Source organism: Actinopolyspora mzabensis, assembly GCF_900101095.1.
In the GTDB taxonomy this organism is placed as follows: Bacteria; Actinomycetota; Actinomycetes; order Mycobacteriales; family Pseudonocardiaceae; genus Actinopolyspora; species Actinopolyspora mzabensis.
The window spans coordinates 1-57,237 of sequence record NZ_FNFM01000008.1 but is presented as its reverse complement, the minus strand read 5'-3'; the positions used below and the strand labels follow the sequence as shown (position 1 = coordinate 57,237).

The following is a 57,237-nucleotide window of genomic DNA, read 5'->3' as shown; positions in this document are numbered from 1 at the left end:
TGCAAGGGAATCGACGAACGTGGCCTGGTGTTCTTCACCAACTACACCTCGGCCAAGAGTCACGATCTCGGTGCCACCCGGGTGGCCGCGGCTACTTTCCCCTGGCTCTCGCTGCAGCGACAGGTGAACGTGCGCGGTACGGTCGAGAAGGTCAAACAGGAGGAGACCACCGACTACTGGGTCCACCGGCCCCGTGGTTCGCAACTCGGCGCGTGGGCCTCGCCGCAGTCCTGTGTGGTCTCCGGGCGTGCCGCGCTGGAATCCAAACTGACCGGTATCGAACGTCGGTTCGCCGATTCCGAGCGAGTTCCGGTTCCCCCGCACTGGGGTGGCTGGCGCATCCGGCCGGAGTACGTGGAGTTCTGGCAGGGGCAACCGGACAGGTTGCACGATCGGCTGCGGTTCGTCCGCGAGGACGACTCCTGGAAGGTGCGGCGGCTCGCGCCCTGACGTCCGGGGGCTCGGTTTCCCCTCGGCAGGATGCCCGGGTGGGCGGAATCTCCGCCTGCTCCTGCTCCTGCTCCTGAGTCCCGCTCGTGCAGCACCCCGCACCTCATGGGGTGCCCCCGGGCTGAGGATGCGGTTGATCAAGGCGACAGCACGGTTAACGGGATTAATGGGCTAAGACATACAGTGGTCGTGTGAACGAACACATCCCGGCTACAGGCCACCAGTTCGAGATCGTTCACGGTGGCGTGCGGGCGGTAATCACCGAAGTGGGTGCCGCGCTGCGTATTTTCGAGGTCGACGGGGTTCCCTACAGCGAGACCTACGAGGCAGACCGGGTACCGCCCGCGGCCGCCGGAGCGGTACTGGCGCCGTGGCCGAACCGCGTCGCCGACGGCAGCTGGAGCCTGGAGGGCGAAACGCAGCAGCTCGCCCTGACCGAGCCGGATCGGCACAACGCCATCCACGGCCTGCTGCGACACACCCCCTGGACGGTGGGGGAGCACACCGCCGCCGCCGTGGTGCTGCACGCGATGATCCCGGTGCAGCCCGGCTGGCCGGTTCCCCTGCTGACGGCGGTGGAGTACTCCGTCGACGACCACGGGCTGACGGTGCAGCACACCGTGGAGAACCTCGGCTCTCGTTCCGTCCCGTTCGGCCTCGGCGTGCATCCCTACCCGCGTGCCGGCAACGCGGCCACCGACGACTGCACCCTGCGGCTGTCCGCCTCCAGCGTGCTGCCGATCGATCCCGAGCGGATGCTGCCCGACCGGCCACCCCGCAGGCTGGAGGGCGAGGAGCAGGATCTTCGTACCGGCAGGAAGCTCGCCGGGGTTTGGTTGGACACCGCTTTCGGTGGGGCCGTGCCGCTGCCGGACGACCCGGTGGGGTTGGTGCGGCACTCGGTGACCGATTCCGCCGGTCACGGCGTGCAGCTGTGGGCAGATCCGGTTTTCGGCTGGGTACAGGTCTACACGGCGGCCGATTTCCCGGAGCGTGGCCGGGCGGTCGCGATCGAGCCGATGACCTGTCCGCCCGACGCGTTGAACTCCGGGACCGACCTGATCGTGCTGGAGCAGGGGCAGACCTGGTCGGCGCGTTGGGGGCTCCGGCCCATCGGTTGAGGCGTCCCGGTGCCCGCTCGGGTGGGTGTAGGGGCGAGTGGCTCCGGTTCGTCTCCGGAAGGGGCGTCCGAGGTGCGCGGCGGATGCGCCCGCCGGGCCGGGGCGTCGGTTCATGCCTTCGCCAGTTCGCGTCCGATCACCATCCGCTGGATCTGGTTGGTTCCCTCGAAGATCTGTAGCACCTTGGCCTCGCGCATGTAGCGTTCCGCGGGGAAGTCCCTGGTGTAGCCGGCACCTCCCAGTACCTGCACGGCGTCGGTGGTGACCTTCATGGCGGCGTCCGTCGCGATCAGCTTGGCCACCGAGGCCTGCCTGCCGAAGGACCGACCCGCGTCGCGGCGCCGTGCCGCGTCCAGGTAGGTCGCCCGGGCCGACTGCACGGCGGCTTCCATGTCGGCGATCATGAACTCGACCCCCTGGAATTCGATGATCGACCGGCCGAACTGGGTGCGCTGTCGCGCGTAGTCCAGCGCCAGGTCGAGCGCCGCCTGTGCCAGGCCCACGGCGCAGGCCGCGATTCCCAGCCTTCCGGAATCGAGCGCGCGCAGCGCGATGCGCAGTCCGTTGCCCTCGCCCCCCACGAGCCGCTGCTCCGCGACGCGAACGTCGTCGAGGAGGAGCTCCGTGGTGGGCGAGCCGGTCAGCCCCATCTTGTGCTCCGGTTTCCCGGCGGTGAGTCCCGGCGTGTTCCCGTCGACCAGCAGGCAGCTGATCTCCGTGTCGGAGGTTCTGGTCATCAGGGTGTAGAAGTCGGCCACCCCGCCGTGAGTGATCCAGCACTTGGTGCCGTTGATCGCGTACTCGGCTCCGTCCCGCTCCGCGCGGGTTCGCAGTGCGGCCGCGTCCGAACCGGCCTGCGGCTCGGACAGCGCGTAGGCGCCCAGGGTGCGACCGCCGAGCATCTCGCCGAGCCAGCGTTCACGTTGCTCGTCCGTGCCGAACTCGACCAGCGGATAGCAGGACATGGTGTGTACCGACAGGCCGACTCCCACGGTCATCCAGGCACTGCTGATCTCCTCCAGTACCTGGAGGTAGATCTCGTAGGGCTGGTTCGCCCCGCCGTACTCCTCGGGGTACGGCAGGCTCAGCAGCCCGGTTTCGCCGAGCAGTTCGAACTTCTCGCGGGGGAAAGTCCCGTTCTCCTCCGCGCGCGCCGCTTCCGGCGCCAGTTCGTTCCGGGCCAGGTCCCTCGTGAGGTTGAGCAGGTCGATTGCCTCGGTGGTGGCGAGAATTCGTTCGACTGGCATCGAAGCCCCCGGCTTTCGCACCTTGAGTACTCTGTGGAGTACTCAAGGACTGAATAGAGTACTGTTGATGGCGTATAGTACTGCCCTCGAGTACGCAGCGAAACCGGTTTCGACCTGTTGCCGTCCCGAAGGACGGTTCACCCCCCAGCCTGTGGCAGCCTCGAACGATGACTCATTCCCGTCCGGCGGAAGCCGTTCACGAGCCGCGTGACCCCGCCCGAACCCCGGCTGTCCAGGCCCGTCGGGCGGAACTGTTGGACCGGCTGTGCGAGCTGTTCCTGGCCGAGGGGTTCGCGCACTTCACGTTGGACGAGCTGGCCGGACGCATGCACTGCTCCAAGTCCACCCTCTACACGCTGGCGCACAGCAAGGAACAGCTCGCCGTGCGCGTGGTGGGACACTTCTTCAAACGAGCCACCGCCAACATCGAGCGACGAGTCGCCGAGTGCACCGATCCGCGCTCCCGGATGCGCACGTACCTCAAGGCGGCAGCGGCCGAGCTGGCCCCCGCGAGCAGACGGTTCATCGCGGACATGGCGAGCAACCCGGCCACCCGAGCCAGTTACGAGTCCAACGCCAGGGCCGCCGCCGACCGGATCCGGCAGGACGTGCACGAAGGGGTGCGGACGGGCGTCTTCCGCGAGGTCGACTCCGCGCTGGTGGCCGAGATGGTCGGACTCACGCTCTCGGCCATCCAACGCGGCGAGATCTCCGAGCGGACGGGGCTCTCCGACGCGGCCGCTTTCGACGCGCTCTCGGACTTCCTGGTGGGAGGACTGTCCGCCTCGGAGGCCGATCCGGTGCGGAGCACGGAAGAACACGGTACGGAGGAAAATTGATCCTGATCTGCGGTGAGGCCCTGGTCGATCTGGTTCCCGGTGAGGCACGCCGGGGCGAGCTCGCGCCGCTGCACCCCCGGCTCGGCGGTGGGCCCTACAACGTCGCCATCGCGTTGGGCAGGCTGGCGACTCCGGTGGGGATGTTCACCCGGCTGTCCCGTGACCGATTCGGTACCGAACTGCTGAAACGACTGCGCGAAGCCGGTGCCGACACCACCCAGGTGCAGGTGGGGGCGGAACCGACCACGCTCGCCGTGGTGGAGTTGGACGATCGGGGCTCCGCCCGGTACGGCTTCCACACCGAGGGCACCGCCGCGCCACTCGTCGCGGATCCCGGTGAACTGCCCGCGGAGGTCGAGGCGCTCTCCTTCGGGACGCTGGCGATGGTTCTGGAACCGGGAGCCTCGGTGCACGAGCGGGTGCTGTTCCGGGAATCCGAACGGGGCCGGTTCACAGCGCTCGACCCGAACATCCGGGCGGATCTGATCGAGGATCCGGATGCCTACCGGCGACGATTCCTGAGCTGGCTACCCTCGGTGGACCTGTTGAAGCTCTCGGTCGAGGACGCCGCGTGGCTGGCCGGTTCGGAGTCTGCGGTCGAATCGCCGGGACTGCTCGAGGCGTTACGGGAGTGGCTCGCCCGTGGTCCGGCGGCGGTGGTGCTGACCAGAGGCGCGGACGGGATCGCGGTGTTGACCGCGGACGGCGGGTTCGTCGAGGTGGCCGCCGCCGAGACGTCGGTGGTGGACACGATCGGGGCGGGGGACACCATCCAGGCCGCGCTGCTGTGCTGGTTGCGGCGGGCGGGGGCGTTGTCCGCGGCGGCGGTGCGCGGGCTTTCGGAGGAGGACTGGACCGCAGCACTGAACTTCGCGGCAGCGGCGGCCGGTGTGACGGTCTCCCGGCAGGGGGCCGAACCGCCCTACGCCTCCGAACTCTGAACCGCGTACCGGCGTGGGCGCCGTGATTTCGCGAGAAATCCGCGGCCCGAGCGGTTCCCAACGCTGAACCCCCACCACTTCCGCGGGCCGAACTCCGGCCCCGCCCGCAATCGGCCCCGCCCGCAATCGGCCCCGCCTGCAATCGGCCCCGCCGCGGGTTCTCCCGTGCGGCTCTCGCGAGGACGGCCCCGCCGTTGGGTGGGTGGTCGCTACCCGATGTCGGGCCTACCGGAGCGAGAGCCGTGCGAGAGGTTCCGCCAAGCGAGCCACTTGGCAGCCGATGGGACGGCAGTCCTCGGACAGACGTGAAAGAGGGGCGCCCCTTGGGAGCCGGGGCACCCCTCACTCACCTGAGGAACCAGCACAGCCACTTCTGGCGTGCCGATCGTCTACGCGAGTCCTCGTTTCAGAGCACGTCGATGTTCACGAGGAGGTCGATCAGCGACTGGATAATGACCACGTTGCTTTCCTTTGCTCAATTTGGCGATTGTTTTTCATGTTGCGGCCGCGATGAAGAAGTTAGTGGCGTTTCCGGGGTTTGTCTGTCACACGGAAGTGCAAAGTGGTTAATACTCTTGGTATTCATCAAATACGCCAGGTAGTTGCGAAACACTTTCGTGAAAAGTGTTCGCAGCACGTTCCCCAGTGTTGATCACACTTCGTGTTGCCGCTGCGGCGCCTCGCGGGTTGTTTTCCGAGGCGGCTCTCTCGCGGTGGTGCCCCCTGCCGGTTCCGTGGCCTTGCTGCGGTGCGTAGAAGCGGCCCGCTAATCCGAAAGAGTGTCAGTTAACCCGGTCGGGTGAGCCCTGGAGCGCCGAAGGCTTTCAGTGATGTCGGTCACTTTTCGCGGGTCGCTCGTCGAGCCGTGGCCGATCTCGTGGCGCGCGTTTCCGCTGTCCTCCTTCGCGTGAACGGCCATCTCCCACCTGCCCCTCCCCGGAAACCGGTGGCTGTGACGACGACAACTCGAGGTGTGACGCGTGTGCTTCGGTGGGATGAACAACGAGTGTGATCGTGGTCCCACCTTCCCGCTTCAGCAGACACCGTTGCTGCGTGAGAGGCCTTTCGCGGTCTAGCGTGACTACTGACAGGACCCCAATGGGGTGGTGCTGCGGCGGTTCGGAGTGATCCCGGCCGGCGTGTGCGCTCGATCGGGAACGGGTGACCCCGGCGCTTCGGGTGTCGGGACGTACCGCTGGTCGGCGGCAGTACCCCCCAGACTGAGCGCGAGAGGTTCGGAGAATGCCCGACGACGCGACCGCCAAACGCACCGTCGCGCTGCGCTACGACGCCGGCGAGCACGAAATGGGCGTGACCGCTCCCACCGAAGGCGCGCCCGGTGTCAATTTGGACAAGTTGATGGCCAAAACCGGTTTGGTGACGCTCGATCCGGGCTTCGTCAACACCGCGGCCTGCGAATCCGACATCACCTACATCGACGGCGATGCCGGGATTCTGCGCTACCGGGGCTATCCCATCGAGGAGCTCGCGGACAAGTCGAACTTCGTCGAGGTCAGCTATCTGCTGATCTACGGTGAGCTGCCCACCGCGGAGCAGTACGAGGACTTCGCCGACCGGGTCCGCAGGCACACGCTGCTGCACGAGGACCTGCGCAAGTTCTTCGACGGGTTCCCCAGGGACGCGCACCCCATGCCGGTGCTGTCCTCGGCGGTCTCGGCGCTGTCCACCTTCTACCAGGACAGCCTGAATCCCTTCGACCGGCAGCAGGTCGAGCTGTCCACCCACCGGTTGCTCGCCAAGCTGCCGACGATCGCGGCCTACGCGTACAAGAAGTCCGCCGGGCAGCCGTTCCTCTATCCCGACAACTCGCTCGGGCTGGTGGAGAACTTCCTGCGGATGACGTTCGGCTTCCCCGCGGAGCCGTACGAGGTCGATCCGACCATGGCCCGGGCGCTGGACCTGCTGTTCATCCTGCACGCGGATCACGAGCAGAACTGCTCCACCTCGACCGTTCGGATGGTCGGCTCCTCCGAGGCGAATCTGTTCGCCAGCATCTCGGCCGGTATCAACGCCCTGTTCGGACCACTGCACGGCGGCGCGAACAGCGCGGTGCTGGACATGCTGGAGGGCATCCGCGCCGACGGCGGAGACGTCGACTCCTTCGTGTCCCGGGTGAAGAACAAGGAACCCGGCGTCAAGCTCATGGGCTTCGGACACCGTGTCTACAAGAACTACGACCCACGTGCCCGGATCATCAAGAAGACCGCGGACGAGGTGCTGGAAAAGCTCGGCTCCAACGACCCGCTGCTGGACATCGCGCTCAAGCTGGAGGAGCGTGCGCTCTCCGACGACTACTTCATCGAGCGCAACCTCTACCCGAACGTGGATTTCTACACCGGCCTGATCTACAAGGCCATGGGCTTTCCCACCAAGTTCTTCACCGTGCTGTTCGCCCTCGGGCGGCTGCCGGGCTGGATCGCCCACTGGCGCGAGATGTTGGACGATCCCGCCCGCAAGATCAGCAGGCCGCGTCAGGTCTACACCGGCCAGGCACAGCGTGCCTACGTGCCGATGAACGAGCGCTGAATCCTTCTCGGAATCCTGTTGCGCTCCGGTGCATCACGGAACGGGCCGCCCGGATGGTCGGGCGGCCCGTTCGCTCGTTCATGCCCGCGCGCACCCGCAGCAGGTCGTCAGGAAGCCCGCAGCGCGTCCTTGAGCCGAACCCTGGCTCCGGTGCGCAGCACCGCGTTCGAGTAGATCCGGCCGCCCAGCCACAGCACGGCCGCGCTCGCCACCAGTGAGAGCACCACCGAGAGCGCCCCCTGCCACAGCGGCACCCCGCCGAGCGCGAGCCGCATCGGCATCAGCATGGGCGAGAAGCCCGGAATCATGGACAGCACCGTCCCGGTGGTGCCGTCGGGATTGGTCGGCAGTACCGACACCCCGACGAAGAACGGCACGATCAGCAGCATGATCACCGGGGTGATCACGCTCTGCAGATCCTCCTGGCGTGAGACCAGTGAGGAGGCCGCCGCGAGCATCGTCGCGTAGAGCGTGAAGCCCAGCAGGAACCACAGCACCGCCCAACCGAGCAGGCCCGCCACGGTGAAGGTGGGCAGGGTCAGTACGGCTGTGGCGGTGGCCGCGGTGAAGCCGAGTACCCCGATCACCGCGAACTGGATCAGCCCGGTGAGCCCGATACCGACGATCTTTCCGGCCATCAGCTCGGTGCTGCGGATGGTCGACAGCAGCACCTCCACGACCCTGCTGGACTTCTCCTCCACGACGCCCTGCGAGATCATCTGGCCGGTCATGATCAGGAACATGTACAGCAGGAAGGTGGAGATCATCGCGATGATCAGCCGCTGTGCCTTCTCCGCGTCGGAGATCCCGGCCATCGGTCCGTCCGCAGCGCCCTGCGATTCCCCCATCGACACGATCGCCACTTCGCCCCGACCGGCCCGGTCGCGCACCGCCTCGGGATCCAGACCGGATCGCGACATCTCGGCGTCGAGCTGGTTGTTGTAGGTGATCGTGGTGAGTGCTCTTTCCAGGTGCGGGAAGACGTGCCGTTCCACGAACAGCTCCGGCGCGGTCGGGGTTCCCGCGACCACCCCGTCGAGTTCGCCCTCGCGCACCAGGTTCTTGCCCGTCTCGGTGTCGGCGACCTTCCGGACGCTGATGGCGGGCCGGTCAACCCCCGCCTTTCGCTCCAGTGGGTCGGCGAGCCCGTTCGCGGACTGGGTGATCCCCAGCCGAGTCGTGCTGTCCGAGGCACTCAGCTCGTCCTCGGGTGCGTTCGAAGCGCCCGCGAAGAGCGTCACCACCGGGAACGCCAGCACCAGCAGTGCCATGAACAGCGTTCCCAGTACGAACGCCCGGGTTTGCACCCTGGTCCGCAGTTCGCGTCTGGCGACCAGCCATACGGTGTGCAGTGTCCGTTTCACTCGTCGGGCTCCTCGGTTACGGCTTCGCGGAACAGTTCGGTCAGGCTGGGGCGGGTTCTGCTGAACTCGTGCACCGGGCCGGTATCCAGCGCGGCACGCAGCACCTGTTGATCGTCGGCCTGCTCGTCGAGCCGCAGTGTGGTGTGTCCGTTCTGATGGCTCTCGACCTTCACGCCGGGCAGACCTTCGGCCCAGTCGTCCGGTGCCTTCGGCGCGTGCACGTTCAGCCGCACTGGGCCGCTGGATCGCAGTTCCTCGACGGTGCCGTCGGCGATCATCCGGCCGCGGCGCACGATTCCCACCCGGTCGCACAGCCGCTGTACCAGTTCGAGCTGGTGACTGGAGAACACCACCGGCACACCGCGGTCGCGCATCTCGCCCAGCACGGTGCTCATTACTTCGACGGCCACGGGGTCCAGGCCGGAGAAGGGCTCGTCGAGGATCAGGACGGCCGGGTCGTGGATCAGCGCGGCGGCCAGCTGCACTCGCTGCTGGTTTCCCAGACTGAGTTTCTGCAGCTGGTCATCGCGACGCTCGGACAGCTCCAGCCGCTCGGTCCACCGGTTCGCGGCGCGGTTGGCCTCCGCGCGTTCCATGCCGTGCAGCTCGCCCAGGTACTGCAACTGATCCAGCACCTTCATCTTCGGGTAGAGCCCGCGTTCCTCCGGCATGTAGCCGATCCGGCTGCGTATCGTCCGGTCGACGGGCGCGTCGTCGTAGCGCACCTCCCCCGAGTCCGCCGCGAGCACACCCAGCGCGATCCGCATCGTGGTGGTTTTCCCGGCGCCGTTGCTGCCGACGAACCCCAGCATCTCGCCGCTTCGCACGGTGAGTGACATTTCGTCGAGGGCCACGACGTCCCCGTAGCGTTTGGAGATCCGGTCGATCTCCAGCGCGCCTTCGGGCACGGAATTCTCCTTCGGTTGTCGTTGACGACGGTGTTCCGCCGTCAGTCACGCGTGTCGTGCCGTGTGCCGCGCACCGGTGTCGTCCGAACGGGGCTACGCACCACACGCGAGTTCGGTTCGGATTATCAGCCTATCGGTGGAAGCGCGGCGGTTGGGAGCTTTCGCGTCGCTCCGTCACCGGCCGGAAAGGTCCGGCCCCGGCGAGGCTGCGGGAGAGCTCCACGACGCGTGTGGGACTCCGAGGTTCGAAAACGCTCCGGACGCACGAAGACCCCGCTCGCAGGCGGGGTCCAAGGCTCGCAGGAGTTTCCTCCTGCTACGAGGATGGCGACGGTGAATCCGGCGGTACGGCTCTCGCGAGCTGGCTCACTCCTTCGAATGAAGCTTCGCGGGGTCGTCCGGCGCACCTAGGTGGCGATTTCTCGCGAAATCTCCGCGAGGGTGGGGCGCACGGCCCCGATTTCCCTCGATTTCTCGCGAAATCTCCGGGTCGGGCGAGGTGAGCTCAGTGGTACACCCCACGCAGCGCCCTGGTCACCAGGTCGGTCACCCGGGGCAACGCCCTCGCCCGGACCTCGGAGGACAGCCCGGGCGGCATCCTCCGGTCGAGCACGTCCTCGGCGTTCGTCGCGCCCTCGTGCCGTACCGCCCACACCACCTCGGCGGCGCTGGTCGAAAGCTCGGGAACGACCGGTTCGCCCAGCGCCGGGTCGAGCTCGGTCATCGCCGACACGCGTTCGGCCTCGGTGCCGTAGCGGTCGATCAACCGTTGCTCCGCATCCAGTTCGGCGAGTTTCCCCCGCTCCGCTGCCCCCACCAGCGGTGTCTTCGCCGTGCGGCTGTTCCCGGCGCGGAGTCCGCAATCACGCACGGCCCTGTCGACGGCCTCGACGGCGGCCGTGCGGTACGGCGCGAGAGCACCCCGCAGCACGCTGATGACCCCGGCGGGTGAGGTGTGCACGTGATGTTCCCGGCTTCGGGGGTCGGCCGACCCACGCGTGGTTCCTCCTGCCCCTCGCGAGACGCCCCGTCGGCTACGGGCTCGCCGGGGAACCACGTGCGACACCACCTGGCTGTCCAGGTGATCCGCGGCACGCGCTGCCGGGCCGAGCAGTTCGGCGGCTGCCGCGAGCAGCCCGCCCGCCTCGGCGTCGCTCGGCTTCGGTCGTTCCGCGGTTTCCGGGGGAGTGCCGTCGGGTTCGACGGTGCCTGCCGTGACCAGCAGTCGGTTCCCCGGTTGTGGCACGCAGCGCACGGCTTGCCCGGAGTCATCGGCCGTCGGTGCGGTCAGTCCGGTCGCGGTGAGCCCCACGGCCGCGGCATCGAGCACGATCCCCGGCGTCCGAAAGATGCGCAGCGGTGGGCGGTCGACCAGCTCGGCCGAGCGCGGACCGGCCGCGTTGATCACCGCGCGGGCCTTCAACCGGATCTCGGAATCCCCGAGCCGGTCCAGCACATCCGCACCGTCGCGGTGCAGCCGGGTGGCACGGACCCTGGTGAGCACGCGTGCCCCGAGTCCGGCGGCAGTGCGCGCCAGTGCCACCGCCAGCCTCGCCTCGTCCGGCAGTTGGGCCCCGAACTCCAGCAGGCCGCCCCGCAGTCCCGGTACGGACAGCCCGGGAACCAGGGCGCGTGCTTCGGCGGCGGGAACCCGGCGTGGCACCGGAAGCGTGCTCGCCGGGGTGCCCGCCGCGACGCGCATCGCGTTCGCACTGTTCGACCGGGTTAGCAGCCCCAGCTCCACGCCGCGCGGCACTCCGCTGCCCAGTGGCACGAGCAACGGCACCGTACGCACCAGGTGCGGAGCGATGGTGCGCAGCAGCACTTCGCGCTCCACGGCGTCGCGGCGTGCCCGGGCGAGTGCCACCGGACGGCCGTCGCGGGGACGACCGTCCGGCAGGACGTCGGACCACCGGGGGGAGTGGTTCGCCAGGTCGCCGGACTCGATCAGCGCGACCGACAGCCCTCGGCGAGTCGCGTCGAGGGCGGCGGCGGTGCCGGTGACCCCGCCGCCCACGACCAGCACGTCCGGACGTGCTCCGGCGGCCAACTCCGCGAGTTCGGCGTCGCGCCTGGCCGCGTGCAACGAGGTGGCGCGCGGGGAAGTGCTGGTCGGTGACTCGGTCATGATCCCGTCAGTTCCGTTCCGGCGGTGCGGCCAAACGATGTCGGGCTTCGGAGTGAGAGCGGGCGGAGGGGGCCGCCGAGCGAGCACGCCGACGGTCCGACCGGAGAGGTCCGATCAGATGTTGACGATCATCTTTCCGGTGTTGTCCCCGCGCAGTACGCCGAGGAACGCCTCGGGGGCGTTGCGCAGCCCGTCCACGGTGGTCTCTTCGTAGTGCAGCTTGCCGTCGCGCACCAGCGGGGCGACGTGTTCGAAGAACTCCCGCTTGCGGTGACCGTGGTCGTTGACGATGAAGCCCCGCATGCTCAGCCGTTTGGTCACGAACTGGAACATGTTGCGCGGACCGGGTTGCGCCTCGGTGGCGTTGTACTGCGAGATCGCGCCGCAGGCGGCGATACGGCCGAAGTCGTTCATCGCAGCTATGGCGGCCTCCAGATGGTCGCCGCCGACGTTGTCGAAGTACACGTCGATGCCGTCCGGAGCGGCCTGGCGCAGCTGCTCGGCCACCGGGCCGTCCTTGTAGTTGAACGCCGCGTCGAAGCCCAGCTCCTCGGTGAGGTGGCGGACCTTCTCGGCCGAACCGGCACTGCCGATCACGCGCTTGGCGCCGCCGAGCTTCGCGAGCTGCCCCACCAGCGAGCCCACGGCGCCCGCCGCGCCGGAGACGAACACGGTGTCGCCCTCGCTGAACTCGGCCTTGTCCATCAGGCCCACGTAGGCCGTCAGGCCGGGCATGCCGAGCACGCTCAGGTAGGCGTTCGGCGGGGCCTCGTCGGAGACCGTCGTCGCCTGCGACTCGTCCACCAGGGCGTACTCCCGCCAGCCGAGGCTGTGCAGCACGAGCTGGCCGGCCTCGAACTTCTCCGATGCGCTGGCCACGACCTCGCCCACGGCGCCGCCGTCGAGCGGCTTGCCGACCTCGAAGGGGGCGACGTAGGACTTGGCCGCGCTCATTCGGCCCCGCATGTAGGGGTCGACGCTCATCACCTTGTTGCGCACCAGAAGCTGTCCCGACTCCGGCTGGGGGACGGGTGTTTCCGCGACCTCGAAGTTGTCGTGGGTGGGCCACCCCTGCGGGCGGGATGCCAGCCGGATTTCCACGCCCGTGGTCGGGACGGATGAGTCGGTCACGAGAACCTCCATATGCGGAACTGCTTAGTACCGTAATTTTACCCGTACTGCCGGCGTGTCGCCATGTGGCAAACGGGCTCGACCCGATCGTACCGACCGGTCGGTCTGAGGCGGATCAGTCGCTTGTTGGGTGCTCTAGGTGTCGTCAGCGGAGGTAGTGGTCTCCGCTCGGGATCAGCGGTCCAAGCGCCCGGTTCTCACGGTGTCGATGAAAGCCCGCCAGCTTCCGGTATCCAGCGCGAGGGGGCCACGCTCCCTGTCCTTGGTGTCTCGCACCAGTCGGAAGCCCTCGGGCGAGGACGCGATCTCCAGGCAGTTGCCGGTTCCGGTGCTGTAGCTGCTTTTTCGCCATTGCCGACCCGGTAATCCGGTTCGCGGGGCATTGCTCAAGACAGCTCCTCGAATACGCTGTGGACGAGATCCAGTGATTCGCGAGGTGAAAGAGCCTGACTCTGCACCGAAGACAGGGCGTGGACATAGCTACGTATCACGCCGTCGCGCTCGTGTACGGTCCAGGAAGTCACGCCATCAGCATAAACGGCCTCGGGAGTGGTCTCGTCTGGCCACTGAATGATCGCGAACGATTCACCGAGGGCAGCGTGTGCGTCCGCGGTGAACGGAACGATCTGGATGGTGACATCGTGGGTTTCGACCATTTTTTCGAGGTGGCGGAGCTGCTCCCGCATGACTGCTCGGCCGCCGATACGTTGGCGAATCGCGGCTTCCCCGACGACCGCCGTAAGACGCACCCCATCGGAAAGACGTCGTTGGCGTCGCATCCTTAGCTCCAGGTAACGATCGATGTCGGCTACCCGGATGTGCGGCGACACCGCTGTGATCACTCGTTCGGCGTATTCGCGGGTCTGCAGCAGACCCGGCACGAGGTCGCCTTCGTAGGTCCTTATCCAGGATGCGTCGGCTTCCAGTTCGATGAGTAGTTGCACGGCTTCGGAGAGGATATCTCCGTAGTCCTGCCACCAGCCCGGTTCTTCGGCTTTTCTGCGAAGTGTGTCCAACTGGGCCACGAACTCTTCGGGGATGTGCAATGCCTCGGCGGTCGCCGCTAGTACGGGTGGAGACAGTTTCGCCTTGCCCGCCTCGATCTTCGACCACGTGGCCTGGTGGATACCGACGCGATCAGCCAACTCGGTACCCGACAGGCCGTTCGAGGTCCGGTAGCTCTTCAGTCGGCTGCCGAGTCGGCGACTGCGAACCGTTGGCCGCACGTTGGCTCCTTTCGAGGTCGGTGACCAGTTCGTACTTTCACCCATCTGATGCATTCCATGCTGTGCATAATGCACGGCATTATTTTTGACATGGCTACAGTAGCTGAGGGTGAACGTTAGAGCACGAATCGCATCCAACCGAAGTTGCCCAGCCAGCCGACTCCAGTGAGGCGAGTGCCTTTGATCGGCAGTCGGAACTCCGTCGATCCCGAAGCGATATCGAAAGGTCGGATGACCATGAACCACCAGTCGATCGAAGCGAGCGGAACCCGGAACCACGCGCAGCAGGGGGCCACCGAAGACGGGAGGTCGCGGCGGCAGGAGCAGGCCGACTGGCTGGACTCGCTGATTCCCGATCCGTCGGAGGTGCCGCCGCTCTGTGACGAGCCACGATTCGCCGAGCTGCTGCGAGGCATCGTCGCGGATCACGCTCCTCACGTGTTCGTGATCGTGCAGGAATACGGCGAGCGGGTCGACGGCCGGGTGGCGGCTTGGGGAATGGCCTTCGACGAAAGAGCCGAGATAGTGACCGTCGAGGGGGACATGCGGATGAGCCTGCGAAGCCCGGAAGCGGCGTTGCCCAACTTTCGTTTCGGTACCCGCATCCGGTCGCGACTGGTGTGGTTCGACCGCGACGCGATCACCCCGGCAGCAGAGGAGTGCACCTGAACAGAGGCCACGCGCGCGAGTCGGGCGAAACAGGGGAGCGCGACCGTGTGCCGCGCGCTCCCCGAGACCGGATCGGCCCTACCTCTCCCGGCGACTTATCCAGCCGGTGGGGATCCAGTTCGGCGCGGACCAGCGCCCCTGCTCCAGCTCCTCGTAGAGGTCCAGGTAGGCCCGCTGCACGGACCTGATCGCGTCCTCCGCACCGGCGGGCTCGGCCGTGGTGTCCGGTGCGGGCAGCTGCGTCACCCGCAGCCAGCGTTCCTCCCACAGCGCCTCCATGGCGGCGTTCCACCGCAGCCGGACCCCTTCCTCGACCTCCTCCTGCTGCTGCTCGGCCTGCTCGACGAGGTCGCGCTCCCCGGCCAGTTCCCGCTCCAACCGTTCGACACGATCGCGTTCGAGCTCTTGCAGCCGCTCCGCCGAGCCGGTGGCCAGCGCGACGATCTCCTTGTAGCGCTCGGTATCCGTTCCGTGCCGCGTCTCGGGGCCCCCGGAATCGCCTGCCGTCTCAGTCATCGGTCGTCTCTTCTCCGGAGATGTTGGACGAAACCGACTCCGGCCCCCGCGGCCTGGGAAGGTTGTTCGGCTCCGCCGTGATCTCCTCCGGGGCGTCGGCGGCTCCCTCCACCGCTTCGGAGAGGTCGAACGGCAGGACCACCTCGGGATGCGAATGCACCGAACGGTCGAAGAACAGGCCCCGGTGTACCCGGGGTGACCACGTGATCAGCTGCCCGGCCGCCAGCGGCGCGAGCTCCTGGCCCTGCACGTCGAACGCCACCCAGGCCCCCACGTCGTCGGTGGGCCCCATTCCCAACGTGTTGCGCAGCCGTTGGGCGCTGCGCCACCAGCCGATGGTGTGTACCCCGCACTCCGGTCCCTGCTTGAGCGTTTTGCGCAGCTGGTCCAGTCCGCTGACCCTGGTCTCCGGGTCCTTGCGCTCCAGCATCGACTGCGCGGCGTCCACCGCGTAGCACAGCAGGTAGTGCGGCACGGTGTCCGAGCTCGCCCCGCCGGACCCGCTGCGTTCGTCGACCAGATCGGACAGTCCTCGCAGCGCCTCGCCGAGTTCGCCGGGACCGATGAAAGTGACCGTGTGTCCGGCACCCCGCAGGGTGCTCGCGACGGCCCAGGCGTCCTCGGAGGTGTCCTCGGTCAGCGTCGCGATCGTGAACTCCGCCCTGCCGGGGGAGAACTGCCGACCGAGGGAGAGCGCGCTCGTCCCCAGCACCGCCGTGGCGTCCGCGTGGGCCGAGCCCAGCACGGCCAGGTTCCTGCCGGGAGAGCGCTCGAACGACAACGCCGCGGCCGTGCCCCGCACATCGATCACCTGCCCCAGCAGCAACCTCGGGCGGCGGGTCGCAACCGGCCGCAGTTCCTCGAAGTCCGATGTGCCGAGCAGGCCGGGCAGGTGCGAACCGTCGAACAGCCGGGGCGGGAGGGCGTTGCGCCTGCCGGTCTCCCAGAGGTGCCGTTCCCAGAGCCGGTGCTGCAGCGAGTCGAACGTTTCCGAAGCGGTCGCGTCCGGCACCCGAACGACCTCGTTGCCGTGCTTCACACCGGACTCGTGGTTGACCACCGCGTGCCAGCGGGGCAGCTCCAGGGCGGTGGTGTTGTTGTCCACCAGCACCCGGCGTGCCTTCGGCAGCGCCACCCGGAGGATGAACTGCTCGAAAATGGCGGGCTTTCCCCAGAACGCCTCGATACCGGAAACGTCCTGACTGGCCAGCACCAGGTGAATACCTTGGGAGCGCCCGCGGCGCGCGACGTCCTCCAACAGCGTGGCGGCCTGGCTGGAGACCGCGTCGCGTTCGGCGAACAGGTACTGGAACTCGTCGATCACCGCCACTATGCGTGGCCATCTTCCCTTCGGGTCCCGCTGCCGCAGCTCCTCCAGCTTGGTGACTTCCTGCTCCTTGGCGGCGTCGGCCCGCCTGCGCATCTCGGTGGCGAGGAAACGCAGCAGCGCCAAGCCGAACTCGCGGTCGGTGTTGACGTTGACCCCCACCAGCCGGGCGTGCGGCAGCCAACTCGGGTCCCGGTTCCCGGGAGTGAACTGCGCGAACGACACGCCTTCCTTGAAGTCGAGCAGGTACATCTCCAGCTCGTCCGGGCTGTACCGCGCGGCCAGACTGCCGAGCACGCCGTACAGGAAGTTCGTCTTCCCCGACCCGCTCGGCCCACCGATCAGCGTGTGCGGGCTGGTGTCGCCGAGTGAGATCCGCACCGGTTCACCCTCGAAGAATCCCACCGGGGCCGACAGGCCGGTGGTGGAGTCCTGCGTCCACAGCTGTTCGGGGAGCAGGTCGTCGAAGGTGCGCACCCGGGCGCGTCTGGACTGGAACGTCTCCGAGATCGCGGAACAGGCCCTGCTCACGCGTTCCCGGGGCGGCACCTCGTCCGGGCGGATCGCCAGGTGCGGCCCGGTCATGCTGCTGCGCGCCAGATCGGGGGCGAGTAGCGTCACCGATTCCAGCGCGTTGTTGACCGTCATCGGCAGATCCACCACGATCAGCTGAATCCCGCAGGCGAGCCCGTTGCGTGCCACACGCTGCAGCTGCTGTTGCTGCTCCTCCTTGAGTGGTTCGCCGTCCCCGAAGAGCACCGCCACCCGCCAGGGCTCACCGCGATGCCCCGTCTCGGCGGCCAGTGACTTCAGCGAGGTGTGCCCACCGAGCAGCGCCGTGGTGTGGATCCGGCGGATCTGCTCGGCCAGTTCCTCCAGCAGGTCGTCCAGTCTGGTCGGGTCGTGCGCGGTGAGCAGGCCGGAGCGGGTCAGCGGGAACAGCCCGGGCAACGTGCCCGTCAGCCGTGCGGTGTCCCAGACGTGCACCCGGACCAGGCCGGGTTCGTAGTAGGACAGCATGCGCAGCAGCAGGTTCTGCACCAGCGACTCCGCGGTGTCCCTGATGGCGCTTTCCAGCGTTCCGGAGCGGCAGGTGATCCGCAGGTGCGACTCGTCGAGCAGCGGCACAGCGGCCGGGAACTCGGCGGCTTCCGGGGCGTCCGGGGCATGGGCGGTGCCGAAGCGCCACAGCGTGGGGGCGGGAATTCGGGCATCAGCCGTGCCGATGCTGCCGAGCCATTCCCGCCACGGTGCCGAGGCGGTGCCGGGGGCTGCCTCGGTGACCAGCTCGCCGAGCTGTGCCGGCCCGCGCGCGGTCCACTCGGAGAACACCTCGGTGCGTTCCTCGACCGCTTCTTCCAGCGCCCGGCGGAACTCGGGCTGCTCCGAACCCGCCAGCTCCTCCGGATCGCGCGCGGCGGCCGAAACCCCGTGCCGCGCGATGCGCAGCGCGTGTTCCCGTTTGGCGCTTTCCGCCCTGACACGCGTGAGTTCGTTGGCAGCCGCTCCGCGAGCCGTGGCGGCGGTGGCGCTCAGTCGATCGAAGGCTGCCTGAATGGCGTTGCGCCGTTCGTTGCGTTTACGCACACTCCACCTCGGTACTCGCATCACTGACCGTAAGCAAAGTACCACCGATCACACTGTTCGTTCGGCAGTGTGACCTGTTCCTCGTAGGTATGTCGGGTGAGGCCAGCTCGCTACGGGGCACGAGCCACCTCTCGTTCGGGAAGTTCCACTCGGGACGTTCGTTCGTCCTCGGCGGAACGCTCGCTCCGCATCGCAAGTGCTCTCGGAATCGGGAGCGGTACCGGACTCCCGAACCCGGCGAGTCCGCGGTCGTCGTTCGACGCACGCGGACACGCCGCAGCACGAGGTGCGCTACAAGCCGGTGCCGAACCGGCGAACGGTTTCGTTCACCTGCTCCACCGTGGACAGGGTGCGTTCGATCTGATCGTCGGCGCGGTGCATCCCCTGCGGCACCACGGTTTCCGGGTTGTCCGGATCCAGCCGTCGCAGCGCCGATTCCGCCTGGTGCAGCGCGGTACGCGAGGTCACCAGCTGTCGCTGGGCCTGTTCGAGGTGATCCGACACCGTCCGCAGTGCCTGCTGGAGCTCTTCGAGTGCCGACACGGTGTCAGAGCCGTCCCGCGTAGCTCTCGGCCGAGGTGATGCTGGCGTTGATGGTGCCCTGGATACCGTTGAGGCTCTGCGCCGCCTCGGCCAGCATTCCGTAGGCGTGCTGGATCTCCTCCTGCCCACTGCCCTGCGTCGCCGTCGCCAGCGCCTGCTGTGCCTCCTCCAGCGAGAGGGTGGCCTGTTGTAACGCGGCCACGCTTTCCGATGCCTTCTGGTTGGCGAGTGCGATCCCCGCACGAACCTCTTCCACACCTGCCATCTGTTTCGAGCCCCCTCCGGGATGGTCGTTGTCGGATGCCTCTTGCCGACCGTTCGGTCGTCCTGCCCGAGCACCGATGTCGATCACCAAGTTAGCGCTCCGTGCGCGCCCGGCCGTCCGCAGGTGGCCATCGGCGTGTCCGGGTGTGCCAGCCGCGCGAAGTGGACCGCGATTCCCCGGCAGTACCGGTTTCGACGAGCCGTACCGGGCCGATGTTCGGAATCACCCTGAGCGCCTGTCACCCTGAGCGCCTGTTGCCCTGGCGCAGGGTCCGGTCGGCGGTGTCCGGTGCGCCGGTGCCGGCGTTCGGGGCAGTGGAATCGAGCTGCCAGGCCTCCAGCAGCAGGCGTTCACCCCCGGGTACCAGTTCGCCGACCAGTTCCGGAGCGTCCACGACCGTCCACGCGCTCGGCGGTTCGCAGGAGACCCGACTACCGGTGAATCCACTGCCGAGCGTGTGCAGCGTGCTCCGCACCGCCCGTGCCAGGGTCGCCGCGGGGTTACCAGTACTCGGATCGGCCGTTCTCCGGCTGATCGTCACCGAACGGCAGCCCGGCTCCTCGTCGGAGCAGTCGGTCGTTCGGACCACGTGGCCGTCGAGGAGCTCGACCACGCCGGCGCAGGCATCACGAGCCGTCGTCTCGTCCTCGGCGGCCACCACCACGGTGATCAGCAGTTCCATGCCGGACTCATAAGCGGTCACGCCCGACATTGTCCCGCTTCCCACCACGGGGCTGTCGATCGTCCGATGGGCTGGGCGGCACCGGTGAATCGGCCGGAAGGACCGGTTCAATCGGCCTTGCGGTGCTTGCCGCCCGTGCCGTCCTCGGGACGGGGAATCAGATGTCCCGGTCGTGGTTCCGAGTCCGGGCGGTGGTGTCTGCCGAAGTCCGAGGTGGTCATCGCCTCGGCCGGTACCGCGCGGGGGCCGGAGTGGGGCTCGCGTTGCTCCGGTGTCGGTGCGGCCGTGGGGTGTGCCGAGGAACCACGTGGTTCCGGAACGCTCGCCCCGGTGAGTTCGTAGTGCTCGCGAAGCCGTCTGCCGTCCTCGTCCGACAGGTGGCCGTGTTCCGCCTCCACGTGCGGAGCCGTACGCACCTGCTCCCGGGAGACATCGACGTTGAGCGATCCCCGCTCGGCGGCGGCATCACCGAGCGGTACGAAGCTTTCCCGTACTCCCAGTGGTCCGGAACGCACCGTGATCCATTCCGGCCGGTGCGTCGCGTCGTCCACGTAGATGTTGCCTACACGTCCGATACGCGATCCGTCCCGGTCGTAGACTTCGTTTCCGATCAGATCCTGCGCGGCTGGCACGTCGTTCATTGACTCCGCCTCGATCGTGCGGTCGGGTACCGAGTCGTGGTTCGAAAGCGGCGATGCGCTCCGAAAACTCACGCTGCCTGGTCCGGACCCCACCCGCAACCCGTTCGAGGGCGTCCTTCACGCTTCCGAGTGACTATTCGGCAGAAGATCCACCCGTGCGGTGGAATCAGGTATTTAGCTCTCTTCCGATGAAGGTCACCACATCGTGTAGTACTTCCTCGGTGTTGGTCTCGTGGAACAGATCGTGCCGGGCACCCGCGTAACCGTGTTCGTGGAACTCCGGGCCGCGTAGCTGTTCCATGCCCTCCCGGCTGTCGGCCTCCGGAACCAGCTCGTCCTCCTCGCCGTGCAGCCACAGCGTTGGCACGGCCAGGCTGGGGCCGCTCCGAATCGTTCGCAGTATCTTCGCCACGGCCGTCAGCGTGTGCCGCGGAAACGGGCCATGGTAGACCAGCGGATCCGCGAGGTATTCCCGGCCGACCTCCGGGTCCCGCGACAGGCTCGCCGGATCGATCGGGGTACGCGGGATGTGCTCGTCCGCCAGCAGGTCCAGCGCGTTGTAGGTCCCCAGGATCGGGGCCGACAGCACCAGCGCCACCAAGTGCTGCTGGTACGACTGGGCGTGCCGCACCGCGACCGTTCCCCCGAGCCCGTGCCCGATGGAGACCACGGGCAGTCCCGGGTACCACTCGGTCGCTCGGAGCCGGAGCGTCTCCAGATCGGCCACGAGGCGTTCCACGTCCTCCACCACCCCGGCCGCGCCCTCCGAATCGCCGTGACCGGCCATGTCGGCGGCACACACCACGGCCCGCGAAGCGGCCAACTTCTCGGCCAGCCGGCGGTAACGTCCGGCGTGCTCGGCATAGGCGTGCGAGAACAGCGCTATCCAACCCGGTTTGTTGCCCACCCAGCTGTGCACGGCCAACCGGCCCTCGTTGCCCGAGAGTGCCCACCGCTTCGACTCGATCATACGATCAACCCCAGCACACGTTCCGGCAGTAACCAACTCCACTCAGTGAAACGCCGTGGCGCTGACGTGCCCGTTACCGCAGACGCGGCCGTAGTCCCACCGCAAGTGGAACATCTCGGTCTCGTCGGGAGGCGTCACCCGCAGCACCGAGGGCAGTGGCTCGCAATCGCCGCTCCCGGCGCCGCTGCCACTGGGAACGACTCCCCAGTGCAACGTCGTCGAGGTGGTCTCGCCGGGCGCGAGCCGCACGTTCGACGGTTCTGGAGCCGCGGACCACTCCACGTCGGTGGGCAGCGCCGCTCCGTTGGAGCCGGTGAACTCCAGGCCGGGATAGCCGTACACGACGCAGGTCCTACCGGTGGTGTTGCGCAGCTTCAGCTCCGCGTAACGCTGCCCCGCTCCCGGATGACCGCCCTCCAACGAGGCCGCCATCATCGAAGTGTGGCAGCGCGAGGTCCCGGAACCCTGCTCCGTGGAGGTGTCCTCGGCCCGTGCCTTGTCCGCGTTCCCGTCTCCCGTTCCAGTGCCGGTCGAGGTGCTCGCTTCCCGGTGATCCGCCGGAGCCGCCGGGTTCCCCGAGTCCTCGCCGTTCTCCGAGCCCTCGCCCCCGGAGCCCGTCGCCTCGTTCGTCGGTGTCGTGGTACCCGAACTCGACTGCTGCTCGAGCGCGTTGCCCGCCGAGTCCGCCACCCCGTTAGTACTCGCCGGTTGCTGTCCGCATCCTCCGAGTAGCGCGCCCGCGAGCAGAGTGGTCGAAACGGCCAGCACGCGAGTACCGAGTTTGTTCGATCGGTGCGGGACCATTAAGGTCACCTCCCGTTCCCACCGGGTAGCGGTGGGATCGTCGTTGCCCGGTTCTTGTTGTCCCGTAAGACGTGTCGGTCGCGGCGGGGTTGCTTCCGTATGCCCGGATCGGGCGAGATCACGCCGTATTTCCGCTGTACTTGACCTGCTGCGAAACCCCTTCGGTTCGTCGTGGTGGGTGGAAGCTCCGGCCCGTAGAACCTCACGTCCGGTCGTCGGGCGACAGCGCCCAGTGTCCCCTGGTTACCCGTTCGTGTGGGGTCACTCACTGCACAACGGGAAAAGTCGATCTCATCGAGTGGTCGAGCCGCCCACGTTCCGGCCGTCGATGCGCTGGTGTGCGGTCCGATCCGGTTCGCCGGGGCGAACATCGTCGATTCGTCGAAGCGGCCCGGCATCCCACCGGGTGTGTTCTACAGTCGTGCGCGGGGAGGTCCGAGTCGCGCCGCGGTCGGCTCCGCGGTGATGCGGTCGCGCCGGACGGTGGGTTGCTTCCCTCGGCGGGCGAGCGCATGGGCCGGTCGTGGTATCCGCCCGACCGTGTCGGGGCTACATGCGGGAGAGTCGGGGGAGAACCCCGATGCCGGTGAGGCCCCGGTGGGCGAGATTGGTCTCGATACAGTTCCGGAGGAGCCACATGGGAGGTTCGAGGCACATCCGTTACCCGAAACGATCCCGGACACTCGAAACGAGACTGCGACATCGGCGCGATGAACGGCGGTCTCATGAGCGGACGTGATCCGGCATGACCACGATCGCGGTGTTACTCGCGGCGGTGGCGGCTCTCGGCAACGCCTTCGGTGCCCACCTGCAACACGGTGCGGTACATGCCACGATCTCCGATCGCAAACTGGGGGTTCGCAGCCAGCTGCGGCTGGTGGGAAACAGTCGTTGGCTGTTGGGACTGATCTGTCTGGGCGGCGGAACGGTGCTGCACGCCCTGTCACTGGGTTTGGCGCCGCTGACCGTCGTGCAGCCGCTCGGAGTGCTGGCGCTGCCGCTGACCGTGCTGCTGAACTCCCGCGACTCGGGACTCGGCCTGGACAAGCTGCCGCGCTCCTCGGTGCTGGCCGCGCTGGCCATAACAGCCGGGGTGTCCGCGTTCGTCTTCCTCGCGGTACGCAGCGCCACCCCCACATCCGTGAGTCCCCAGGCAGCGGGAACGGCGATCGAGCTGGTGACAGTGGCCGTGCTCGCGATCGGGCTGATCGGGCTGTTGAGCAGCGGCTCGATGCGTTGCATCGCTTACGCGTCCGGCTGCGCCGTCGCCTACGGCCTGGTCTCGCTACTGCTGCGGGCGGTTTCCCAGCAGGTCACCTCGGGCCAGCTCGCCGACATCGAGTTGTGGTTGCTGCTCGGTATGGGGGTCTCGGTGCTGATAGGTGGGTGGCTGTTGCAGCACGCTTATGCCAGTGGTCCACCGGATCTGGTCGTCGCCTGCCTCACGGTGATAGATCCGCTGGTCGCGGTCGGACTGGGAATCGGTTTGCTGGGGGAGGCCGACGCCGTCGGCCCCTGGACCGCCGTTGCCGAGGGGGTGTGCGCCGCCGTGGCCTGCGCCGGTGTCTTCGCGTTGGCGCGCTACCACCCGGACAACCGCGGCAGCGGCGCACATACCGTGGCCCCCGACGGCAGTGACCGACGGGTAACCTCGGTCGATAGTTCGTAACGGGAGTAGCAGTGACTTCGCAACCCAGTGGGCGGCCGCTGCGGATCGTGCTCGGAGCAGTCATGTATCCGCCCGATGTCAACGGTGCCGCCAGTTTCGCCCACCGCCTGGCCACGGGACTGGCCGCACGTGGCCACGAGGTCCACGTGATCTGCCACGCCCCGGACCGTCGCTCGTACACCGCGGCAGAGGACGGCGTCACCGTCCACCGGGTCGCTTCCTACGGCACGCCGGCACACCCGACGACACGGGTCTGTCCGCCCTGGCGAGCCTCCACCGAGGCCAAACGCCTGCTGCACGAGATCCGGCCGGACGTGGTGCACGTCCAGTCGCACTTCTTCATCGGCCGCGGCCTGATCAACACCGCCCGCCGCATGCGGATTCCCCTGGTGGCGACCAATCACTTCATGCCGGAGAACATCTTCGGTTATCTGCCGCTGCCCCGCTTCCTGCAGTCCACGGCCGCCGCCGTGCTGTGGTGCAACCTGGTCAGGCACTACAGCAAGGCCGCCACCGTGACAGCGCCGACCCCCCGCGCCGTACGGCTGCTGCGAGAGCACGGTTTCGACAAGCGGGCGCTGCCGATCTCGTGCGGCATCGACATCGACCGCTATCGCAGTGCCGCGGCCGAGTACCGGGAACAGCACCCCGACCCGGCCGTGCGCACCGTGCTCTTCGTCGGCAGGCTCGACGAGGAGAAGCACATCGACGACCTGCTGCGGGCCATGTCCCTGCTGCACACCGACGCCCCGACCCGCTTGGAGATCATCGGTGACGGCAGTAGGCGTGAGTCGCTCGAACAGCTCGCGGCGGAGCTCGGTATCGCCGACCGGGTGTGCTTCGCCGGGCTGGTCGACGAGGAGGAGCTGCTCGCCGCCTACGCGCGCGCCGACGTGTTCTGCATGCCGAGCATCGCCGAACTGCAGAGCCTGGCGACGATGGAGGCGATGTCCGCCCGAACCGCCGTGGTGCTGGCGAACGCGATGGCCCTGCCGCACCTGGTGCGGCCGGGACGCAACGGCTGGCTCTACCCGCCGCGCGACGTGCACGCCCTCGCGAAGGCCATCGACGAGGTCGTCACCGAACGCACCACCATCGACAGCATGGGGGCCTTCAGCCAGCACATCATCTCCGAGGCCCACGACATCGAAGCCGTGCTCAGCCGGTTCGAATCGGTCTACCACCACCTGATCGACCCGGTGCACACCGACGATCCGGCCGAGATCCACACCGAGCTGGCGGGCTGAGCAGTTACTCCACTGTCGAGCGTTCCGTCACGAGTGCCGTCACCGCGACCGGGCAGCGGGACGCCCCGGACGTCCCGCCCGAGCCACTAGGGATGATCCGAAGGGATTCCGAGCCGCCGATGTCAGCAGTCGATCACGAACAGCTCCCGGTCACCTCCCTACGTGGCCGCAGAAGCCGCGAGCGGCTGGACGTCAGCGGCAGCACGCTGCACTACTGGCGATACGTCCCGGCCGTGCCCGAACCCCCTGAGATCGGGAGTCCCGAGGCCGATGGCCCGTCCGGCGGGAGCCCGGGGCGCTCACGTCCTCCCATGCTGCTGCTGCACGGGTTGCGCGGCACCCATCACGGGCTGGAACCGCTGGCGGCGGCGTTGCCGGAGCGGGAACTCCTCATCCCCGACCTGCCGGGCTTCGGCGACTCGGGGCCGATGAGCACGCGACGGCACGACGCCGCCGGATACGCCCGAGCCGTGGTCGAGCTGCTGCGAAAACTCGATCACCGCGGAGAACGGGTCGATCTGCTCGGGCACTCCTTCGGGTCCGTGGTGGCCGCCGCCGTGGCGGCAGGCTCACCGGAGCTGGTACGCGGACTGGTGCTGCTCAATCCCATATCCACCCCCGCCTCGCAGGGCCCCGCGGCGCTGCTCGCCCGGTTGACCTCGCTCTACTACCGGCTCGGCGAGCTGTTGCCCGTGCGGTTGGGCAGAGCACTGCTCTCGAACAGGTGGATCGTGCTGGGGGCCAGTCACGCGATGCTGCGCACTCGGGACCCGAGGGTGCGGCGCTTCGCGCACGAGAGCCACCTGCGGCATTTCAGCCGGTTCCACAGCCCCGCGCTGCTCGCCGAGACATATCGTTCCTCGGTCTCCGAGACCGTGGCGGACCACGCCACCGAACTGACCACCCGCACGCTGCTGATAGCGGGGGAGACCGACGAGATAGCGCCGCTCGCCGGGCAGCGGCGGATGCGTGATTCGCTCGTGGACGCCGAGTTGGAGGTCATCGAGGAGGTGGGGCATCTGGTGCACTACGAAGCCCCCCGGCACGCGGCCCGTTCGATCCGACGCTTCCTCGATGCCGTATGACCCCGGGCCGTATGACCCCGGGCCCGGATCCCGAGTCCGAGCCCCACACCGGTGGGGAGTACGGCGCCGCGCCGAAGCGGGTGTTCGTCGACGCCCGCTGGACACGAACCGACTTCCCGGACGGCATCAGCCGCTACGGGGCGGGGATCATCGAAGCGCTGCACCGCCTCCGTCCGGTCACCATGCTGATTCACGACAGGCGTCAGCTGCGGCTGTTGCCGGAGGGCGTCCCCTACCGGTTGATCAACAGCCCGTTCTCCCCCCGAGAACTCCTGCTCTCGCGCACCCTGCGACGACTGGGTGCCGAAGTGGTGTTCAGCCCGCTCCAGGTGATCGGTGGATTCCGGCGCCGCTACGTCCTCGTGCTCACGCTGCACGACCTGATCTACTACCGCGATCCCCGTCCGCCCGGTTTCCTGCCGTTGCCGGTTCGGGTCGTTTGGTGGCTGTTCCACCACGCGTGGTGGCCGCAGCGGCTGCTGCTCAATCGGGCCGACGCGGTGGTGACCGTCAGTGATACGACCAAGCGGTTGATCGCCCGCCACCGGCTGACCGTCCGGTCGGTGACGGTGGTACCCAATGCGCCGGGGGACGCCCCCGTATCGGTCGTCCGGACGGACACGGCCACCGGGCTCACCGAGTCGTCCGCCGTGGAGCCGGGGGAAGCCGTGGTGGACGAGCCCGAGCCGGGCGCGGGCGCTCCCCGCCGGGAACTGCTCTACATGGGGTCGTTCATGCCCTACAAGAACGTGGAGACCCTGCTCGCGGGAATGGCCCGCTTGCCCGGTTATCGACTGCACCTGCTCAGCCGGATACCGCCCGGTCGGGAACGTGAGCTGCGCCGGATCGTCCCCTCGGATGCCGAGGTGGTTTTCCACAACGGCATCGAGGAGTCCGCGTACCGACTGCTGTTGCGCCGTGCCGCAGCGCTGGTCACCGCCTCGCGGGACGAGGGATTCGGGCTGCCGGTCATCGAGGCGATGAACGCCGAAACTCCGGTGGTGTGCAGCGACATTCCCATCTTCCGCGAGGTCAGTGGTGGTAACGCGTGGTTTTTCGACCCCGATTCGGCCGCGGACTTCGCCACGGCGGTGCGTCGTACCGAGAACGTCGAACCACGCGGTTCCGTGGTCGCGGCGGCGCGTGCGCACGCGGCCGGATTCACCTGGGAGGCCTCCGCCCGGCGACTGTCCGAACTGATTTCCCGACTGGAGCATCGCTCCGCCTGATTCGATCCGCCCCCCGATGTCGGGCCTTCCCGCGGCGAGAGCCGGTGGGAGGGTCCGCCAACCGAGCACCCCGCCGATCCGAGCGGAAAACTTCGATCAGTGCGTCCAGACCTTGATCGCCCGCACCACGTACGGGGCGCGAGGTACGAAACTTCCGCCGGGATAGGTGCTGAAGTCCGCGCTGGTGGCGCATCGCGCGTCCTGGTAGACCGTGACAGGTCTGTCCATTCGATTGGCGAAGGAACGTGCCTCGATGTTTCCGTGCAGCCGCACGCATTCCTCCATGTTCGTGCTGCGCAGGTCGAAGGAGTGGTCATTGCCCGCGTAGTCGGTTTCCGGCCAGGCGCAGAACACTCCGACGTCGCAGGGCCGGTCGGTGTCGGGCACCGCGCCCGCCGCGAGTGGTTGGACCGATCCGCCCAGCAGCAGAGCCGCCAGGAGCGAGAACAGCACTCCTCGCACTCGCGGAGCGAGTGGGGCTCGGCGACTGCCGCGCGAGCACGCGTGGTGCGGGGACGTGCCGCCGTGGGGAATGAGCATGCAGCATCACCTTTCGTTCCGTGTGAGGGAGGGGATGTGGTCCCGAGCGGGACACCTGTGATCAACATGCTCAACCCGTGCGCGCACTCGCCAGTGAATCGGCCGGATTCACCCCGGAAGTGTGGTTTTTCGGTTTCGTCGCCGGTGCGCGCAGTCCGGGCGGCGGGCTGGGGCGCGGCCTGGGTGGCGTGTTTCCGAAGTTTTCGATCTCATGGAAGTATGCAGCAGACCGTGTTGGGCAAGACGGGTATGACGGTGTCGCGAATCGCTTTCGGCACCTGGCAATTGGGTGGTGAGTGGGGCTCGTTCGACGAGGAACAGGCCATCGCTGCCATTCGGCACGCGCGGGAACTCGGTGTCAATTTCTTCGACACCGCCCAGGCATACGGTTTCGGCAAGTCAGAAGAGGTCTTGGGGCGGGCGTTGCGCTCCGAACTGGACCGGGACCGTGAGAGTCTCGTCATCGCGACCAAGGGCGGTATCAACCCGGGCGGAGAACGTCCCAGGGACGCCCGGCGCGCGTCACTGCGACAGGGCGTCACCGAGAGCCTGCGTGCGCTCGACATCGACCACATCGATCTTTACCAGGTGCACTGGCCCGACGAGCAGACTCCGGCCGAGGAGACCGCGGCCGCGCTGCAGGAGCTCGTCGACGAGGGCAAGATCCGGCACGTGGGTGTGTCCAACTACGACGCCGCCCAGCTGGCCGACTTCGACCGCACCCGACCCGTGGAGACGCTGCAGCCGCCCTACCACCTGTTCCGGCGTGGTATCGAACGGGAGACGTTGCCCTACGCGCGGCAGCACGACATCGGAGTGCTCGTCTACAGCCCACTCGCGAGTGGACTGCTGACCGGCGGGCTGAGCCAGAACACCACCTTCGAGGCCGACGACTGGCGCTCGCAGTCCTCCGCCTTCAAGGGGGAGACGTTCCGGCGCAACCTGGAGGTGGTCGACCAGCTCACTCGGTTCGCCGCCGACAAGGGTGCCGACGTCAGCCAGCTCGCGATCGCATGGGTGCTCGCGCAGGAGGGGGTGCACGTCGCCATCGTCGGGGCGCGGAGCTCCCGCAACATCGAGAAGAGCCTCGCCGCCGCGGAGCTGCGGCTCGACGCCGACGATCTGGCCGAGATCGAACGCATCACCGCCTCGGGGGTCTCCATCGAGGGAGCCAGCCCGGAGGGCGTGGCCTGACCGGCCGATGAAGACGTGCGGCCACCGCCTCCTCGCCACGGGGGCGGTGCCCCGGAGTTCCGAAAGCGCCCCTTCCGGAACCGGCACAATGGTGGACGGTCGCCACGGGGCCCCGGCGGGGCGACTCCGAGTCGTCCGCCGCCGCGGCAGCGGTTCCTTCCCGAAGCGGACCCGAGCGGGGGTGCGAGCGCAACCGAGATCCGGATGGGACGCTGAAGCAATGCACGAGTCCGATCCCCACTCGTCCACGCCGCTGGTACTGCGGATCGGTCACGAAGAGCTGCTGATCCGCAAGCGCTACGAAGTGATCAGCATCGCCAACGACATCCTCGTCGCGCTGTGGTTCATGGTGGGCAGCATCCTCTTCTTCTGGGAGGCCACCACCACCGAGGGGACCTGGCTGTTCCTGATCGGCAGCATCGAGCTCGCCATCCGTCCCGCCATCCGGCTCAGCAGACGGGTGCACCTGCACCGGCTGCACGGGCCCTCCCGGCACGACAACGACTCCGAGCAGGACTTCTGATCCCGCGCGCGGCGATTTCGCGAGAAATCGACAGCCGGGCCCGCAGCGCGATGATCGTGCCCGTCGCGCAACGATCCGCGAACATCACGGCGCGCTGACCTGGTGCCAATACCCCCGAATGGGTGATACATACTACTGTGTCACCAGTCACGCCGACCGGGGCTCGGTCCGTACCGGCTCTCCCGGGGCGCTCGCACCCCACCAGAACGAAAGAGCCCGATATGCAGGCACTGATGCAGGACCGTCCGCTGACCCTCCCGCACATCTTCCACCGGGCGGAGCGGCAGTTCCAGGACAAGCGAATCGTCACCACCACGCTGCGCGGTGAAGTCGAAAGTACCTACGCGGAATGGGCCTCGCGCGTCCGACGGCTGGCCACCGTGCTCGACCAACTCGGGGTCCCGGAAGGGGCCAGGGTGGCCACGTTCGGCTGGAACACCCAGCGTCACCTCGAACTCTACTTCGGTGTGCCGTGCACCGGACGCGTGCTGCACACCCTCAACATCAGGCTGTTCGCCGAGCAGGTCGCCTACATCGCCGAGCACGCCGCCGACGACGTGGTGTTCGTGGATCGTTCGCTGCTTCCGATGTTGTGGCCGATGGCCGACCAGCTGGCCACCGTGCGGTACTTCGTGGTCCTCGACGACGGCGCCGACTCCGAGCTCCCGGACGATCCCCGCATCAGGGACTACGAAGAGCTGCTCGCCGCCGCCGAGCCGTTCCGCGGTCGCTTCGAGGTCGCCGACGAGAACTCGGCCGCCGCGATGTGCTACACCTCCGGAACCACCGGCCAGCCCAAGGGCGTGGTCTACTCGCACCGCTCCACCGTGCTGCACTCCCTGGTCAGCCTGACAGTCGACGCGGTGGGGCTCAGCGAACGGGACACCATACTTCCCGTGGTGCCGATGTTCCACGTCAACGCCTGGGGGCTGCCATACGCCGCGATCTTCGCGGGTGCCTCGATCGTGTTCCCCGGCCCGGCGATGAAGCCCGAGGCGCTCGTGAGCATGCTGGAGCGCCACCGCGTCACCACCACCGCGGGCGTGCCCACCATCTGGATGGGGATGCTGCCGTTGCTGGGCGATCACGACCTGTCCAGTCTGCGAGTGGTCGTCGGCGGGGGCTCGGCCATTCCCACGGCCCTGTCGGAGGGGTGGCGCGAGGCGATCGGCGTCCCGATCACCCAGGCGTGGGGCATGACCGAGACCAGTCCGCTGGCCTCGGTGGCCAGCCCCCGCAGCCATCACGACGGGTTGAACGCCGAGCAGCTGATCGAGGTGCGCGCCACGCAGGGCCAGGCCGTTCCACTGGTGGACCTGCGCATCGTGGACATGGACACCGGGCGGGAACAGCCGTGGGACGGTGCCTCGCCCGGTGAGCTGCAGGCGGCCGGGCCCTGGATCGCCTCGTCCTACTACGGCGACGAGGGGCGGGACGCGTTCACCTCCGACGGGTGGCTGCGCACCGGCGATGTGGCGACGATGGACGAGCACGGTTTCGTTCGGCTCGTGGACCGCACCAAGGACCTGGTCAAGTCCGGCGGCGAGTGGATCTCCTCGGTCGAGCTGGAGAACCACATCATGGCCCACGAGGACGTGGTCGAGGCCGCGGTGATCGCCAAGCCGGATCCGAAGTGGACCGAGCGCCCGGTGGCCTGCGTGGTCACGGAGGAGGGAAAGCAGCTCACCTCCGAACAGGTGTTCGACCACCTGCGGCAGCGGGTGGCGAAATGGTGGCTGCCGGACGAGGTGTGGTTCGTCGACGAGCTGCCCAAGACCAGCACCGGCAAGTTCTCAAAGAAGACGCTCCGCGAACAGCTGCTCGGCTGAGCGGTCCCCGGCCGGTTCGTCCGGGAACTCGGCCACGGCCCCGAGTTGGCCGTGGCCGAGCCCGACTCCCGCGGCAGCCCGCTCGGGAGTCGGCGCACGAGCGGGTCAGTCCGCCTCGGGCAGCACCAGCCGGAAGGTGGCTCCCCGCCCGGGGTGGGTGTCCAGCTCGATCCGACCGCCGTGGTTGCCCGCTATGGCCGCGGCTATCGCCAGGCCCAGCCCGCTCCCGCCGTGTTCCCTGGTGCGGGCCGCGTCGGCCCGGTAGAACCGGTCGAACACCTGACCCGCCTGTTCGGAGGTCAGCCCCGGTCCCGAGTCGGTGACGTCCACGATCGCGCTCGGCGTGCCCGTCGCCAGCTCCGGCCCGGATGCCCACCGCTCCGGCCCGTTCAGTCCGCCGGTCGCGCTGCTTGCCGGGGACGTGCCCACCCGCACCCGGATGTCGGTGTCCGGTGGGGTGTGCGACAGCGCGTTCGAGACCAGATTGCCCACGACCTGACGCAGCCGGTGGGAGTCCCCGATCACCCGCACGGACTCCAGTTCCGTGGCGTCCGGGCGCAGCGGATCCAGCCGCACCCGTGAGGAGGACCCCCGGTGCGCGGTGCCGCTGATGGCGTCGGCGGTCACCGAGAGCAGGTCCACCTCCTCCCGGTGGTAGACCGGCTCCTGGTCCAGTTTCGCCAGCAGCAGCAGGTCCTCCACCAGCAGACTCATGCGCTCCGCGTTCTGCTCGATCATCCGATGCGCCTCGTGCCGTTGTTCGACGGGCAGGCTCTCGTGCTTGAGCACCAGTTCCGCGAAGCCGCGCATCGAGGTGAGCGGTGTGCGCAGTTCGTGTCCCGCGTCGGCGACGAACCGCCGCAGCCTCGCCTCGGAGGACTCGCGTTCCCGCAGTGCGGCCCGCAGTCGTTCGATCATGGTGTTGAGCACCCGACCGAGCCTGCCGATCTCGGTGTGCGGATCGGTCTCGCGCAGGCGCAGATCCAGGTTCCCCTCGGCGATCGCGCCCGCCGTTCGTTCCATCCTGGTCAACGGCAGCAGCCCGAGGCGCACTACCCACCGGCCGACCGCGATCAGCCCCACCACGGTGGCCAGCAGCAGCGCCGAGTTCAGCCAGAGCAGTTTCGACACGGCCCCTTGCAGCGTGTCCAGCGGCAGCGCGACCACCGCCGACCCCTCCCCGGGGATGTCCTGCCGCAGTACTCGCCAGCTGCCGCCGCCGGATCTTGCGGGCACGGTGGTCGGTTCCCGGTACTCGGAGATGCTTCCGCCCGGCCGCAGTTCCGGACCGTTCTCGGGTCCGCTGCCCAGCGACTTACGCAACTCGCCGCTCGGGGTGTAGAAGTACACCCGGAAATCGGAGGGCAGTCGCCGCTCTCCGTCGGGTTCGCCCGGTACCGGACCTCCTATCACCTCCGGCCGGGGCGGCCGGAAGTCCTCCAGCTGTTCGTCGACTCTGCCCAGCAGCCACGAGCGCAGCACCACCACGCCGATCACCTGCGAGGCCAGCACGGCGATCGTGGCGAGCAGGGTCGCGCCGATCAGCAGTCTGCGCCGCAACGAACGGGCACGCAGCCAGCCCGGAACTGTCATCCCGCGGGTCACGACGGCGCCGTCCCGGTGTGCTCCCGCGGCAGCCGGAGGCAGTAGCCGACGCCGCGCACGGTGTGTATCAGCGGCGGCTCGAACCGGTCGATCTTGCGCCGCAGGTACCGCACGTAGGTCTCCACGATCCTGCCGTCACCGGCGAAGTCGTAGTTCCACACCTGATCGAGGATCTGGGGCTTGCTCACCACCCGCGTCGCGTTCGTCATCAGGTACGACAGCAGGTTGAACTCGGTGGGCGAGAGCTGGATGTACTCGCCAGCCCGGTGAACCTCGTGCGCCGCCTGGTCCAGTTCCAGATCGGCGTAGCGCAGGGTGTCGGAGTCAGCCGCACCAGCGCCGCCCGCCTCGTGGCCGGTGCGCCGGAGGATCGCCCGGACGCGCAGCAACACCTCGTCCAGGCTGAACGGTTTGGTGACGTAGTCGTCGCCACCGGCCGACAATCCCTCGATGCGGTCGTCGACCTCGGTGCGTGCGGTGAGGAACAACACGGGCGTCGCCACCCCGGCGGCCCGCAACCCGCGGGTCACCGCGAATCCGTCCAGATCGGGCAGCATCACATCGAGCACCACCAGATCGGGGCGGAAACGTTGCGCTTCCACGAGTGCCTGCCGCCCGGTCTCGGCGACTCCGACGGTGTACCCCGCGAGCCGCAGCGTCGACTCCAACAGAATGCGGATGCTCGATTCGTCCTCGACGACCAGGATCCGCCGTTCGACGGCCGCTTCGGATTCGCCCATGCTGTTCTTCCCGCTCGGTCTTTCACGCGCACTCGTACAGTGTCGACGACCGAACCGTGCCCGGACTCGATCCGCCCGAACCGGATCCGGAAGCGTCACCGTCGTCGCTGTTCTGACTATCGGTCACGCTCTGACTGTCGCTCAGGTACTCGGAGGAGCTCACCTCGGAGCAGTTCTGCTCGATCCACTCGCTCCGTTGCTGGGAGTAACCGCCACCACCGGGACCGCCGCCCCGGCCGCCGCCCGAACCGAGGACGTACCGCAGTTCGCCGTTGTTGGTCCACTCCGCCAACTGTGCCACCGAGGGAGCGTTGTCACTGCCGGTGAAACCGCCCATTCCGATGACTGTGGCGTCGCTGTGCAGGATATACGACGAGGCGGACATGGATCCGCCGCTGATCGCCAGCTTGATGCGAGCCGAGCCCGAATGCTGGATCGCGTAGTCCAGGATCGCCTGTTGCCGGTCGTTCAGCGAGGTGCCACCCCCGCCGCCTCCCGACCTGCCACCTCTCGGGAGACCACCGGAGCCGTTACCGGACTGCCCGTTGCCCGAGCCGTTCACCTGCCCGGACATTCCGGGAGGTGCGTTCCCGAAGGGGTTGGTGCCGGAGCCGTTGCCACCCCGGCCACCACCCCGTCCACCACCGGGGCCATCACCGGGGCCATCACCGGAGCCACCGCCACCGAAGCCGCCCATCGTCGACGGTCCGGCCGTCGGATTCGTACCGCCCATTCCGGAGGAACCACCGGTCGGCTCGCTGATCGCCCAGGCCCCCGGGGCCAGCAGCACGGCCACCATCGAGCACGCGGCGGCCGGCGGCAACAGCCGAGACCACTTCCAGCCCACGGCCAGCAACACGACGGCCAGCGCCCCGACACCGAGCACCGCCCAGGCCAACCAGCCCATCCAGTCGGGAGTGCGCCGGATGATCACTGCCGCCCAGCAGACGGTCGCCACCACACCGAGTAGGCCCACGGCGGGTACCCAGCGCGAGCCCGCCCGATGGGCGCGCACCAGCAGCACCACCAGACCGCCGCACAGCGCTGCCACGGCGGGCGCGAGCTGTGTCGTGTAGTAGGGATGGATCGTGCCCTGCTGGAACGAGAAGACCACGCCGCAGAGCAGCAGCCACAGTCCCCAGAGTGCCCAGCCGGAGGCGGGCAGCGGTTCGCCCACCGTTCGGTCACCGCCGCGCCGCAGCACGCCGACCGTCATGGCCAGCAGCAGCGCGATCAGGCACAGCGGCAGCAGCCAACTGATCTGGCCGGCCAGTTGGTCGTTGAAAAGCCGCAGTGGGCCGGCGCTCCCCGCGAAACCGCCACCGGGGCCACCGCCCTGGCCGCCTCCGCCCGGGAATCCGCCCGCGCTGCTCGTCGATCCGCTGCCGTAACCCCTGCCGGGGCTCGTGGTGCCGCCGCCGGTTCCGCCACCGCCGGGACCCTCGCCGCCGAATATGCGGCCGAGGCCGTTGTAGCCGATGACCAGGCTCCACGCCGAGCCGTCCTCACTGCCACCGATGTAGGGGTGCGCACCCGGCCAGAGCCCGACCATCGCGACCCACCACAGCGACGACACGAGCAGCGACACCGCCGCCGCCCCCAACTGCGCCAGCTTCGTCCCCCAGCCGAACCGGGAGCCGATCAGCCACACCACCACGAAAGCGGGCACGACCATCCAGGCGGCCAGCATCTTCGTGAGGAAGCCGCAGCCGATCAGCGCCGCCGCCCCGCACAGCCACAGCGTGGCGTTCCGGTCGCGGGTGGCCCGCAAGGCGCGGGTCAGCGCGTAGGCGGCCGCGACCAGGAACAGCATCAGCAGCGGGTCCGGGTTGTTGTCCCGGTTGATCGCCACCGTGATGGGGGTCAGCGTCAGCACCAGGGCAGCGATCAGCCCCGCGCTCTCACCGGCCCAGCGCCGTACCGTGCGGTGCAGCAGCAGCACGGTGAGCACGCCCTCGACCACCTGCGGCAGGATCAGCGCCCAGCCCTGCATGCCGAAGATCTTGCTGCTGATCACCTGTGGCCAGAGCGCGGCGGGTGGTTTGTCGACGGTGACGACTCCTGCCGGGTCGAACGAGCCGAACAGGAAGTTCACCCAGCTCTCGCCCATCGACTTCACCGCAGCCGAATAGTAGGTGTTTCCCCAGCCCAGCGAGCCGATGGCCCAGCCGTACAACCCGGTCGCGAGCACCAGGATCGCCGCCAGCGCGAGCCTCGGCCACGGTGAACCGCTCGCGGCGCGGTGGCCGGTGGGGCCCTGTTCGCCTACTCCGGAATCACCTATTCCGGGGTCACCTCCCCCGGTCGCCTCGGTGATGGTTCCCGAGGTCCGCGTGGAACCCATGTGGGTGCCGTCCTCCGTCGTTTCGGTACTCAATTCGTCTCACCACTTTCCTGCCGTGGTGAGCCGGAGTCGTCGCGGCGAAACACCGTCATCCGCAGCAGTAGGAAACGAATCGCTGTGACCAGCACGGAAGCGCATGCCAGTACCACGGATTCCGCTGCGGGGGAGGCGTTGCCCGCCGCGGAGTCGTAGAGCAGCACGGCCGCCGAGGTCACCAGGTAGCCGAGCAGGAACAGCCCGCCCGCGCCGATGTGGGCCCGGCCCGCACCGGTCTTGGATTCCCGGAAGGACAACCTCCGGTTCGCCTCCGTGTTCAGGATCGTCAGCACCAGCAACGAGACGAAGTTGGCCACCACCGCGGGCCACCACTGGCGCAGCAGCCAGTACAGCACCGCCTGTCCGATGGTGGAGAACACCCCGATCAGCGCGAAGTAGCCGAGCTGCCCGAACAGCCGGGAGCGTTTGGCCTCCGGTGCCAGCATCGCGTCGGGGTGTTCGGAGGTGACCGGGCCGCGCGCGGGAACGGCGACCCGGGCGGCGCCGGTGCTCTTGCGGCGGGCGATCCGCCAGAGCCCGCGCAGATCGTCCACGGCGGTGTTGAACACCTTCACCCTGCTGTCGGTGTCCTCGATCCAGTCGACCGGAACCTCGTGGATCCGCAGGCCGTTGTACTCGGCCAGCAGCAGCAGTTCGGTGTCGAAGAACCACTCGTCGTCGTTGGTGGCGTGCAGCAGCGGGCGCAGCGCGGCGGTGCGGACGGCCTTGAAACCGCACTGCGCGTCGCTGAAGCGGCTGCCGTGCGTGAGCCTGATCAGCTTGTTGTAGCAACGCGAGATCAGCTCGCGCCGCGGTCCCCGCACGGTGCGAGCGGCGGGGGCGAGCCTGCTGCCGATCGCCATGTCGGAGTGACCGCTGGCCAGCGGCGCGACCAGCGGCAGCAGGCCGTCCAGCCCGGTGGACAGGTCCACGTCCATGTAGACCGCGATGTCGGCGCCGGTGTTCCCCCAGGCCGTGCGTAGCGCGAGACCGCGTCCCTTGCGCTCGAGTCGCAGGCAGTCGACCCCCTTGATCTCCTCCGAGAGTTGTTCGGCCAGTTCGGGGGTGCTGTCGGTGCTCGCGTTGTCCACGATCGTGATGCGCCAGGGAAACGGGAAGCCTTTTCGCAGTCGTTCGTGCAGCGTCGTGACGCAGCCGCGCAGTGCGCGCTCCTCGTTGTAGACCGGGATGACGATGTCCACCGTGTTCGGGGCCGGCATCGGTGAGGTGGCTCCCGGGGAGGCCCGTTCGGTCGGCTCGACCGGCTCCTCGTAGGGAAACTGGAACGTCGCCCCGCAGCGCTCGGGGCTCGTCGGACTCGCGGTCATGGCTCCTCTAACGGAAAGGTCGGCTCTGTTCCTGCCGGATGCGGGGACATCCGTGGGACCGGTACCGACTCTGTTCCGTTCAACTGGGTGTGGGCGGGGGCAGAGCTGGGAATTCGCCGAGAGTCCTTGGGGGCGACTGATGGCGACCCGGTCTGCGGGAGTGGCCGAAGTTCGCCCTGCGGGGATGGTTGGAGTGCGGCCTGCGAGGTTGGTCTGGGCTCGGCACTGCGTCGAAGTGGTAGCGATTTCGCGGGAAATCCACGTCCGCCCCCGCCGTGCCGCCCCACTGGCGCGGCGATTTCGTGGGAATTTGACGTCGTGGTCAGAACCAGCGCCGGGATACTGGTCTTCCGGAGACGCGAGAGCGGTGCCGAGGTGCTGCTCGGTCACATGGGAGGGCCCCTGTGGAGCAGCCGTGATCGGGGAGCGTGGTCGGTGCCCAAGGGGGAGTACACCCCGGACGAGACCGCATGGAGTGCGGCGTGGCGGGAGTTCCGCGAGGAGTTGGGGATGGAGCCGCCCGACGGACGTTTCGAGTCGCTGGGCAGCGCGCGACAGTCGGGTGGCAAGGTCGTCACGGTCTGGGCGGTGCCGGGCGAGATCGATCCGCGTTCGATGGTGCCCGGCACCTTCACGATGGAGTGGCCGAAGGGCTCGGGCCGGATCCGGGAGTTCCCGGAGCTCGACCGCGTCGCCTGGTTCGACCTGGATCGCGCGGGTAGCCGGATCCTGCCAGCCCAGCGGGTCTTCCTCGAACGGTTGGCCGACCTGTTCGAGGCCGATCCGGGCGAGTGGGACTGACCCACCAGCCGCCGAGGATTTCGAGTCGCGAGCAGCAGCTGGGGCTCGAGCTCAGGAGTCGTTCGGCCGCAGCGTCCAGTACACCGTCATCTCACCGGTCGTGTTCTGCTCGCCGTCCCGGATTGTGCAGTGCACCGGGAACTCGGGGCGGGTTCCGCCGTCTAGCTCGGCACGCACCTCCTCGATCGCACGGCCGAGTACCGCTTCGGCGGTCAGGTCGCCCAGGGCGAGCTTGCGGTAGGCGATCTCGCTGCGGGCAACGAGCGGCGTGGCACGCTCCAGCAGCGGGGTGAAGGCGGCCAGCGTCACCGCGCCGGAGGCGGTCTCGGCGAGTCCGAACATCACGGCCGCGTGCGGGCCGCCCACGTGGTTCCGCTGCTCCGGGACGTCGCGCAGCGAGCACACGACTCGTTGCCGCTCCAGTGCCACGAATTCCACTCCCGCGGTGGAAACCCAGGGCACGGTTTTGTTCATCGCGTCGGCGACCCAGTCGAAATCGGCTGTCATACCGCGTGATGTTACTGTACGGTAGCTTTCTTGGGTAGTGTCGGTGTGCGGTGCCACCTACCGCAGCGCCGGGGCCACGGGCCTCGTCGCACCACGGCGGTCCCGGCGCTGCCGCGCGTTTCCGGTGATCTTGGTGTACTGGATGGCCGACCCACCGTTGCGGGAAACCACGCGTGCCGGCACTCACCACCCTCGGGCGGTGGCATCCGAACGAGAATCGGGGACGAGATGAGCCTGCAGGAGCTCTACCTGGCCCTTTTCGCGGGCGGTCTGGTCCTGCTGGCAGGCATCGTCGCCACCAGGTTCGCCGCCCGAATCGGGCTGCCCAGCCTGCTGCTGTTCCTGGTGCTGGGGATGCTCCTGGGGGAGGACGGGTTGGGGATCGAGCTCGACGATCCGCAGTTGGCCCAGAACCTCGGCACCGCCGCGTTGGCCGTCATCCTGGTGGAGGGCGGGCTGACCACCAAGTGGTCCGATGTCTCCAGAGTGCTCGCTCCGGCGGGTGTGCTGGCCACCCTCGGCGTCGGAATCAGTGCGGGGATCACGGCGTTGGCGGCCAACCTGCTGCTGGGGCTCGACTGGCAGCTGGCGCTGTTGCTCGGCGCGATCGTGTCCTCCACCGACGCGGCGGCGGTTTTCTCGGTGCTGCGCGTACTGCCGATCCCCAGGCGCGCCGCCGGGCTGCTCGAAGCCGAGTCCGGTTTCAACGACGCGCCCACGGTGATCCTCGTCGTGCTGCTCAGTTCCACCCCCTTGCTGCTGAACCCGTGGCACGTGGCCGGTTCGTTGCTCTACCAGCTCGGGGTGGGCGCGCTGATCGGGCTGCTGCTCGGAAGTATCGGGGCTCTCGCGCTGCCGCGAGTAGCGCTGCCCGCCTCGGGGCTGTACCCGCTGGCCATATTCGGCCTGGGGGCGCTGGCGTTCGCCGCCGCGGGAGTGGCGCAGGCCAGCGGCTTCATCGCGGCCTACCTGGCGGGGGTGGTGCTGGCCAACACCGGACTGCCGCACCGTTCGGCCACCCGCTCGTTCGCCGAGGGACTCGGCTGGCTGGCCCAGATCGGACTGTTCGTGCTGCTGGGTTTGCTGGTCGATCCCAGCGAGCTCTACCAAGAGGCACTGGCCGCGCTCGTGATCGGATCAGTGCTGCTGCTGGTGGGGCGTCCGCTCGCGGTGGCGGGCTCGCTGCTGCCGTTCCGGGTTCCCTGGCGCGAGCACGCCTTCTTGTCCTGGGCGGGGTTGCGCGGAGCCGTCCCCATCGTGCTGGCCACTTTCCCGGTGGTCGCCGGGGTGCGGGGCAGTGACCGGCTGGTCGACATCGTGTTCGTGCTGGTCGTTGTCTTCACACTCGTGCAGGGGCCGAGCCTGCGTCCGGTGGCACGACTGCTGGGAATCATCACCCCGGAGGGAGCCCGTGAGGTGCGGGTCGAGTCGGCACCGCTGGACGTGCTCGACGCGGAACTGCTGACCGTTTCCGTCCCGGAGGGCTCACGGCTGCACTACGTCACGGTCATGGAGTTGCAGCTGCCCGAGCCGAGCGTGATCGCCCTGTTGGTCCGTGGCGGAGCCGTGTTCGTGCCGCAGCCCGAGAGCAGGATCGAGATCGGTGACCAACTGCTGATCGTGACCACCAGGGCCGAGCGCGCGGCGACCGAGCGCAGGCTCCGGGCCGTGGGGCGGCGGGGGAGATTGGCCTACTGGTTCGGTGAGTACGGCGAACTCACCTAGCATCGAATGCTTTACACCTTCGGGTGAGGATCGGGCGCGCCCTGCGATTTTTCCTCGGAATTTTCGGTACCGTATTTCCCGGTTTTCCTGGTTGGTGGGAAAACTGTCAATTCCGTGCGCACCGCGAAATCCTCGTGAGGCGGACGGAGAAGATGCCGACGCTGTGAATCGATTCGTTACTACCGCGGAGTAAGGGTTTCGTGTTGTGGCAACGGTATTAAAGTCCCCGGTGTCCGGAGTGGATCGTGTTTCCGCTCAGCTTCGATGTGGATCTTCGCGCGATTCCCCGGGGTGTGCCGATTTCCGCCGCGAATGCGGTGGACACGAGAGCTGGTTACCACCATCGGGGTTCGGCCGTCGGTGAATTGCGGGAACGGCGAACCACGTTCCGTAAGTACCCGTACCTACGGTTTCACGGATTGTTCCTCGGCGATCGTCAACCGATCGTTCTGGGCACTGTTCACCGCCACTTCACCGGAGTCGGGTGCCGAAGACTCCGGGGGGCGCGGTGGACGGAAACCGTTCCCGCCGCTCGAAAGCGGCGCGATCAGCAGGAGGAACGATGCAGCACCCGACAACGAAACGGCGCAGGCTCGCGGGGCTGTGCCTAGGTGCCGCCGTGGCGACATCCTTCGGTCTGGCCACGGCACTGCCCGCGCAGGCCGCGACGGGCGAGATCAGGAACGCCGATGCCGAGTCGGCCGTGGCAGGCGAGTACATCGTCGTCTTCGAGGACGCCGCGGCCAACGGGCCCGGCGGCGTGAGCGCGGCCGCCACCGAGCTCAGCCAACGCTACGGCGGCGAGGTCCAGCGGACCTACGAAACCGCGTTGCGCGGCTACTCCGCGGCGATGGACGAAGCCGCGGCGGAGCGGCTGGCAGCTGATCCCAGCGTCAAGTACGTCGAGCAGAACCGCCGCGTGCACGCACTCGGTACCCAGGACAACCCGCCCTCGTACGGGCTCGACCGGCTCGACCAGCGCGACCTTCCGCTGGACGACTCCTACACCTACCCCAACGGCGGTGAGGGAGTCACGGCCTACGTGATCGACACCGGTATCCGGACCAGCCACCAGACCTTCGGCGGTCGTGCCTCCAGCGGTTACGACTTCGTCGACGGTGACTCCGTGGCCAACGACTGCAACGGTCACGGCACGCACGTGGCGGGCACCGTCGGTGGTGCCGAGTACGGTGTCGCCAAGAGCGTCGAGCTGGTCGGGGTGCGCGTGCTGGACTGCCAGGGCAGCGGGTCCTACGCGGGTGTCATCGACGGCATCGACTGGGTCACCCAGAACGCCGACGGTCCCGCCGTGGCCAACATGAGCCTGGGCGGCTCCGCCAGCAGCGCGGTGGACGACGCGGTGAACAGCTCGATCGCCGCGGGGGTCACCTACGGCATCGCCGCCGGGAATTCCTCGGCCGACGCCTGCGACTACTCGCCCGCCAGGGTGGAGGCCGCCATCACGGTCGGGGCCACCAACAGTCGGGACGGTGAGGCCGGTTACTCCAACTACGGTGACTGCCTGGACATCTACGCGCCCGGCAGCAACATCACCTCCGCCTGGATCGGCAGCGACACCGACACCAACACGATCAGCGGTACCTCCATGGCCACCCCCCACGTCGTCGGTGCCGCCGCGCTGCTGCTCGCCGACACCCCGTCCGCGAGTCCGGCCGAGGTTCGCGACAGCATGGTGAACAACGCCAGCACCGGAAAGATCTCCGGTATCGGGGCCGGTTCCCCCAACAAGCTGCTCTACGTGGGTGAGAGCAGCGGTGGCGACCCGCAGCCGCCGGAGAACAGCGCTCCCACGGCTTCGTTCACCGTCAACTGCACCACGGCGGGCTGCGACTTCGACGCCACCGGCTCCGGTGACTCGGACGGTTCCGTGGTGGGGTACTCTTGGCAGTTCGGTGACGGTGCCACCGCGACCGGGAGCACCGCCAGTCACAGCTACGGCGGCGGTCAGTTCACCGCCACGCTGACCGTAACCGACGACGAGGGTGCCACCGGCTCCGCCACGCACCCGATCGACTGCTACGACTTCGGCACGGTGTACTGCTTCGCCTGAGCACCGGCCCACTCGGGCACGACCGAAGGGGACCTCCCGCCCATCCCACGGCGGGAGGTTACTCGGGTGTGCGACGGGGATCGTCGTGAGAGCCGATGCTGCTCCTCGGCCCGCACCGGGCGGCAGGGGCTCCGTCGATTTCTCGCGAAATCACCGCGTCGTGGGATCGCAACGGTGCCGAACTCCCACCACTGCCGTAGGCCGCACTCCAACCACCCTTGCGATCGGCATCGCCGCGAGTACTCTCGGGGTGCTATCGCGAGGACGCCCCCGACGTGGCGTCGTACCTACCCGACGTCGTACCTACCCGACGTCGTACCTACCCGACGTCGGGGCTTCCCGGAGCGAGAGCCGTGCCGGAGGTTCCGCTACGGAACCACCTACGACCACCGAGCCGGAGACTCCGCGGTCAATCGGTCCGGACTTCGGTGCGGGAGGTTACCCCCAACTTCCGAATCACCTTCGCCACGTGCTGTTCCACGGTTCGCGGCGACAGGAACAGCAGCGAGGCTATCTCCCGGTTGGTGTTTCCCAGCCCCACCAGTCTCGCCACGTCACGTTCCCGCGGCGAGAGCTCGGCACCGTAACCCCGGCGTCCCCGCCGCGACGCCGGTGGTGGAACCCCGTTCTCGCGCAGCAGTTGTCTGCAGCGGGCGGCGTCCCTGGTGGCCCCCAGCCGTTCGAACGAATCGAGCACTTCGGACATCCGAGTCGCGGCTGAATCGTCCCCGGAGTGGAGTTGGTGGGCGACGACACGTTGTCGAGCCAGGGCAGCGCTGTACGGCTGCGGCAGCGCCGCATAGCCCGCCCTGGCCGTTTCCCACCACTCGGCCGCCCCGGCGAACTGCCCCGCGCCCTCGCAGCGGGTCGCCCGCGCCGCCGCCGTGGCCGGGACGGCCAGCGGGCTCCGCCGATTCGCGGTCGCGGCGGCGAACTCCTCGATCAGCTGTTCGGCCTCGGCCCCCCTGTCGACCCGGGTGTAGGCAGCCACTGCGTTGGGCAGCAGCTCGTTCGCCCAGATCCAGATGCCCTTGCGTCGCACCACCCGTACCGCGTGATCCGCCGCGTTCACCGCCCCGCCCGAGTCCCCGCGCAGCAGCCGCATCCGGACCCTGGTCGCCCCGGCCGCGATCACCACCGGAGTGCAGGAGTCCTCCGGAGTGTCCACTCCGGTCGCGCTGAGCCACCGCTCGGCGGTTTTCCAGTCTCCCCGCGTGACGGCGTCCATTCCCAGTACCAGGGCGAGCTCCACCGCCACCGGCCGCAGTCGTCCGTGATCCCGCAGCAGCCGCCGCGCGTTCTCCGTCAGTTCCTCCCACGCGCCGGTCATCCGGCGCAGCCGGAGCTCGGTGCTGCGCAGAGTGCTGTCCAGATACGGGTCGCCGCCCGCCGCACGAGCGAGCCCGCGTGCCTCGGCCAGATGTTCGCGGGCCGCCGAGTACTCACCCAACCACGTGTAGGCGTCGGCGACGTTGCCGTGGAGCCGCGCGAGGTGAGGACGTTCCGGACCCGCCCCGGTAGCGGTGGGCAGCCGTTCGAAGTGGCGCCACGTCTCCGGGCAGTCCCCGCCGAACATCCGGCTGGGCAGCACGCTGGCGAGCAACTCCGAGCGCACCGCAGCACTGCCGGTTTCGTCGAGCACGGCCTCCGCCAGGTCGGTCCATTCCGCACACCGCTCGTACGGCGTGGTTCCCACGTGGGCCTGCGCCAGCGCCGCCATGCCCACCGCGGCCCGTTCCGGCAGCTTCCGCAGTTCCGTCACTGCCAGTTCCAGCTCGCCGCGCGCCGTCCCCGAGCGGTCGCTCTGCCGCAGCAACAGCAGTCCCAGGCTGAGGCGCGCCTCGCCCCGCGCGGTCTCGGTGAGCCGCTGGTCGGACAGCACCCGCCGCAACGCGGCCGGCACCGGGTGCTCTCCCAGCCCGTCGAGCGCGGCCCGCCCGAAGCGCACCGCGAGCCGATCCACGTCGCCCGTCGACAGCGAGGGTTCGTCGAGCAGCGAGCACAGCAGCTCCGTGGCGGTGGCAATCTCGCCCCTCTCGATCGCGCGCTCGGCCGCTGCCGTTCCGTAGTGCAGCCAGTCCGCGACCCTGCCGCAGGCCAGGCTGTGTTCCGCGAGCCGGATCAGCGGTGGTCGCTCCTGCTCGGACAAAACACGCAGGGCATGCTCGTGCAGTTCGCGGCGTTCCGGTCCGGTGAGGGTGTCGTGCACCGCCTGGCGTGCCAGGCAGTGCCGGAATCCGTAACGCAGGTTCTCGTCCTCGTACAGCACGTTGGCGCGCAGCGCCCGAACGATCCGGTGCGCAGCGTCGGGCACACCCGCGAGCCGTCCCAGCAGCTCGGCCTCGGCCGGAGTTCCCAGTACCGCCGCCGCCTGCACCAGGCGCGTCACCGGCTCGGGCAGTGCGCCCAACCGCTCGGTCATCGCCTCTCGCAGCAGTACCGGCACGTCGAGCTGTTCGAGCGTTTTCAGCTCTCCGGCCGAGTAGGGTCTTCGCTCGCGCTGCGCGCGCAGCGTGGGCAGCGTCTCGGTCACGACGAGCGGAAGTCCGGCGGTCCGCTCGTGCAGTTCCCGCGCGAATCCCGCTTCGACGGACTCCGTCCCCAGCAGGTGCGCGGCCAGGGTGCCCACCTGCTCGATGCTCAACGGACGCAGCGTCATCACCGCGCTGCGCGCCCGGCGTGGATGTCGGTAGGCCCTCCCCAGTGGAACGCCACCGGCCAGTTCCTCACGGCGGTAGCTCAGCACCAGGGCCAGCTCGCCGGGCGGGTCGGTGATCAGGAACCGCAGCAGTTCCCTGGTTCCCTCGTCGGCCCAGTGCAGGTCTTCGACCACGAGGATGGCCGGAGTGCTCGCATCGAGCAGCGCGTGGACGCCGCGGAACAACTGGTGTCGCTCCGCCGCGGTGTCACCGAGGGGATCCGGGGGCGGCGGTAGGAACTCGCCCAGTTCGGGAAGCAGGCTGCGCAGCGCACCGGTGACGGGATTGAGGTGTTCGGGCTCGGGGAGCGGATCGAGGGTGCGTAACGCGTCGATCACCGGCCCGTAGGGGAAAGGGTCCTGGAGTGGCTGGCACGCCCCGTTCAGGATGGTGCGCCCGATCTCGGGGCGTTCCAGCGACTCGCGGATCAGGCGTGTTTTTCCCACGCCCGCTTCCCCCTCCAGCAGCAGCACGGCGGGTGGGGACAGCACCAGCTCCGTGACGGTCTCGAGCTCTTCCGCACGACCCACCAGGACCGGTGGGACTCGGTTCGTCACGGCGAACGGTTCGGAGGGACGAGTACTGCCGAGCATGCGAACCCCTTCCGCGCTCGAGTGGCGTCGGGGTCGGATCAAGCGAAGTAACGGGAAGCGTATCCCTCTAAAGAGTGAAAAACGACGGCCTTAAGAGTGATCTTCGTTCCCGGTTTTGCCGAGGTTTCCGGTTGGCGGGCATCGGAAGCGGTGTGCTGGCCCACAGTGGTTACACCACGGTTCGGAGTCGGAGACCCCTCGTGTTCCCCGGCTACGCCCCCGGCATCAACCGCCCAGCGCAGCCGGATTGCTCAACGCCGCCACTCCCACACCGATCGCGATCACCAGCACCACGTAGCCGAACCAGTGCCGGATCGTCTCCGCCCGCAGTCGCGCGGTCAGCCGCGCGGCCAGTGTCGAGACAACCAGCGCGGTGGCCGCGAACGCCAGTACCACCGGATACTCGATCTCGCCCATCACGCCGGAGTGCGCGGCCAGCCCGGCCAGCGAGTTGATCAGCACCACCAGCAGCGAGGTGGCGACGGCCTGCTGCGTGGCCAGTCCGAGCAGCAGGGTCAGGGCGGGCACGACCACGAAACCGCCGCCCACCCCGAACAGCCCGGTCAACGCCCCGACACCCGCACCACTCAGCAGCGATTTCGGCAGGCAGCTGCGCCACTCGACGCCGCCGGTGTCGGTGCGACAGGAGCCGCTCACGGCTTCCCCGCCCCGGAGCATCCGAACCGCGACCACCACCATGAGCACCGCGAACGACACCAGCAGCCAGCGGTCCGGCAGCAACCTCCCGAGCGCGGCACCCCCGAACGCGGCCGGAACACCGGCCGCGCCGAACACCAGCGCCACCGGCCACAGCACCTTCTCGCGCCGGGCCCTGGGCAGCAGCCCACCGACCGCCGAGATCGCCACGATCAGCAGCGAAGCCGGTATGGCGATTCGCAGCGATAGGCCGACGCCGTAGACCAGCGCCGGAACCGCCAGGATCGAACCACCGGCACCGAGCAACCCCATCGCCAGCCCGATGACCACCCCGAACACGATCGCCGCGATCATTTCGCTTCCCCTCGCGACGCGCGCCCGCGCGAGTGGCCGTCCGTCGCGGCCTCGTACCCGCCCGGGGAGATCCGGCCCAGGGGCGCTCCGGCCTCACACATGCGGCGTGCCCGGCTCCGCGGCCGTGACAGCGGCCAGCGCGGTGTCCGGATCCACCGCGCTCTTCCGGTTGTGCGGCAGCATGCCCAGCAGCCGAGCCATCGCGCAGGTGTCACTGATCGCGGCGAACGTGAGGCCAGCGCCCACGAACCCCGCCAGCCACTTCAGCGGCCGGTAGGCGAGACTGCCCAGCACGCCACTCAGCACCAGCGATCCCGCGACCAGCCGGACCTGCCGTTCCATCGGCCAGACGCCCTTGCCCCGGTTGACCTCGCCGCCTTCCTGCTGCCACTCGTTGATGCCGCCGCGCAGCACCCGGGCGCCGGGCCCGCCCGCCCGTTCCAGCAGCGTCCTGGCCTGCTCGGCCCGAGCACCCGAGGCGCACACCAGTACCACCGGATCGTCGTGTGCACTGCCGAGCTCGGACTGCCGCTCGCGTAGCAGCTCGATCGGAACGTTGTGCGAACCAGGAATGTTGACCGAGTCGAACTCGCCGGGGGAGCGGACGTCGATCAACCTCGTACGGGGATGGGTTCGCAGGCTCTCCCGCAGTTGTGCCGTGTGCAGGAGTTCGGGGGTTTCGCCGGACAATTGGTTCCCTTCCGTTGCTCGTGTTCTCCGGCGGGGCGCCATCGCCGCGCCCCGCCGCCGGGCTCCGCCCGGTCTCGTCCGCTCCGGGGGAAGCGGGGCTGAGAATTCGCCGGTCGTCAGGAGGAGGTCAGCTCGAGCCCCGCCTCGCCCGCCGCGTCGAACTTGTCGTCGATCAGCACCGCCGTGCGGCCGTCCGACTCCAGCAGCGAGGCCGCCGCCGTGGCGCGGTAACCGCTGCCGCAGTGCACCCACACCGTGCCCTCGGGAACCTCGCTCACCCGCTTCGGCAGTTCGTACAGCGGAATGTGCACCGCGCCGGTGACGTGAGAGCCGCTGAACTCGTTGTTGGTCCGCACGTCCAGCACCACGTCCGCGGGCGGCATCCCGTTGTGCTCGCCGGAGCGCGTGGCGGCGAGGTCGGCGAAGCTCGCCGAGGTGGTCTCGCGCAGCTGCGCCGGATCGGCTGCCAGCTCGGCGGGCTGTCCGCTGGCCGCCGCGGCGAACTTGTCGATGCCGATGCGGGCCAGCTCTCGCTGTGCCTCCGCGACCTGCTCGGGCGACTCACCCAGCAGCGTGATCGGGGAGCCCCAGTCGATCATCCAGCCCAGCCAGGTCACCATCGGCCCGTCCAGCCCCAGACCGACCGTGCCCGCCAGGTGCGAGCGGACGTAGGCCTTCCGCGAGCGAAGGTCCACCACCCACTCGCCGTGCTCCAGCCGCCGAGCCAACTCGTCCGGACTCGCCTCGGTGGGACGGCGCAGGTCCAGTGGTTCGGGACCGGCGATGTTCCGCACACCCATGTGCGCGTAGTAGGCGGGGTAGGTGTCCAGCCCGGAGAGGATGGTCTCGACGAACTCGCCCTCGGACAGCGTCAGCGCGGGGTTGAACTCCCGCTCCTGTTCGATGGTGCTGGAGTCGCCCGACGCCTGGGTGGCCGAGCAGAAGCTGCCGAAACCGTGCGTGGGCCATATCCGCGCCCCGTCCGGCAGCACGTCGGCCAGCTTCCGCGCCGAGGCGTGCTGGTGTCGGGCGAGCTCCTCGCTGTGCTGCTCCCCCACCAGGTCGGTGCGGCCGGTGGTGCCGAACAGCAGCGAACCGCCGGTGAACGCGCCGAAGGTGCCGGAGTCGTTCTCCAGCAGGTAGGACAGGTGGTGGAAGGTGTGGCCGGGAGTGGCCAACGCCCGTACCCGCAGGCTCTCGGAAACCGCCACGACGTCCCCGTCCTGCAGTGGACGGTGGTCGAACGGTGCTTCGTCCGCCGCGGCCACCCCGTACTCGGCTCCGGTGAGCCGGGCCAGTTCCAGCCCGCCGGACACGTAGTCGTTGTGGATGTGCGTCTCCAGTACGAGCCCGATCCGCACCTCCAGACGGCCCGCCAGCGCGAGGATCCGATCCACATCGCGCTGCGGATCCACCACCACCGCCGTCTCGCCGTCGGTAGCCAGATAGCTGCGGTCCCCCAGGGAAGAGGTTTCGATCACCTCGACGTGGGGTGTCTCCGACAGCCGTTGCTCCGGCGGCTCCGTCATGGTTCGTGTCATTGCGCCACACCTCCTTCGGTGTCCCGGCCGGATTCGATCCATGCCGCCGTTCCACCGGAAACCGAAACCGCGTTGACCCCCGCTTCACGCAGGGCGTGGGCGGCCCGCAGGCTGCGGCCACCCGACTGGCAGATCACCTGTGCCCCGTCCGGGAACTCACCGGGTGTCCGCAGCAGCTGTTCCAGCGGGACGTTGCGCGCTCCGGGGACGTGTCCCTGTGCGTACTCCTCAGGAGAGCGCACGTCGAGGATTTCCGCACCCGCGTCACGGGCGGTGGCCAGGTCCTCGACGGTCACTTCGATCGACTCTTCCGGCATGCTCACTCCTAATACCCCGGGGGGTATATAACGATTAAACGGGTCCCCCGGTGGCTGTATTCCGGGGCTGCGGGAGTCCGGGATGCGGGCCGGGAGCGGACCACGGCGGGGCCTGCGCTCCGCGATTCCGAGAGCACGGCGGACACGCCGCCGCGGGTGGGGTCAGGGCCGCGCCTCCGGCCCAGACCGCCATCGCTCGCTCAGGCGGGTGTCGCTCGCTCAGGCGGGTGTCGCTCGCTCAGGCCAGCGCGAGGAACAGGCGCTCCAGCTCCTCTTCGGTCATGGGCGGTTCCTCGCCATCCTCACGAGCCGCCTGGCAGTGGCGCATACCGCTGGATACGATCTTGAAGCCCGCCCGGTCCAGGGCGCGGGACACGGCGGCGAGCTGGGTCAGCACCTGGGTGCAGTCCTCGCCCTCCTCGATCGACTCGATCACTCCGGCCAGCTGGCCCTGCGCGCGGCGCAGGCGGGTGAGAGCATCGCCCACGCGTTCGGGTCTCATCTCCACCGTCGGACACCTCCCTGACTCGCGATTCTCCGCTGCTCGACTCCCTGACTTCGCACCCGAATGTACCCCCAGGGGTATCCGATTGTCAGGGCGGTGGGGAGTGACGCGGCGCACCCGTCCGGGGGAGGGCCGGGCTGTCGAGCGCGTGAGCAGGTGTGGGTGCGTCCGGACACGAGTTCGTGCCCCGGCGGCCGGGCTACGGGCCGATCCGGGGCACGGTTTGGTGGCGGCGCGTTGGTGGCGCCGTGGTCGGTGGGGTGCTCATCGGCGCCGATGAGTTTCAGCGGTTCGGAACGGTTGTGGGGCGCGGTGGTTCAGCCGCCGTACTCGCAGAGGCCGTTACACACGTACGCCCAGAACGAGCCGCAGCCCTTGTCAACGAACGAGCAGTTCTGGGACTTGTACTGGCAGTAGTGCCGATCGGGGCAGTACTCGCTCTCGTTGGTGCATTCGCAGGCGACTGGTGCGGTTTCGGTGGCGCGGCGCTCCGCCGGTCCGAGCGTGGCGATCGCCCGTCCGGCCTCGTCCGTCCCGAAAGCGTTCCGCATTTTTCGATCGACATTCTCCACCGCACGCGTCGGGGCGTTTTCCGGGATGAAATTCACCGGATTGGCGGCGATCGCCTCGGCCTCGTCCAGTGCCTCTCGTTGTTCCGTGGAAAGGTCGGGATTCTCGGTGCGGTAACGCTTGAGGTGATCGCTCCAGAAGCGCGCCTTTCGTTCGGGGGAGGATTTCGCGTAGATCGCACGCCGATAGGCCATCGGGTAGCCGACGAGTTCGTCGTACCGCGCGGGGAGGTTGTTCGCGTTGGTCTCGGCCCAGCGCTGCGCCGCGGCACAGCGCTGTTCGGCCAGTGCGGAGGTCTTGCCGAAGAGCACGATTCCGGTCGCCAGCGCCGCGCCGCCGCCGAGGCGCAGGAAGCCCGCCCGGCCCAGGGTGTTGGGCTCGGTGGATTCCAGCGGATGACCGTTCGCCTGCCTGCGCAGCACGCCGAGCGAGCGCAGCACACGTGTGGTGGAGCGAAAGCCCAACCTGCGCAGCAGCGGCAGTGTCATCGTCGGGCCGGTCCAGGCCCGCGTCTCGGTCCGCTCGATTCGCAGCAGTGTGGGGGAGTGCGGGGGTTGCTCACCGAACTTCGTCTCCCGCCAGTACTGCACCTGCGGATGGTTCAACGGCAGCACTTCGAGCTTGCCGTCACACGCTTCCGCTATTGCGTCGGAGATTTCTCGACATGTCGCACAGGATCCGTCGAAAGCCAGTATCCAACGCTGCTGTTCGCCACTCAATTCCGGACCTCCCTGGGGTGGTTTCCGATATTCGGGTGAGTGCCTGTTGCCTTTCAGTTGGAGAGATTATTGGAATCCGGCCGGAAGCAGTAGGGGATTGCTCGGAAATCATGCGATTGGGCTAGGGTCGTGCCCGAAAACGCGATAATTTTTCGGGGTCTTCTTTTTGCGTTCCTGCTCGTGGGGCGGCGGTACTTCCCGAGGCGCCGCGGGTGTTCTCGGCCGTTGCCCGGAACGGCGGTACGGGTATCGACGGCGGGCACGTACCGTCGATCTCAGGTCTGCCACGGATGTGGCGGAGAGTCCTCCTGGCCGTTGTCACTTCGTGTGGTGCGACTCTGCCCTCGGGGTTGGAGTCCCACTACGTCCCCCTGGCAACTCGACCGGGTGATCTTGCGTGTCGCCGGGGGCTGATAGGGATGATTTCTGGCTGGTCAGGGGTGCGGTGTGGTTGGTGGTGTTGGCATACTTCGTGCTGTGTTCCGGATGGATTCTGGGCCCTTGGTGGTCGAGCGTGACCCGGACGATGTTCGGGAGGCGTTGCGGTTGTACGGCGAGTCGGATGAGCTCATGAAGTTCGATCTGGAGCGGGAGTACGGGTTCACCGAGGAGCGGTTCACGGAGTGGTGGGCCACCGCCACCAGTGCCGCGAATCCGCCGACCGAGCACGACCGGGAAATGATGCGCCGCCTGTTCGAGGAGGGTGACCAGACCGGATTCTCGGAACGGATCGACGACTTGAGCGATCCCACCACCCCTCCGATTTGGTTGCGGCATTGACGGCTCGCTACACGATTCGTTGGGGCGAACAGGCCGATCGAACTTACAACGATCTCCCGCCGCGACTCCAGAAGGCAGTGGACAAGCGACTGGACGAGCTGCGTGTCGAGCCACGTACCGGCACCTATGACAAAGGTCGTGACCAGTGGAAAGCCGCTTTCGACGGCGGTATCGTCATGTACACCGTCGGTGAGCGGATGTTGTTGATCGACGTGCTGCGCATCACCGCGCTCTGAGGTCTCGCGGTGAACTTCGGCACTGCGTTCGCGGGATTGTTCGGGACGCCAGGAAGCTGAAGTTCCGCACCGTCGTTGATGCGTCGATCGTTCTCCTCGCAGGCTGCTTCGGTTAAGGTGAGGATGATGAAGGAGACGTGGCTGTTCGTGGTCAGCCTGGCCGGGATGGCCGTGTCGGCTGCCGCGTTGATGTTGCTCATACCGTCGCTGTTCGACTCGGGCGAGCAGGGCGACTTCTGGGGCATCGGGGTGCTCGCGTGTCTCGCCGTGGTCTTCGCGGTGGGGATGTTGTACTGGCGTCCATCGACTTCGAGTTCGGAGGGCGGATAGCACCGGGTTGGTTCCGTGAAGGTGGTGGCAGAGTCCGGATATCCCGCTGAGCGGTGCTCTCTACAGCGGTGGAGGCGTCCGTGAATGCCTGTGGGGTTGCTTGCGCCTCTTCGAGTTTCGTACTGGTTTAAAACTGTGGAACGTGCTCTGGAGGTTCGGTTCTCCGAGCTGGTCAACCATCCCAAGGACACAGGTGCCAACATCGATGCGAGCCGTAGCCGTCAGCTGTGGCTGCGCCGCCGTGACCACGAGGGCCTGGTGCTGACCACCGCTGCCCGGGCCGAGCAGGAGAACGAGGTCGTCTCGGCAACCACCGCACTGTTCACGGCCATGATGCGCCAGGACGGGGCCGCGCTGTCCTTACTGGTCGATGTCGTCCCCGAAGTATTTCCCTGGGTACGCTTCCTGCCCACCGAGGACGTCCGTGCGTTCGTGGTGGAACTCGTCGAGACACTGCGCGCCACCGAAACCATCGACGATCCGGCGCCCGTGGCGCGGGTTATCGAGTCCCGGAAACACACGGCGGAGGTGCACGCCGACCGCGAGGTGCACACCCCGCTGGCTACCGATGCCACCGACCACGACCCGGCTACCGAACCTCCCGGCAACGTATGAGCAGTGGCGGAACCAGACGAAAGTAGCGCGTCGCCCCACGTACTTCCGTTCAGTGCGAAAATTTCGTCCACCTGGACAGACTTCACAATCCTACGTTTGACGGGAGTATCAAGGACTTCGCCTACGTCCCACATTCGTCCGGCGCTCTCTACGTCGATGACCAGGATTCCCTTCAATGCTTCGCCGATGCATATGCCGCACTGAACGGCGCGGTATTGGGGTACACAGAAACGTGCAAATTTATCAAGAACGTCGCTGAAAAATACGGTGTGCAGAATTAATGGAGGCAGGAATATAGTAATGCAACTCGGCCCAATAGAGGCGCAAAACACGTTTTCTGCTGAAGGATGGAAAAATATTCCGTAGCACGCCGAACGATGACAACTGTATCGAGTGGAAAGACGCAGGGTCGGCTGTGGGGCTGTGGGATTCCAACCAGCCCGACGGGCCGTCATGGTGTTTGATGAGGCCGAGTGGTCGGTGTTTCATGAGGCTGTGAAGACGGGGCAGACCCGCCAGGCATAGCCTGAGTTCTCCGCTTCAGGGGTGCGAGCGCTCTTCGGGGGACGTGCGTGAAGGGAAGCCCCTCCGGAACATGGGTTGGGGCGCGTTGCTGTCTGTTTCAGGCAGTGACGCGTCCCTTTTTCGGAGCCTGTGCGGAGGCGGAGCACGACGACAGGCTCGGTTCTGGGCAGTGCATGTGTCAGACGCGGGAACGCCTCGGAGCCGATGCTGACTGGAATATTCCATCAATTCGATGAAGCCCCTGACGGGCTGACATGTATCTCCATCACCTGGTGAAAACGTGGTGCGTCGAACCGTTCACAGTGTTCGCCCCGGTCAGGACGAGCGGACCGTTCGATCCGGCCGGATCGAACGGATCGTTCGACTGGCATGGTTTGACCACTGTGAGCGTTCCGTTCCTGTGTGACATGCACCGTTTTGGATTTTTTGGAACATTGCTTCCCCGCCCTCAAAGGGAGCTTGGGATGTGCTTTTTCGCTGGTCACGCAGGTGACTAGTGGTATTTATCGTGTGCCTTTTTCGGGATACGGGGGGCTTGTTCCATCCTGTCGGAGATCTGGTGCATCATGGCGACATGGAAAACTCAACAGCTGGGGCTGTGCGGAGCGCTACCCCGCACAGCCCCGTGGGACGGAAACGGCCGGGGGTGGTTTTCCGGCGTGAGACGATTACGCCGGAACGGGCCGCGATGGACCTGGAAAACCGGGCTCGGAACCGCAGCATTGCCAACGCGAGCGTGCAGGCGCTGGTCCGCAGCATCCACGCAGGGCGGTGGGAACCGGACAACGGCGAGACCGTCAAGTACAACGTGGAGGGGCAGCTCACTGATGGGCAGCACCGGTTCCAGGCGGTCATCACAACCGAGACCCCGGTCGAGATGAACATCGCCTACAACGTCCCCGACGAGGCGATGGGCACCATCGATGCGGGGCGGGCACGGTCGACCTCGGACAACCTCTCCATTCGGCACGGCAGTGGCACCGAGACGATGCCAAAAGCCTCGGTGGTGGCCTCGGTGCACAAGCGGGTCTTCGCCTGGATGAACGGCCAATACCTCAACCTGGGCTCGATCAAGTTCACCGCAGACGACATCGATGTCACCTCCACGACGCATCAGGAGGTGATCGAGACGGTGCGGTTCATTCTGGATAACAAGACCACGCTCACCCGGCACCTGCTGACCGAGGCGCAGGCGGGGATGGCGGCGTGGCTGCTGCGGACGTGTAGCGTTCCGGACGCTGAGGTGTTCTTTGACCGGCTTAACTCGGGGATCCCGGTGGGCGAGCACGATCCGGTGTTCCGGCTGCGGGAAGCGCTGATCCGTGCGCCGGGACGCGGCACGCGGCGGGCGGAGCATGTGAATCTCTACGTCATCATCCAGGCGTGGAACCACTTCCGGAAGGGTAACGAGCTGAAACTGATGCGGATGCCCCGCGCCGAGCAGGAATTCACGTGGGAGAAATTCCCGAGGCCGATTTGATCAGGCGAGAGTCGTTTTGAGTTGATACACACGGGCGAGAATGGATGGGCGCTACCACCACCCATTCCCGCCCGTTCGGCTACACTACAACACTGCTGACAACGCAGAAATCGTGGTAACGATCACCCACCATCAGTGGTGGTCACCGGCCGATTTCGCCGAGGATGACGTAGCCCCCCCGCGAGGCCGGTGACACTGCCGGTGGGAAAACCGTGGGTGGAACACGCGCCAGAGCAGCCCCGCGTCGCGGCCCCACTTGAAAAAGCGTTTCACCGTTATCGGCGAGAGCCTGGGGCGGTCGGCGAGCACGGATTGGGCGCAGCGAATGAGCCTGGTGGCAGGGCGGATCCAGCGCACCAGTTCGGACGAGGCTGCGAGGTATTGCCGTCGAGTTCCGGGTAACAGGTCGTCGTTGTCGAGGGCGGCCCGAACGACGGAGCGAGCCACGCGCGGGTCGACCACGATCGTGCTCTCCACGGCGTGGAGGTTTCCGATGCGAAAACCGCCCCGACGTATGTGCTCCCGTCGGGGCGGCTTCGGTGGTGTTCGGCTTCACTCGAACCGGTTGGTTTTGAGGGCGGTGATGAAGGCTGTCCACTGTGCTTGGGTGGTGGTGAGGTGTCCGGCTGTGCGGTTTTTGGTGTCGCGGACGGCCGCGCCGTGGGTTAACCGCCCGACTTCGACGCAGTTGGTTTGGTTGCCGCTGTAGCTGGACTTGTGCCAGTGGGTTGCTGGGCTCATGTTGCCTCCTTCAGTTCTTCGATGATCTTGGTTATGAGTCGTGTGGTGGTATCGGGGCTCAGGGTGGTCTTTCGGAGGTTATCGGCTGCTGATTGGTAGTCGGCCACGTCTTTGGCGTCGGTGATGGTGGTGCTGGAACGGTAGTGTTCGAGATGGACGACTGGTTTGGCTCGCTCGAATTCGAGGAGCATGAAAGGGCCTTCGAGTGCTGGCGTGTAGCGCTGTTCCAGGGGAATGGCACCAAGGGAGACATTGGGTAGCTCTGTCCAGCTGATCAGGTGGCGTAGTTGTTCCAACATCACGCCTGGTTCGCAGGGTGGGTAGCGGAGTGCGTGTTCGCCGATGACGGCGACGAGTTCGACCGGATCGCGTTGGGTGAGAACGTCTCGACGGCCGAGACGGAAGGTGACTCGCTGATCTGCTTCGCCACGCGTAGCGCCTGCGCCGATCATGATGGATCTGGCGTATTCGGCGGTTTGGAGCAGTCCGGGGATCAGTAGCGGTTGTACATCGACGATGGTGCGTGCTGTCCGTTCGTACTCGGTCAGCGCCGCCAGCTGGCGATCGACACCGGGAGCGACCCAGTTCGGATCTCCCGCGTCGCGTGCCAGTTTGAGCAGTCGATCGCGCTCCTCACCGGTGACACCGAGGATTCCCAGCACCGCGCTCGTGTCCGCTTCGCTCGGCGTGAGCTTGCCGGTTTCCCACCGTGACACGTGGGTGTGTGAGCGGTCGAGTTGCCGTCCTAGCTGGTGAGTGGTCATACCGGAAGCTTTGCGTGCTTGCCGCAGCTCGGCACCGAGTTGGCGAGAACGTGGGGTATCAGCGGTGCTGGCCATGCACCGATCCTAGTCAGTTGCCGCGTTGTTTCTGAGTGTCACTCGATCGAAGCATTGCGGATTTGGTGCATGCACTGAAAATCTGTGCATGCACCAAATGGAAGTTAGTGCACTATTCGATAAGGAGTGATCGCTCGTGTCGCATCCGTTCGTGTGGGTGCCGGGTGGTGGTGCTCGGCATGCGAGTGGGGATGTGGTGCCGCTGCCGGGGGTGGAGTTTCCGGAGGGTGTGGTGGTGTCGACGTTGTGCGGCGTGGAGGTGTCGGCGGAGACGGGTGAGGTGGCGTGGTTGTGGGGCACGTGCCGCGACTGCGACGAGCGGACTCGGGAGCTGGCCGGGTTGGAGTCGTTGGCCGAGGTCGAGCGGCGCGCCGGAAGGGTGGTGCGGTCGTGACCGGTGAGCGGGCGAGGTTGGCGATCGTGCTGAAGCACGAGGAGTGGGTGCTGGAGCGGGTGGCCTACGACCTGGCCGGTGGTCGGGCCACGGCGCGGCAGTGCGCGGAGACGGCGGTGGTGCTGGAGCGGGTGGCGCGGCAGCTGCGGGAGCACGCGGCGGCGGTGTCGTTCGGTGGTGGGGCCGTGGACGGTGTGGTCGATGCGGGTGTGCTGGGTGATGAGGGTGGTGGTGCCCGGTGATGGTGGGTTCGGTGTGGCCGGTGGGGACGGC

54 protein-coding genes (1 of these 54 only partly in view) are annotated in these 57,237 nt (G+C 67.8%); 23 read left to right on the top strand and 31 right to left on the bottom strand.

Annotated elements, in window-relative coordinates:
• Positions 1-450 carry the 3' portion of a pyridoxamine 5'-phosphate oxidase gene (gene pdxH, locus BLR41_RS14270; RefSeq protein ID WP_092628882.1) on the top strand. It extends 204 nt beyond the left edge of the window, so only the last 450 of its 654 coding nucleotides appear in the window; the start codon falls outside the window, past its left edge; its stop codon occupies positions 448-450.
• Positions 451-641: 191 nt separating this feature from the next.
• A complete protein-coding gene (locus tag BLR41_RS14265) occupies positions 642-1,571 on the top strand; it encodes an aldose 1-epimerase family protein (RefSeq protein WP_092628879.1) in 930 nt (309 codons plus the stop codon).
• A gap of 110 nt (positions 1,572-1,681) precedes the next feature.
• Here BLR41_RS14265 and BLR41_RS14260 read toward each other — a convergent pair whose 3' ends face one another.
• Complete coding sequence (locus BLR41_RS14260; RefSeq protein ID WP_092628877.1) at positions 1,682-2,818, bottom strand: acyl-CoA dehydrogenase family protein; 1,137 nt, start codon at positions 2,816-2,818, stop codon at positions 1,682-1,684.
• A 167-nt stretch (positions 2,819-2,985) separates the two neighbouring features.
• On the opposite strand from BLR41_RS14260, the gene BLR41_RS14255 reads away from it, so the two are divergent.
• The 3 genes from BLR41_RS14255 (at position 2,986) to BLR41_RS14245 (ending at position 7,145) form a co-directional block, all read left to right on the top strand.
• Positions 2,986-3,657, top strand: a complete 672-nt coding sequence (locus tag BLR41_RS14255; protein ID WP_092628876.1) for a TetR/AcrR family transcriptional regulator — start codon at positions 2,986-2,988, stop codon at positions 3,655-3,657.
• Positions 3,654-4,598: a carbohydrate kinase family protein gene (locus BLR41_RS14250; RefSeq protein WP_092628875.1), complete on the top strand. Its 945-nt coding sequence runs from the start codon at positions 3,654-3,656 to the stop codon at positions 4,596-4,598. Before BLR41_RS14255 ends, BLR41_RS14250 begins: the two co-directional genes overlap by 4 nt.
• Positions 4,599-5,840: 1,242 nt before the next feature.
• Positions 5,841-7,145 (top strand): citrate synthase, encoded by a 1,305-nt coding sequence (locus BLR41_RS14245; RefSeq protein WP_092628874.1) that lies wholly within the window; start codon positions 5,841-5,843, stop codon positions 7,143-7,145.
• A gap of 107 nt (positions 7,146-7,252) precedes the next feature.
• On the opposite strand, the gene BLR41_RS14240 is transcribed toward BLR41_RS14245, so the two are convergent.
• From BLR41_RS14240 to BLR41_RS14215, 6 genes are all read right to left on the bottom strand, one after another.
• Positions 7,253-8,509, bottom strand: a complete 1,257-nt coding sequence (locus BLR41_RS14240; RefSeq protein WP_092628872.1) for an ABC transporter permease — start codon at positions 8,507-8,509, stop codon at positions 7,253-7,255.
• Positions 8,506-9,417 carry an ABC transporter ATP-binding protein gene (locus BLR41_RS14235; protein ID WP_092628871.1) on the bottom strand — a complete coding sequence of 304 codons (912 nt, stop codon included), beginning with the start codon at positions 9,415-9,417 and terminating at the stop codon, positions 8,506-8,508. Before BLR41_RS14235 ends, BLR41_RS14240 begins: the two co-directional genes overlap by 4 nt.
• 505 nt (positions 9,418-9,922) lie before the next feature.
• On the bottom strand, positions 9,923-11,545 hold the full coding sequence (locus BLR41_RS14230; protein ID WP_092628870.1) for an FAD-dependent oxidoreductase: 1,623 nt from the start codon (positions 11,543-11,545) through the stop codon (positions 9,923-9,925).
• Between the two features lie 114 nt (positions 11,546-11,659).
• On the bottom strand, positions 11,660-12,688 hold the full coding sequence (locus tag BLR41_RS14225) for a zinc-binding dehydrogenase (RefSeq protein ID WP_092628868.1): 1,029 nt from the start codon (positions 12,686-12,688) through the stop codon (positions 11,660-11,662).
• 162 nt (positions 12,689-12,850) lie between these two features.
• Positions 12,851-13,066, bottom strand: coding sequence for a DUF397 domain-containing protein (locus BLR41_RS14220; RefSeq protein ID WP_176797988.1), 216 nt, complete (start codon positions 13,064-13,066; stop codon positions 12,851-12,853).
• The gene (locus tag BLR41_RS14215) at positions 13,063-13,947 is read right to left on the bottom strand and encodes a helix-turn-helix domain-containing protein (RefSeq protein ID WP_176797987.1); all 885 of its coding nucleotides are present in this window, start codon (positions 13,945-13,947) and stop codon (positions 13,063-13,065) included. The genes BLR41_RS14220 and BLR41_RS14215 overlap by 4 nt, the downstream gene beginning before the upstream one ends.
• A 186-nt stretch (positions 13,948-14,133) precedes the next feature.
• Between BLR41_RS14215 and BLR41_RS14210 the strand changes: the two genes are divergently transcribed.
• Positions 14,134-14,571 carry a hypothetical protein gene (locus tag BLR41_RS14210; protein WP_218120147.1) on the top strand — a complete coding sequence of 146 codons (438 nt, stop codon included), beginning with the start codon at positions 14,134-14,136 and terminating at the stop codon, positions 14,569-14,571.
• Between the two features lie 78 nt (positions 14,572-14,649).
• Here BLR41_RS14210 and BLR41_RS14205 read toward each other — a convergent pair whose 3' ends face one another.
• The 8 genes from BLR41_RS14205 to BLR41_RS14170 all read right to left on the bottom strand — a co-directional run bounded on the left by BLR41_RS14205 (position 14,650) and on the right by BLR41_RS14170 (position 21,906).
• Entirely contained in the window at positions 14,650-15,087 is a 438-nt protein-coding gene (locus BLR41_RS14205; RefSeq protein ID WP_092628865.1) for a hypothetical protein, read from the bottom strand.
• Entirely contained in the window at positions 15,080-18,001 is a 2,922-nt protein-coding gene (locus BLR41_RS14200; protein ID WP_092628863.1) for an FtsK/SpoIIIE domain-containing protein, read from the bottom strand. Before BLR41_RS14200 ends, BLR41_RS14205 begins: the two co-directional genes overlap by 8 nt.
• 291 nt (positions 18,002-18,292) lie before the next feature.
• On the bottom strand, positions 18,293-18,544 hold the full coding sequence (locus BLR41_RS14195) for a hypothetical protein (RefSeq protein ID WP_092628862.1): 252 nt from the start codon (positions 18,542-18,544) through the stop codon (positions 18,293-18,295).
• A 4-nt stretch (positions 18,545-18,548) separates the two neighbouring features.
• Positions 18,549-18,809 carry a hypothetical protein gene (locus BLR41_RS14190; RefSeq protein WP_092629190.1) on the bottom strand — a complete coding sequence of 87 codons (261 nt, stop codon included), beginning with the start codon at positions 18,807-18,809 and terminating at the stop codon, positions 18,549-18,551.
• Positions 18,810-19,047: 238 nt separating this feature from the next.
• Positions 19,048-19,512, bottom strand: a complete 465-nt coding sequence (locus BLR41_RS14185; RefSeq protein ID WP_143013075.1) for a hypothetical protein — start codon at positions 19,510-19,512, stop codon at positions 19,048-19,050.
• 86 nt (positions 19,513-19,598) lie between these two features.
• Positions 19,599-20,132, bottom strand: a complete 534-nt coding sequence (locus BLR41_RS14180) for a PRC-barrel domain-containing protein (protein ID WP_092629188.1) — start codon at positions 20,130-20,132, stop codon at positions 19,599-19,601.
• A gap of 166 nt (positions 20,133-20,298) precedes the next feature.
• A complete protein-coding gene (locus tag BLR41_RS14175; protein ID WP_092628860.1) occupies positions 20,299-21,102 on the bottom strand; it encodes an alpha/beta fold hydrolase in 804 nt (267 codons plus the stop codon).
• Positions 21,103-21,144: 42 nt separating this feature from the next.
• Complete coding sequence (locus BLR41_RS14170) at positions 21,145-21,906, bottom strand: DUF4232 domain-containing protein (RefSeq protein WP_092628859.1); 762 nt, start codon at positions 21,904-21,906, stop codon at positions 21,145-21,147.
• Positions 21,907-22,651: 745 nt separating this feature from the next.
• Here BLR41_RS14170 and BLR41_RS14165 point away from each other — a divergent pair.
• From BLR41_RS14165 to BLR41_RS14150, 4 genes are all read left to right on the top strand, one after another.
• The gene (locus BLR41_RS14165; protein ID WP_092628857.1) at positions 22,652-23,575 is read left to right on the top strand and encodes a DMT family protein; all 924 of its coding nucleotides are present in this window, start codon (positions 22,652-22,654) and stop codon (positions 23,573-23,575) included.
• Between the two features lie 11 nt (positions 23,576-23,586).
• Positions 23,587-24,822: a glycosyltransferase gene (locus BLR41_RS14160; protein ID WP_245694220.1), complete on the top strand. Its 1,236-nt coding sequence runs from the start codon at positions 23,587-23,589 to the stop codon at positions 24,820-24,822.
• A gap of 119 nt (positions 24,823-24,941) precedes the next feature.
• Positions 24,942-25,907 (top strand): alpha/beta fold hydrolase, encoded by a 966-nt coding sequence (locus BLR41_RS14155; RefSeq protein WP_092628856.1) that lies wholly within the window; start codon positions 24,942-24,944, stop codon positions 25,905-25,907.
• Positions 25,904-27,136, top strand: a complete 1,233-nt coding sequence (locus BLR41_RS14150) for a glycosyltransferase (RefSeq protein ID WP_245694210.1) — start codon at positions 25,904-25,906, stop codon at positions 27,134-27,136. The genes BLR41_RS14155 and BLR41_RS14150 overlap by 4 nt, the downstream gene beginning before the upstream one ends.
• 96 nt (positions 27,137-27,232) lie before the next feature.
• Here BLR41_RS14150 and BLR41_RS14145 read toward each other — a convergent pair whose 3' ends face one another.
• On the bottom strand, positions 27,233-27,589 hold the full coding sequence (locus BLR41_RS14145; protein WP_245694208.1) for a peptidase inhibitor family I36 protein: 357 nt from the start codon (positions 27,587-27,589) through the stop codon (positions 27,233-27,235).
• Positions 27,590-27,895: 306 nt separating this feature from the next.
• On the opposite strand from BLR41_RS14145, the gene BLR41_RS14140 reads away from it, so the two are divergent.
• The 3 genes from BLR41_RS14140 (at position 27,896) to BLR41_RS14130 (ending at position 31,222) form a co-directional block, all read left to right on the top strand.
• A complete protein-coding gene (locus BLR41_RS14140) occupies positions 27,896-28,870 on the top strand; it encodes an aldo/keto reductase (protein WP_176797986.1) in 975 nt (324 codons plus the stop codon).
• Positions 28,871-29,090: 220 nt separating this feature from the next.
• Positions 29,091-29,393, top strand: coding sequence for a YrhK family protein (locus BLR41_RS14135; protein WP_092628850.1), 303 nt, complete (start codon positions 29,091-29,093; stop codon positions 29,391-29,393).
• A 221-nt stretch (positions 29,394-29,614) separates the two neighbouring features.
• Positions 29,615-31,222 (top strand): long-chain fatty acid--CoA ligase, encoded by a 1,608-nt coding sequence (locus BLR41_RS14130; RefSeq protein ID WP_092628849.1) that lies wholly within the window; start codon positions 29,615-29,617, stop codon positions 31,220-31,222.
• Positions 31,223-31,327: 105 nt separating this feature from the next.
• Here BLR41_RS14130 and BLR41_RS14125 read toward each other — a convergent pair whose 3' ends face one another.
• Genes BLR41_RS14125 through BLR41_RS14110 form a run of 4 tightly spaced genes read right to left on the bottom strand, consistent with a single transcriptional unit; the run spans position 31,328 to position 37,167 of the window.
• Positions 31,328-32,815, bottom strand: coding sequence for a sensor histidine kinase (locus BLR41_RS14125; protein WP_092628847.1), 1,488 nt, complete (start codon positions 32,813-32,815; stop codon positions 31,328-31,330).
• A gap of 8 nt (positions 32,816-32,823) precedes the next feature.
• The gene (locus BLR41_RS14120; protein WP_092628845.1) at positions 32,824-33,567 is read right to left on the bottom strand and encodes a response regulator transcription factor; all 744 of its coding nucleotides are present in this window, start codon (positions 33,565-33,567) and stop codon (positions 32,824-32,826) included.
• Positions 33,568-33,589: 22 nt separating this feature from the next.
• Positions 33,590-35,944 (bottom strand): ArnT family glycosyltransferase, encoded by a 2,355-nt coding sequence (locus tag BLR41_RS14115; RefSeq protein WP_218120145.1) that lies wholly within the window; start codon positions 35,942-35,944, stop codon positions 33,590-33,592.
• The gene (locus tag BLR41_RS14110; RefSeq protein WP_092629183.1) at positions 35,941-37,167 is read right to left on the bottom strand and encodes a glycosyltransferase; all 1,227 of its coding nucleotides are present in this window, start codon (positions 37,165-37,167) and stop codon (positions 35,941-35,943) included. Before BLR41_RS14110 ends, BLR41_RS14115 begins: the two co-directional genes overlap by 4 nt.
• Positions 37,168-37,593: 426 nt before the next feature.
• Here BLR41_RS14110 and BLR41_RS14105 point away from each other — a divergent pair, with 426 nt between their 5' ends.
• A complete protein-coding gene (locus BLR41_RS14105; RefSeq protein ID WP_092628843.1) occupies positions 37,594-38,076 on the top strand; it encodes an NUDIX hydrolase in 483 nt (160 codons plus the stop codon).
• A gap of 51 nt (positions 38,077-38,127) precedes the next feature.
• Here BLR41_RS14105 and BLR41_RS14100 read toward each other — a convergent pair whose 3' ends face one another.
• Both BLR41_RS14100 and BLR41_RS23695 read right to left on the bottom strand, forming a co-directional pair.
• A complete protein-coding gene (locus BLR41_RS14100) occupies positions 38,128-38,583 on the bottom strand; it encodes a DUF4442 domain-containing protein (RefSeq protein ID WP_092628841.1) in 456 nt (151 codons plus the stop codon).
• 57 nt (positions 38,584-38,640) lie between these two features.
• Positions 38,641-38,766: a hypothetical protein gene (locus BLR41_RS23695; protein ID WP_281240961.1), complete on the bottom strand. Its 126-nt coding sequence runs from the start codon at positions 38,764-38,766 to the stop codon at positions 38,641-38,643.
• Between the two features lie 45 nt (positions 38,767-38,811).
• Between BLR41_RS23695 and BLR41_RS14095 the strand changes: the two genes are divergently transcribed.
• Complete coding sequence (locus tag BLR41_RS14095) at positions 38,812-40,308, top strand: potassium/proton antiporter (protein WP_092628840.1); 1,497 nt, start codon at positions 38,812-38,814, stop codon at positions 40,306-40,308.
• Positions 40,309-40,870: 562 nt separating this feature from the next.
• Positions 40,871-42,379, top strand: a complete 1,509-nt coding sequence (locus tag BLR41_RS14090; RefSeq protein WP_092628838.1) for a S8 family serine peptidase — start codon at positions 40,871-40,873, stop codon at positions 42,377-42,379.
• Between the two features lie 409 nt (positions 42,380-42,788).
• Here the strand turns inward: BLR41_RS14090 and BLR41_RS14085 are convergent, their stop codons facing one another.
• From BLR41_RS14085 to BLR41_RS14055, 7 genes are all read right to left on the bottom strand, one after another.
• On the bottom strand, positions 42,789-45,671 hold the full coding sequence (locus tag BLR41_RS14085; RefSeq protein ID WP_092628837.1) for a helix-turn-helix transcriptional regulator: 2,883 nt from the start codon (positions 45,669-45,671) through the stop codon (positions 42,789-42,791).
• Between the two features lie 225 nt (positions 45,672-45,896).
• Complete coding sequence (locus BLR41_RS14080; protein WP_092628836.1) at positions 45,897-46,682, bottom strand: sulfite exporter TauE/SafE family protein; 786 nt, start codon at positions 46,680-46,682, stop codon at positions 45,897-45,899.
• Between the two features lie 93 nt (positions 46,683-46,775).
• A complete protein-coding gene (locus BLR41_RS14075; protein ID WP_245694204.1) occupies positions 46,776-47,372 on the bottom strand; it encodes a rhodanese-like domain-containing protein in 597 nt (198 codons plus the stop codon).
• Positions 47,373-47,488: 116 nt separating this feature from the next.
• The gene (locus BLR41_RS14070) at positions 47,489-48,913 is read right to left on the bottom strand and encodes an MBL fold metallo-hydrolase (RefSeq protein WP_218120144.1); all 1,425 of its coding nucleotides are present in this window, start codon (positions 48,911-48,913) and stop codon (positions 47,489-47,491) included.
• Complete coding sequence (locus tag BLR41_RS14065) at positions 48,910-49,230, bottom strand: rhodanese-like domain-containing protein (protein WP_092628833.1); 321 nt, start codon at positions 49,228-49,230, stop codon at positions 48,910-48,912. Before BLR41_RS14065 ends, BLR41_RS14070 begins: the two co-directional genes overlap by 4 nt.
• Before the next feature lie 238 nt (positions 49,231-49,468).
• Positions 49,469-49,738 carry a metal-sensitive transcriptional regulator gene (locus tag BLR41_RS14060; protein WP_092628831.1) on the bottom strand — a complete coding sequence of 90 codons (270 nt, stop codon included), beginning with the start codon at positions 49,736-49,738 and terminating at the stop codon, positions 49,469-49,471.
• Positions 49,739-50,052: 314 nt separating this feature from the next.
• Positions 50,053-51,024, bottom strand: a complete 972-nt coding sequence (locus tag BLR41_RS14055; RefSeq protein ID WP_143013074.1) for a bacteriocin fulvocin C-related protein — start codon at positions 51,022-51,024, stop codon at positions 50,053-50,055.
• 504 nt (positions 51,025-51,528) lie between these two features.
• Between BLR41_RS14055 and BLR41_RS14050 the strand changes: the two genes are divergently transcribed.
• From BLR41_RS14050 to BLR41_RS14030, 5 genes are all read left to right on the top strand, one after another.
• Positions 51,529-51,804: a hypothetical protein gene (locus BLR41_RS14050; protein ID WP_176797985.1), complete on the top strand. Its 276-nt coding sequence runs from the start codon at positions 51,529-51,531 to the stop codon at positions 51,802-51,804.
• On the top strand, positions 51,801-52,040 hold the full coding sequence (locus BLR41_RS14045; RefSeq protein WP_092628827.1) for a type II toxin-antitoxin system RelE family toxin: 240 nt from the start codon (positions 51,801-51,803) through the stop codon (positions 52,038-52,040). Before BLR41_RS14050 ends, BLR41_RS14045 begins: the two co-directional genes overlap by 4 nt.
• Positions 52,041-52,166: 126 nt before the next feature.
• On the top strand, positions 52,167-52,370 hold the full coding sequence (locus BLR41_RS14040) for a hypothetical protein (protein WP_092629180.1): 204 nt from the start codon (positions 52,167-52,169) through the stop codon (positions 52,368-52,370).
• Positions 52,371-52,505: 135 nt separating this feature from the next.
• Positions 52,506-52,985: a hypothetical protein gene (locus BLR41_RS14035; protein ID WP_218120143.1), complete on the top strand. Its 480-nt coding sequence runs from the start codon at positions 52,506-52,508 to the stop codon at positions 52,983-52,985.
• 1,213 nt (positions 52,986-54,198) lie between these two features.
• Positions 54,199-54,990, top strand: a complete 792-nt coding sequence (locus BLR41_RS14030; RefSeq protein ID WP_143013073.1) for a hypothetical protein — start codon at positions 54,199-54,201, stop codon at positions 54,988-54,990.
• 552 nt (positions 54,991-55,542) lie between these two features.
• Here BLR41_RS14030 and BLR41_RS14020 read toward each other — a convergent pair.
• Together BLR41_RS14020 and BLR41_RS14015 are read right to left on the bottom strand one after the other, a co-directional pair.
• On the bottom strand, positions 55,543-55,731 hold the full coding sequence (locus BLR41_RS14020) for a DUF397 domain-containing protein (protein WP_092628824.1): 189 nt from the start codon (positions 55,729-55,731) through the stop codon (positions 55,543-55,545).
• Positions 55,728-56,570, bottom strand: a complete 843-nt coding sequence (locus BLR41_RS14015) for a helix-turn-helix domain-containing protein (RefSeq protein WP_092628822.1) — start codon at positions 56,568-56,570, stop codon at positions 55,728-55,730. The genes BLR41_RS14020 and BLR41_RS14015 overlap by 4 nt, the downstream gene beginning before the upstream one ends.
• A 136-nt stretch (positions 56,571-56,706) precedes the next feature.
• Between BLR41_RS14015 and BLR41_RS14010 the strand changes: the two genes are divergently transcribed.
• Together BLR41_RS14010 and BLR41_RS14005 are read left to right on the top strand one after the other, a co-directional pair.
• Positions 56,707-56,964 carry an HC3 family zinc finger protein gene (locus tag BLR41_RS14010; RefSeq protein WP_092625924.1) on the top strand — a complete coding sequence of 86 codons (258 nt, stop codon included), beginning with the start codon at positions 56,707-56,709 and terminating at the stop codon, positions 56,962-56,964.
• Positions 56,961-57,206: a hypothetical protein gene (locus BLR41_RS14005; protein ID WP_092628821.1), complete on the top strand. Its 246-nt coding sequence runs from the start codon at positions 56,961-56,963 to the stop codon at positions 57,204-57,206. The genes BLR41_RS14010 and BLR41_RS14005 overlap by 4 nt, the downstream gene beginning before the upstream one ends.
• Positions 57,207-57,237: the final 31 nt, after the last annotated feature.

Coding starts and splice junctions, on each gene's coding strand:
- BLR41_RS14085 (WP_092628837.1), bottom strand. CDS start 45,671: ATGCTCGGCAGTACTCGTCCCTCCGAACCGTTCGCCGTGACGAACCGA.
- BLR41_RS14165 (WP_092628857.1), top strand. CDS start 22,652: ATGACCACGATCGCGGTGTTACTCGCGGCGGTGGCGGCTCTCGGCAAC.
- BLR41_RS14135 (WP_092628850.1), top strand. CDS start 29,091: ATGCACGAGTCCGATCCCCACTCGTCCACGCCGCTGGTACTGCGGATC.
- BLR41_RS14065 (WP_092628833.1), bottom strand. CDS start 49,230: ATGCCGGAAGAGTCGATCGAAGTGACCGTCGAGGACCTGGCCACCGCC.
- BLR41_RS14255 (WP_092628876.1), top strand. CDS start 2,986: ATGACTCATTCCCGTCCGGCGGAAGCCGTTCACGAGCCGCGTGACCCC.
- BLR41_RS14180 (WP_092629188.1), bottom strand. CDS start 20,132: ATGAACGACGTGCCAGCCGCGCAGGATCTGATCGGAAACGAAGTCTAC.
- BLR41_RS14020 (WP_092628824.1), bottom strand. CDS start 55,731: ATGAGCCCAGCAACCCACTGGCACAAGTCCAGCTACAGCGGCAACCAA.
- BLR41_RS14205 (WP_092628865.1), bottom strand. CDS start 15,087: ATGACTGAGACGGCAGGCGATTCCGGGGGCCCCGAGACGCGGCACGGA.
- BLR41_RS14260 (WP_092628877.1), bottom strand. CDS start 2,818: ATGCCAGTCGAACGAATTCTCGCCACCACCGAGGCAATCGACCTGCTC.
- BLR41_RS14125 (WP_092628847.1), bottom strand. CDS start 32,815: ATGACAGTTCCGGGCTGGCTGCGTGCCCGTTCGTTGCGGCGCAGACTG.
- BLR41_RS14015 (WP_092628822.1), bottom strand. CDS start 56,570: ATGGCCAGCACCGCTGATACCCCACGTTCTCGCCAACTCGGTGCCGAG.
- BLR41_RS14040 (WP_092629180.1), top strand. CDS start 52,167: ATGAAGGAGACGTGGCTGTTCGTGGTCAGCCTGGCCGGGATGGCCGTG.
- BLR41_RS14190 (WP_092629190.1), bottom strand. CDS start 18,809: ATGGCAGGTGTGGAAGAGGTTCGTGCGGGGATCGCACTCGCCAACCAG.
- BLR41_RS14080 (WP_092628836.1), bottom strand. CDS start 46,682: ATGATCGCGGCGATCGTGTTCGGGGTGGTCATCGGGCTGGCGATGGGG.
- BLR41_RS14090 (WP_092628838.1), top strand. CDS start 40,871: ATGCAGCACCCGACAACGAAACGGCGCAGGCTCGCGGGGCTGTGCCTA.
- BLR41_RS14030 (WP_143013073.1), top strand. CDS start 54,199: ATGGACCTGGAAAACCGGGCTCGGAACCGCAGCATTGCCAACGCGAGC.
- BLR41_RS14120 (WP_092628845.1), bottom strand. CDS start 33,567: ATGGGCGAATCCGAAGCGGCCGTCGAACGGCGGATCCTGGTCGTCGAG.
- BLR41_RS14245 (WP_092628874.1), top strand. CDS start 5,841: ATGCCCGACGACGCGACCGCCAAACGCACCGTCGCGCTGCGCTACGAC.
- BLR41_RS14150 (WP_245694210.1), top strand. CDS start 25,904: ATGACCCCGGGCCGTATGACCCCGGGCCCGGATCCCGAGTCCGAGCCC.
- BLR41_RS14215 (WP_176797987.1), bottom strand. CDS start 13,947: ATGGGTGAAAGTACGAACTGGTCACCGACCTCGAAAGGAGCCAACGTG.
- BLR41_RS14170 (WP_092628859.1), bottom strand. CDS start 21,906: ATGGTCCCGCACCGATCGAACAAACTCGGTACTCGCGTGCTGGCCGTT.
- BLR41_RS14140 (WP_176797986.1), top strand. CDS start 27,896: ATGCAGCAGACCGTGTTGGGCAAGACGGGTATGACGGTGTCGCGAATC.
- BLR41_RS14225 (WP_092628868.1), bottom strand. CDS start 12,688: ATGGAGGTTCTCGTGACCGACTCATCCGTCCCGACCACGGGCGTGGAA.
- BLR41_RS14155 (WP_092628856.1), top strand. CDS start 24,942: ATGTCAGCAGTCGATCACGAACAGCTCCCGGTCACCTCCCTACGTGGC.
- BLR41_RS14210 (WP_218120147.1), top strand. CDS start 14,134: ATGACCATGAACCACCAGTCGATCGAAGCGAGCGGAACCCGGAACCAC.
- BLR41_RS14130 (WP_092628849.1), top strand. CDS start 29,615: ATGCAGGCACTGATGCAGGACCGTCCGCTGACCCTCCCGCACATCTTC.
- BLR41_RS14100 (WP_092628841.1), bottom strand. CDS start 38,583: ATGACAGCCGATTTCGACTGGGTCGCCGACGCGATGAACAAAACCGTG.
- BLR41_RS14110 (WP_092629183.1), bottom strand. CDS start 37,167: ATGCCGGCCCCGAACACGGTGGACATCGTCATCCCGGTCTACAACGAG.
- BLR41_RS14070 (WP_218120144.1), bottom strand. CDS start 48,913: ATGACACGAACCATGACGGAGCCGCCGGAGCAACGGCTGTCGGAGACA.
- BLR41_RS14230 (WP_092628870.1), bottom strand. CDS start 11,545: ATGACCGAGTCACCGACCAGCACTTCCCCGCGCGCCACCTCGTTGCAC.
- BLR41_RS14095 (WP_092628840.1), top strand. CDS start 38,812: ATGAGCCTGCAGGAGCTCTACCTGGCCCTTTTCGCGGGCGGTCTGGTC.
- BLR41_RS14175 (WP_092628860.1), bottom strand. CDS start 21,102: ATGATCGAGTCGAAGCGGTGGGCACTCTCGGGCAACGAGGGCCGGTTG.